This window comes from Streptomyces sp. NPDC051684 (assembly GCF_044453445.1).
Classification (GTDB): domain Bacteria; phylum Actinomycetota; class Actinomycetes; order Streptomycetales; family Streptomycetaceae; genus Streptomyces.
The window spans coordinates 57,672-114,564 of record NZ_JBITCS010000027.1 but is presented as its reverse complement, the minus strand read 5'-3'; the positions used below and the strand labels follow the sequence as shown (position 1 = coordinate 114,564).

At 71.5% G+C, this 56,893-nt stretch carries 49 protein-coding genes, 1 tRNA gene and 2 pseudogenes (2 of these 52 only partly in view); 17 read left to right on the top strand and 35 right to left on the bottom strand.

Annotated elements, in window-relative coordinates; genetic code table 11:
* From ACIA8D_RS29225 to bla, 4 genes are all read right to left on the bottom strand, one after another.
* A protein-coding gene (locus ACIA8D_RS29225) for an FUSC family protein (protein ID WP_399236901.1) crosses the window boundary here: on the bottom strand, positions 1 to 1,171 show its 5' portion. 1,019 nt of this gene lie to the left of the window's left edge; only the first 1,171 of its 2,190 coding nucleotides appear in the window; its start codon is at positions 1,169 to 1,171; its stop codon lies off the left edge, out of view.
* A 41-nt stretch (positions 1,172 to 1,212) separates the two neighbouring features.
* The gene (locus tag ACIA8D_RS29220; RefSeq protein WP_399236899.1) at positions 1,213 to 1,566 is read right to left on the bottom strand and encodes an ArsR/SmtB family transcription factor; all 354 of its coding nucleotides are present in this window, start codon (positions 1,564 to 1,566) and stop codon (positions 1,213 to 1,215) included.
* Positions 1,567 to 1,660: 94 nt separating this feature from the next.
* On the bottom strand, positions 1,661 to 2,779 hold the full coding sequence (locus ACIA8D_RS29215) for a DUF2786 domain-containing protein (RefSeq protein ID WP_399236897.1): 1,119 nt from the start codon (positions 2,777 to 2,779) through the stop codon (positions 1,661 to 1,663).
* A gap of 18 nt (positions 2,780 to 2,797) precedes the next feature.
* Positions 2,798 to 3,703: a class A beta-lactamase gene (gene bla, locus ACIA8D_RS29210; RefSeq protein ID WP_399236895.1), complete on the bottom strand. Its 906-nt coding sequence runs from the start codon at positions 3,701 to 3,703 to the stop codon at positions 2,798 to 2,800.
* A 131-nt stretch (positions 3,704 to 3,834) separates the two neighbouring features.
* On the opposite strand from bla, the gene ACIA8D_RS29205 reads away from it, so the two are divergent.
* Positions 3,835 to 4,677 carry a nitrilase-related carbon-nitrogen hydrolase gene (locus tag ACIA8D_RS29205; protein WP_399236893.1) on the top strand — a complete coding sequence of 281 codons (843 nt, stop codon included), beginning with the start codon at positions 3,835 to 3,837 and terminating at the stop codon, positions 4,675 to 4,677.
* Between the two features lie 195 nt (positions 4,678 to 4,872).
* Positions 4,873 to 6,561 carry a bifunctional 3'-5' exonuclease/DNA polymerase gene (locus ACIA8D_RS29200; protein ID WP_399236891.1) on the top strand — a complete coding sequence of 563 codons (1,689 nt, stop codon included), beginning with the start codon at positions 4,873 to 4,875 and terminating at the stop codon, positions 6,559 to 6,561.
* Between the two features lie 25 nt (positions 6,562 to 6,586).
* On the opposite strand, the pseudogene ACIA8D_RS29195 reads toward ACIA8D_RS29200, so the two are convergent.
* A pseudogene (locus ACIA8D_RS29195) lies at positions 6,587 to 6,922 on the bottom strand (beta-ketoacyl-ACP synthase); the annotation flags it as partial.
* Between ACIA8D_RS29195 and ACIA8D_RS29190 the strand changes: the two are divergent.
* A pseudogene (locus ACIA8D_RS29190) lies at positions 6,913 to 7,866 on the top strand (tyrosine-type recombinase/integrase); the annotation flags it as partial. The pseudogenes ACIA8D_RS29195 and ACIA8D_RS29190 overlap by 10 nt on opposite strands.
* 76 nt (positions 7,867 to 7,942) lie before the next feature.
* Here the strand turns inward: ACIA8D_RS29190 and ACIA8D_RS29185 are convergent.
* The 8 genes from ACIA8D_RS29185 to topA form a co-directional block, all read right to left on the bottom strand.
* Positions 7,943 to 8,446, bottom strand: a complete 504-nt coding sequence (locus ACIA8D_RS29185; RefSeq protein ID WP_399236889.1) for a hypothetical protein — start codon at positions 8,444 to 8,446, stop codon at positions 7,943 to 7,945.
* On the bottom strand, positions 8,443 to 9,693 hold the full coding sequence (locus ACIA8D_RS29180) for a putative T7SS-secreted protein (RefSeq protein WP_399236887.1): 1,251 nt from the start codon (positions 9,691 to 9,693) through the stop codon (positions 8,443 to 8,445). Before ACIA8D_RS29180 ends, ACIA8D_RS29185 begins: the two co-directional genes overlap by 4 nt.
* Positions 9,693 to 9,944 (bottom strand): hypothetical protein, encoded by a 252-nt coding sequence (locus ACIA8D_RS29175; RefSeq protein WP_399236885.1) that lies wholly within the window; start codon positions 9,942 to 9,944, stop codon positions 9,693 to 9,695. The genes ACIA8D_RS29180 and ACIA8D_RS29175 overlap by 1 nt, the downstream gene beginning before the upstream one ends.
* A gap of 462 nt (positions 9,945 to 10,406) precedes the next feature.
* Positions 10,407 to 10,480: transfer RNA gene (locus ACIA8D_RS29170), tRNA-Thr, on the bottom strand.
* Between the two features lie 94 nt (positions 10,481 to 10,574).
* Positions 10,575 to 12,152 carry an alpha/beta hydrolase gene (locus ACIA8D_RS29165; protein ID WP_399236883.1) on the bottom strand — a complete coding sequence of 526 codons (1,578 nt, stop codon included), beginning with the start codon at positions 12,150 to 12,152 and terminating at the stop codon, positions 10,575 to 10,577.
* 147 nt (positions 12,153 to 12,299) lie between these two features.
* Positions 12,300 to 13,505, bottom strand: a complete 1,206-nt coding sequence (locus ACIA8D_RS29160; protein WP_399236881.1) for a DNA polymerase III subunit delta' — start codon at positions 13,503 to 13,505, stop codon at positions 12,300 to 12,302.
* Positions 13,506 to 13,671: 166 nt separating this feature from the next.
* Entirely contained in the window at positions 13,672 to 16,749 is a 3,078-nt protein-coding gene (gene tmk, locus ACIA8D_RS29155) for a dTMP kinase (protein ID WP_399236880.1), read from the bottom strand.
* 104 nt (positions 16,750 to 16,853) lie between these two features.
* Entirely contained in the window at positions 16,854 to 19,685 is a 2,832-nt protein-coding gene (gene topA, locus ACIA8D_RS29150) for a type I DNA topoisomerase (RefSeq protein ID WP_399236878.1), read from the bottom strand.
* A gap of 329 nt (positions 19,686 to 20,014) precedes the next feature.
* Here topA and ACIA8D_RS29145 point away from each other — a divergent pair, with 329 nt between their 5' ends.
* Both ACIA8D_RS29145 and ACIA8D_RS29140 read left to right on the top strand, forming a co-directional pair.
* Positions 20,015 to 20,584: a TM2 domain-containing protein gene (locus ACIA8D_RS29145; RefSeq protein ID WP_399236876.1), complete on the top strand. Its 570-nt coding sequence runs from the start codon at positions 20,015 to 20,017 to the stop codon at positions 20,582 to 20,584.
* 24 nt (positions 20,585 to 20,608) lie between these two features.
* Positions 20,609 to 21,004 (top strand): DUF2752 domain-containing protein, encoded by a 396-nt coding sequence (locus ACIA8D_RS29140; RefSeq protein WP_399236927.1) that lies wholly within the window; start codon positions 20,609 to 20,611, stop codon positions 21,002 to 21,004.
* A gap of 66 nt (positions 21,005 to 21,070) precedes the next feature.
* On the opposite strand, the gene ACIA8D_RS29135 is transcribed toward ACIA8D_RS29140, so the two are convergent.
* From ACIA8D_RS29135 to bldG, 6 genes are all read right to left on the bottom strand, one after another.
* On the bottom strand, positions 21,071 to 21,268 hold the full coding sequence (locus tag ACIA8D_RS29135) for a hypothetical protein (RefSeq protein WP_399236874.1): 198 nt from the start codon (positions 21,266 to 21,268) through the stop codon (positions 21,071 to 21,073).
* A gap of 134 nt (positions 21,269 to 21,402) precedes the next feature.
* Entirely contained in the window at positions 21,403 to 22,929 is a 1,527-nt protein-coding gene (locus ACIA8D_RS29130; protein ID WP_399236872.1) for a methyltransferase, read from the bottom strand.
* 363 nt (positions 22,930 to 23,292) lie between these two features.
* The gene (locus ACIA8D_RS29125; protein ID WP_399236870.1) at positions 23,293 to 23,874 is read right to left on the bottom strand and encodes a small secreted protein; all 582 of its coding nucleotides are present in this window, start codon (positions 23,872 to 23,874) and stop codon (positions 23,293 to 23,295) included.
* A 252-nt stretch (positions 23,875 to 24,126) separates the two neighbouring features.
* A complete protein-coding gene (locus ACIA8D_RS29120) occupies positions 24,127 to 26,538 on the bottom strand; it encodes a sodium-translocating pyrophosphatase (protein WP_399236869.1) in 2,412 nt (803 codons plus the stop codon).
* A 288-nt stretch (positions 26,539 to 26,826) separates the two neighbouring features.
* On the bottom strand, positions 26,827 to 27,261 hold the full coding sequence (locus tag ACIA8D_RS29115; RefSeq protein ID WP_399236867.1) for an ATP-binding protein: 435 nt from the start codon (positions 27,259 to 27,261) through the stop codon (positions 26,827 to 26,829).
* A gap of 114 nt (positions 27,262 to 27,375) precedes the next feature.
* On the bottom strand, positions 27,376 to 27,717 hold the full coding sequence (gene bldG, locus ACIA8D_RS29110) for an anti-sigma factor antagonist BldG (RefSeq protein ID WP_125514212.1): 342 nt from the start codon (positions 27,715 to 27,717) through the stop codon (positions 27,376 to 27,378).
* 82 nt (positions 27,718 to 27,799) lie between these two features.
* On the opposite strand from bldG, the gene ACIA8D_RS29105 reads away from it, so the two are divergent.
* Positions 27,800 to 30,256 (top strand): DEAD/DEAH box helicase, encoded by a 2,457-nt coding sequence (locus tag ACIA8D_RS29105; RefSeq protein WP_399236866.1) that lies wholly within the window; start codon positions 27,800 to 27,802, stop codon positions 30,254 to 30,256.
* A gap of 126 nt (positions 30,257 to 30,382) precedes the next feature.
* On the opposite strand, the gene ACIA8D_RS29100 is transcribed toward ACIA8D_RS29105, so the two are convergent.
* From ACIA8D_RS29100 to ssd, 7 genes are all read right to left on the bottom strand, one after another.
* A complete protein-coding gene (locus tag ACIA8D_RS29100) occupies positions 30,383 to 30,670 on the bottom strand; it encodes an Rv3654c family TadE-like protein (protein ID WP_399236925.1) in 288 nt (95 codons plus the stop codon).
* Between the two features lie 41 nt (positions 30,671 to 30,711).
* A complete protein-coding gene (locus ACIA8D_RS29095) occupies positions 30,712 to 31,068 on the bottom strand; it encodes a TadE family type IV pilus minor pilin (RefSeq protein WP_399236865.1) in 357 nt (118 codons plus the stop codon).
* Positions 31,055 to 31,192, bottom strand: coding sequence for a DUF4244 domain-containing protein (locus ACIA8D_RS29090; RefSeq protein ID WP_372350022.1), 138 nt, complete (start codon positions 31,190 to 31,192; stop codon positions 31,055 to 31,057). The genes ACIA8D_RS29095 and ACIA8D_RS29090 overlap by 14 nt, the downstream gene beginning before the upstream one ends.
* Before the next feature lie 174 nt (positions 31,193 to 31,366).
* Complete coding sequence (locus ACIA8D_RS29085; RefSeq protein ID WP_399236863.1) at positions 31,367 to 32,143, bottom strand: type II secretion system F family protein; 777 nt, start codon at positions 32,141 to 32,143, stop codon at positions 31,367 to 31,369.
* 6 nt (positions 32,144 to 32,149) lie between these two features.
* Positions 32,150 to 33,022 carry a type II secretion system F family protein gene (locus ACIA8D_RS29080; RefSeq protein WP_399236861.1) on the bottom strand — a complete coding sequence of 291 codons (873 nt, stop codon included), beginning with the start codon at positions 33,020 to 33,022 and terminating at the stop codon, positions 32,150 to 32,152.
* A 317-nt stretch (positions 33,023 to 33,339) separates the two neighbouring features.
* Positions 33,340 to 34,503, bottom strand: a complete 1,164-nt coding sequence (locus ACIA8D_RS29075; protein ID WP_399236859.1) for a TadA family conjugal transfer-associated ATPase — start codon at positions 34,501 to 34,503, stop codon at positions 33,340 to 33,342.
* A 100-nt stretch (positions 34,504 to 34,603) separates the two neighbouring features.
* Positions 34,604 to 35,674, bottom strand: coding sequence for a septum site-determining protein Ssd (gene ssd / locus ACIA8D_RS29070; protein ID WP_399236858.1), 1,071 nt, complete (start codon positions 35,672 to 35,674; stop codon positions 34,604 to 34,606).
* Between the two features lie 570 nt (positions 35,675 to 36,244).
* Between ssd and ACIA8D_RS29065 the strand changes: the two genes are divergently transcribed.
* Complete coding sequence (locus ACIA8D_RS29065) at positions 36,245 to 37,096, top strand: HAD family hydrolase (protein ID WP_399236856.1); 852 nt, start codon at positions 36,245 to 36,247, stop codon at positions 37,094 to 37,096.
* Positions 37,097 to 37,432: 336 nt separating this feature from the next.
* On the opposite strand, the gene ACIA8D_RS29060 is transcribed toward ACIA8D_RS29065, so the two are convergent.
* Entirely contained in the window at positions 37,433 to 38,257 is an 825-nt protein-coding gene (locus ACIA8D_RS29060; protein ID WP_399236854.1) for an oxidoreductase, read from the bottom strand.
* A gap of 101 nt (positions 38,258 to 38,358) precedes the next feature.
* Between ACIA8D_RS29060 and ACIA8D_RS29055 the strand changes: the two genes are divergently transcribed.
* A complete protein-coding gene (locus ACIA8D_RS29055; protein ID WP_399236852.1) occupies positions 38,359 to 39,339 on the top strand; it encodes an ATP-binding protein in 981 nt (326 codons plus the stop codon).
* 41 nt (positions 39,340 to 39,380) lie between these two features.
* Here the strand turns inward: ACIA8D_RS29055 and ACIA8D_RS29050 are convergent, their stop codons facing one another.
* The gene (locus tag ACIA8D_RS29050) at positions 39,381 to 40,688 is read right to left on the bottom strand and encodes a hypothetical protein (protein ID WP_399236850.1); all 1,308 of its coding nucleotides are present in this window, start codon (positions 40,686 to 40,688) and stop codon (positions 39,381 to 39,383) included.
* A 336-nt stretch (positions 40,689 to 41,024) separates the two neighbouring features.
* On the opposite strand from ACIA8D_RS29050, the gene ACIA8D_RS29045 reads away from it, so the two are divergent.
* From ACIA8D_RS29045 to ACIA8D_RS29020, 6 genes are all read left to right on the top strand, one after another.
* Positions 41,025 to 43,415, top strand: coding sequence for a bifunctional SulP family inorganic anion transporter/carbonic anhydrase (locus ACIA8D_RS29045; protein WP_399236848.1), 2,391 nt, complete (start codon positions 41,025 to 41,027; stop codon positions 43,413 to 43,415).
* 173 nt (positions 43,416 to 43,588) lie between these two features.
* On the top strand, positions 43,589 to 45,556 hold the full coding sequence (gene acs, locus ACIA8D_RS29040; RefSeq protein ID WP_399236847.1) for an acetate--CoA ligase: 1,968 nt from the start codon (positions 43,589 to 43,591) through the stop codon (positions 45,554 to 45,556).
* Between the two features lie 205 nt (positions 45,557 to 45,761).
* Positions 45,762 to 47,165, top strand: coding sequence for a Na+/H+ antiporter NhaA (nhaA, locus tag ACIA8D_RS29035; RefSeq protein ID WP_399236845.1), 1,404 nt, complete (start codon positions 45,762 to 45,764; stop codon positions 47,163 to 47,165).
* 75 nt (positions 47,166 to 47,240) lie between these two features.
* Positions 47,241 to 47,750, top strand: coding sequence for a phage holin family protein (locus ACIA8D_RS29030; RefSeq protein ID WP_399236843.1), 510 nt, complete (start codon positions 47,241 to 47,243; stop codon positions 47,748 to 47,750).
* A complete protein-coding gene (locus ACIA8D_RS29025; RefSeq protein WP_399236842.1) occupies positions 47,747 to 48,700 on the top strand; it encodes an alpha/beta fold hydrolase in 954 nt (317 codons plus the stop codon). Before ACIA8D_RS29030 ends, ACIA8D_RS29025 begins: the two co-directional genes overlap by 4 nt.
* A gap of 127 nt (positions 48,701 to 48,827) precedes the next feature.
* The gene (locus tag ACIA8D_RS29020; RefSeq protein WP_399236841.1) at positions 48,828 to 49,013 is read left to right on the top strand and encodes a hypothetical protein; all 186 of its coding nucleotides are present in this window, start codon (positions 48,828 to 48,830) and stop codon (positions 49,011 to 49,013) included.
* Between the two features lie 48 nt (positions 49,014 to 49,061).
* Here ACIA8D_RS29020 and ACIA8D_RS29015 read toward each other — a convergent pair whose 3' ends face one another.
* The 3 genes from ACIA8D_RS29015 to nth all read right to left on the bottom strand — a co-directional run bounded on the left by ACIA8D_RS29015 (position 49,062) and on the right by nth (position 52,182).
* Positions 49,062 to 50,261 (bottom strand): MarP family serine protease, encoded by a 1,200-nt coding sequence (locus ACIA8D_RS29015; protein ID WP_399236840.1) that lies wholly within the window; start codon positions 50,259 to 50,261, stop codon positions 49,062 to 49,064.
* A gap of 72 nt (positions 50,262 to 50,333) precedes the next feature.
* Positions 50,334 to 50,996: an NUDIX hydrolase gene (locus ACIA8D_RS29010; protein WP_399236924.1), complete on the bottom strand. Its 663-nt coding sequence runs from the start codon at positions 50,994 to 50,996 to the stop codon at positions 50,334 to 50,336.
* Between the two features lie 250 nt (positions 50,997 to 51,246).
* Complete coding sequence (gene nth / locus ACIA8D_RS29005; RefSeq protein ID WP_399236838.1) at positions 51,247 to 52,182, bottom strand: endonuclease III; 936 nt, start codon at positions 52,180 to 52,182, stop codon at positions 51,247 to 51,249.
* A gap of 431 nt (positions 52,183 to 52,613) precedes the next feature.
* Here nth and ACIA8D_RS29000 point away from each other — a divergent pair, with 431 nt between their 5' ends.
* Positions 52,614 to 53,288, top strand: coding sequence for a Crp/Fnr family transcriptional regulator (locus tag ACIA8D_RS29000; RefSeq protein WP_356387200.1), 675 nt, complete (start codon positions 52,614 to 52,616; stop codon positions 53,286 to 53,288).
* Between the two features lie 102 nt (positions 53,289 to 53,390).
* Entirely contained in the window at positions 53,391 to 54,293 is a 903-nt protein-coding gene (locus ACIA8D_RS28995) for a sigma-70 family RNA polymerase sigma factor (protein ID WP_399236835.1), read from the top strand.
* A gap of 15 nt (positions 54,294 to 54,308) precedes the next feature.
* Here the strand turns inward: ACIA8D_RS28995 and ACIA8D_RS28990 are convergent, their stop codons facing one another.
* The 4 genes from ACIA8D_RS28990 to ACIA8D_RS28975 all read right to left on the bottom strand — a co-directional run bounded on the left by ACIA8D_RS28990 (position 54,309) and on the right by ACIA8D_RS28975 (position 56,768).
* The gene (locus ACIA8D_RS28990; RefSeq protein WP_399236834.1) at positions 54,309 to 55,139 is read right to left on the bottom strand and encodes an MBL fold metallo-hydrolase; all 831 of its coding nucleotides are present in this window, start codon (positions 55,137 to 55,139) and stop codon (positions 54,309 to 54,311) included.
* Positions 55,136 to 56,020, bottom strand: a complete 885-nt coding sequence (locus tag ACIA8D_RS28985; RefSeq protein ID WP_399236832.1) for an NUDIX hydrolase — start codon at positions 56,018 to 56,020, stop codon at positions 55,136 to 55,138. The genes ACIA8D_RS28990 and ACIA8D_RS28985 overlap by 4 nt, the downstream gene beginning before the upstream one ends.
* 116 nt (positions 56,021 to 56,136) lie before the next feature.
* Positions 56,137 to 56,607: a RidA family protein gene (locus ACIA8D_RS28980; protein ID WP_399236831.1), complete on the bottom strand. Its 471-nt coding sequence runs from the start codon at positions 56,605 to 56,607 to the stop codon at positions 56,137 to 56,139.
* Positions 56,604 to 56,768, bottom strand: coding sequence for a DUF4177 domain-containing protein (locus tag ACIA8D_RS28975; protein ID WP_107498797.1), 165 nt, complete (start codon positions 56,766 to 56,768; stop codon positions 56,604 to 56,606). The genes ACIA8D_RS28980 and ACIA8D_RS28975 overlap by 4 nt, the downstream gene beginning before the upstream one ends.
* Positions 56,769 to 56,853: 85 nt before the next feature.
* On the opposite strand from ACIA8D_RS28975, the gene ACIA8D_RS28970 reads away from it, so the two are divergent.
* Positions 56,854 to 56,893, top strand: the 5' portion of a protein-coding gene (locus ACIA8D_RS28970) for an ArsA-related P-loop ATPase (RefSeq protein ID WP_399236829.1). 920 nt of this gene lie beyond the right edge of the window; 40 of the gene's 960 nt are visible here — the first part of the coding sequence; it begins with the start codon at positions 56,854 to 56,856; its stop codon lies beyond the right edge, outside the window.

Below are 56,893 nucleotides of genomic sequence, written 5' to 3'. Positions count from 1 at the left end.
GCCGGATCGCCCGGACGGCGACGGGCAACAGGGCGAAGATGCTGGGCCGCCGAAGCGGTTTCGCGATGGGAGCCGGGGCGGGTTCGTCGGTACGGGTGTGCAGATCAAGCCCCGCCGGCGATTGAGGCGCGGGGTCCGGGGCGGAGCCCCGTGGCGTGAGGTCGGCGACCGTGTCGTCGGAGGGCCGCACCCCGCCCGCCGTCTCCAGGACGTCACGGAGGAGCGAGCCAAGACGGGTGGCCGCACGCTGCGGCGGCCCGGACAGGATCGCCCCGGTGTCCGGGGACCGGAACGCCGCGACCGCATCCGGCGGAACCCGCACCGGCGACCCGTGCCGGATGGCCCTCGCCGCGGCGTCGAGAAGGGCCCCCGTCGCGGCCAGCAATTCCCGCACCCGGTCCCGCTCGGGCCCCTCCTCCGGCACGCCGACCGCCGGATCGGCGAGCGAGGCGAGCACCGGTCGGATCCGCTCCGCGACGCCCCGCGCACCGTGCAGCTGCGCGGGCCGGGTCCGGGCCTGCCGCGGCGTGAGCGCGGCGGCGTTGCGCGCCAGCATCAGCGGCTCCGGATCGAACGCGGCGACGGAATCGTGCCGCAGCCGCCGCGCGTAGTCGGCCTCCGCCGCGAGCGCGTCGGCGAGGGCGTCGCGGTGCGCTCCCCATCGGCGTACGGGGAAGAGGATCACCAGCGCCGCCTGGACCAGGCCGCCGAAGACCATCATCGCCGCGTGGCCGGCGGCCTCGGCGATCGTCGTCGGCAGGGTGATGGTCACGAGCATCATCGCGACGTTCGACGACGCCATGATGCCGATGGTCGGCCCCGCCGCCCAGGCGAGCCCCGCGAGATACGTCCACAGCGCGAGCAGCGGCAGGAAGAAGACGAGGTGGGAGCCGGTGAGATAGCCGAGGAACGTCGAGATGCCGAGGCTGGCGCCGGAGGCGAGCGCGAGTTCGGGACGCGGCCGCCAGCTCCGCTGGAACGTGGCGATCGCCGCCTGGTACGCGCCGAAGGCGGAACCGGCCGCGACCGCGGGGCCGAACAGCGACAGGCTCACCGCGATCACGATCGCGAGCCCCGCGGCGCCGCGCAGGGCGATCAGCGGTTCGAGGCGCTTGCGCTCGACGGTCAGGCCCGAGCGCGTGGTCACCTTCAACGCCCGGAACCAGCTCATTTCGCCAGAATACGGGCATCCACCTTTCCTGACGGCAGGCCTTACTCCCCTTCGCGGAGCACCAGGTCCAGGAGACCGGGGAAACGGGTGTCGAACTCGGCGCGGCGCAGCCGGTTGAGCCGCCTGGGCCCGGCGTCCCGCTGCTCCAGCAGCCCCGCCTCCCGCAGCACGGAGAAGTGCCGGCTCAACGTCGCCTTGGTGACGGGCACGTCGAAGGTCCCGCAGGTCCGCTCCCAATCAACGGCCCCGGACAACTCCCGCACAAGCGCACGCCGCACCGGATCGGCCAGCGCGACGAGCGCCGCCCCCAGCGGCACATCCACCGGATCGACATGCACCGGCGCCGCCCGGTGCCCGCTCGTCGTACCCGCCGCCGCCACCTGCGCCAACGTCATGCCGTCCTCCCTGCTCCCGGATGAATGAGCGCGGCCGCCGCCCGCCGGTGGCCGCCAGGACCCACCTGCCCGCTCTACGCCGTCCGACGCCGGCTCACCCGTCCAGGCGGGCCTGTTGTGCCGCCGCCGTGCCCTCCTCCCAGCCCGCTCCGTCGGTGACGCCTCGCATGCGGGTCGTCGTGGTTTCGGGGAACATTTCCTCGGCGCGGCCGGTGACCGCGACGTCGCGGGCGGCGAGGACCGGGAGGGCGTCGCCCGCCGACTGCGTGACCTGGTCGGCGACGGCGGCGAGCCGGTCCCCGATCCGGTGCGCGTACGCGGCCAGGAACGACTGCCGGAAGGTCTTCGTGCGCTTCCTGCCGCCCGCCCGCTGCTCGGCCTCGGCGCGCGTCATCGCGGCGGTGGCCTGCACGAGCAACGACGTGTGAAGCACCTCGACGACCTCCAGATCCGGCTCGAAGCCGACGACCGTCGAGAAGCCGAACGCCGAGTTCCACACCGCCCGGCAGCGGTTCGCCGAGGCCACTGCGTCGAGGAGGACCGCCTTCGCCGTCTCGTAGGGGGCGTCGACGCCGATCCGGCAGGCGGCGGGCGCGTCCTTGGCGTGCGTACGGGAGGCGAGCAGCGCCTCGTCGACCGAGTGCCGGGCCATCAGCTCCTGCGCCTTCGCCGACAGCGCCTCCGCCTCCGGCGGGTACCCGGTCCGCTCCGCCTTGGCGAGCAGCGCGCGGATCTTCGCCAGGGCCCGCGGCTCGCCCGCCACCGGGACCGTGACCGACTCCCCCGGCACCGGGCCGACCGGTTCGATCGCGGGCAGCCGCGCAAGGAGTCGGTACAGCTCCAGGGCGGCGGTGGCGCCCGAGAACCGGTCCGTGCGGGCGGGTTCCTCCGCCGGCAGCTCGGCGAGCTGGGCGGACCAGCGCGGCGGCAGGTGCTCGTACCGCTCGGTCTCGCCGCGGATCAGGCGGGCCGCGAGCCGTTCGTGGCCCGCGTCCAGGCCCTCCTGCCGTACGACCATCCGCAGCACGTCGGCCGGCTGCCAGCCGCGCTCCCACGCCCGCCGCACGAACTCCCGTCCCCGCAGGGCGAGTTCCGCGTCGGACGCCGGGTCGGCGGCGAGCAGCGAGGCCCCCGTGTCGAGGTCGCCGCCGTCGTGGAGGGCGGCGGCGAAGGCCCGCTCGACCGTGCTGTCCCCGCTGCTCGTACCGCTCATACGGCCATGATCCCAGCCCTAAGCGGTCAGGGACTCCACGATCAATTCCGTCGCCCGCTTCACCAGCGGGCTGTCGCCCTCTGCGGCCGGGTCCGGCTTGGTCGACAGGACGGAGAGGATCACCGGCGCCCCGTCCGGCGTCCAGGCGATGCCGACGTCGTTGGCGGTGCCGTACCGGCCCGTGCCGGTCTTGTCGCCGACGACCCAGTCGGCGGGCAGCGCCGCCCGGAAGCGTTCGCCGCTGGTGGTGTTGTCGAGCAGCCACCGGGTCAGCCGGTCGCGGTCGGCGGGGGCGAGTGCGTCGCCGAGGACCAGGCGCGCGTACGTCGCCCCGAGCGCGCGGGGCGTGCTGGTGTCGGTGACGCGGCCCGGTTCGGCCGAGTTCAACTCGGGCTCCCAGCGGTCGAGCCGGGTCGTGCGGTCGCCGGTCGAGCGGACGAAGCGGGTGACGGCGGCGGGGCCGCCGAGGCGCTCCATGAGGAGGTTCGCGGCGGTGTTGTCGCTGTACGAGACCGCGGCGCCGCACAGCTCGGCGACGGTCATGCCGTGCGCGAGGTTCTCGGGCTTCCCGGTGACCGGGGCGCCGCCCGCACGGTCGATGTCGGCCTGCGTGTAGCGGATGCGGCGGGCCAGGAACTCGCCGTCCTTGTCGAGGTCGCGCAGCACGGCGGCGACGGCGATCGTCTTGAACGTGGAGCACATCGGGAAGCGCTCGTCGGCGCGGTGGCGGACGGTGCGCCCGGTGCCGAGGTCGTGCGCGTACACGCCGAGGCGGGCGCCGTGCTTGCGTTCGAGGGCGGCGAAGCGGCCGTCGGCGTGCGTGGTGCCGGATGCCGGCCGAGGAGCGGCGGAGGCGGTGCCGGCGAGCGCGGTGGCGCCCAGCGCGGTCGCGGTGGTGAGGATGGCGCGGCGGGTGGTGGACACGGTGGGGGTGGTCCTTTCTGCGCGGCGGTGATCTTTTTGTTCGACTCGGGTACGAGGACGGTCCTGACCACCCGAACGGTTGCGGCCCACCGAGATGCCAGGGGCCGCCGCGACGTGCGAGGCTCGGGGGCATGAGAGTGGCACTGGCGCAGACCGACTGCGAACTCGGCGATGTGGACGCCAACCTGGACACGGCCCGCGAACAGATCGCGCAGGCCAAGGCCCAGGGGGCGGATCTCGTCGTCTTTCCCGAACTGAGCCTGCACGGCTATCACCTCGGCGGCCTGAAGTCGGACACGTCGATCGCCACGAACGACCCGCGGCTGCTCGGCCTCACGTCCCCGGACGGCCCGGACGTCATGGTGGGCCTGCACGAACACACCAGCCTGCGCGCGTACAACACCTCCGCCTACTACGCGGGCGGCGCCCTGCTGCACGCCCATCGCAAGCTGTACCTCCCGAACTACCTGGCCTGGGAGGAGCGCAAGCACGTCAGCCCCGGTCAGCACTCGCGCGCGTACGACCTGCCCGGCGAGCACGGCAGGGCCGCGACGCTGGTCTGCAACGACGCGTGGCAGCCGGTGCTGCCGTGGCTGGCGGTGCAGGACGGCGCGGAGGTCCTGTTCGTGCCCGCGAACAGCGCGGCGACGCTGGACCCGGAGGCCATGGACACGACCCTGTACTGGGACACGCTCCTGTCGTACACGGCCAAGATGCTCCAGTGCTGGGTCGTCTTCGTGAACCGCGTCGGCAACGAGAACGGGGCGTCCTTCTGGGGCGGCTCCCGTGTGGTCGACCCGCGCGGCACGGTGGTGGCGCAGGCGCCGCAGTGGGAGCCGGGGCTCGTCACGGTCGACCTCGATCTGCACGAGGCGCGCCGCCAGCGGAGGGCGGTTCCCCTGGTGGCGGAGGCGCGGCTGGGTTTGGTCGACCGGGAGGTCCGCCGGTTGATCGACGAGGGCGGCGACAGCTAGGGCTTGTCGTTTGGATCAGGCCGGGCTCGCGGGGCTCCGCCCCGGACCCCGCGCCTCAATCGCCGGCGGGGCTTGAGATGGTCGACCAGATCAAGCCCCTGCGGCGATTGAGCAGCGGGGTCCGGGGCGGAGCCCCGCGGCCGCAACGCCGTCGCGGCGGAAAGATTGTCAGTGCCGGGTGTGACACTCGGCCATGTGACAGACCGATGGGCCCTGGCCCCCACCGAGCACGGCGGCGCCGACCTGGTGCCGCTGGGCCCGGACGGCCACCCCGCAGGACCGGTCACCCGGGAGCCCGACCTGGTGACCGCCGTCCGCTCCCGACCGGAGGTCACCCGTTGGGTGTGGCGGGACACGCACGCCGTCTACCCCCAGCTGCTCGCCGCAGGCGCCCGCGTGGAGCGCTGCTACGACATCGAGGCCGCCGAGAACCTCCTGGTCGCGCACGAGGGGCGGCACGGCGACCCCCGTTCCGCCGCCGCGGCCCTCGCCCGCCTGAAGGGCGCACCCGTCCCGCCCGATCCGCCGCCCCGCGTCGCCGCCCCCGGCTCCCAGTCGTCCCTCTTCGAACCACGCCCACCCGTGGACGTACCGCTGACCGATCTCGTCGAGGTCTACGCGGAGCAGCAGCGCCGCCACGAGGCCACCGGGCAGCCGGGCCGGATGCGGCTGCTCACCGCGTCCGAGTCGGCGGGCATGTTGGTGGCCGCCGAGATGCACGCGGCGGGCCTGCCGTGGCGGGCGGACGTGCACCGCGCGGTCCTCGGCGAGCTGCTCGGCGAGCGGTACGGCGGCGGGGGCGAGCCGCGCCGCCTCGCGGAGCTGGCGGACGAGGTGTCGGAGGCGTTCGGCAGACCGGTGCGGCCCGACCTGCCCGCCGACGTCATCAAGGCGTTCGCGCACGCCGGCATCAAGCTCACGTCGACGCGCCGCTGGGAGATCGAGGGCATCGACCACCCCGCCGTAGGGCCCCTGATCGAGTACAAGAAGCTGTACCGCATCTACACGGCGCACGGCTGGTCCTGGTTGCAGGACTGGGTCAGGGAGGGCCGGTTCAGACCCGAGTACCTGCCGGGCGGCACGGTCTCGGGGCGATGGACGACGAACGGCGGGGGCGCGCTGCAGATCCCCAAGGTCATCCGGCGCGCGGTCGTGGCCGACCCGGGCTGGCGACTCGTCGTGGCGGACGCCGATCAGATGGAGCCCAGAGTCCTCGCCGCGATCTCCCGCGACCCCGCGTTCATGGAGGTCTCGGGCCAGGCAGCCGACCTCTACCAGGCGGTCTCCGACCGGGCGTTCGCCGGTGACCGGGGCCAGGCCAAGCTGGCCGTGCTCGGCGCCATATACGGGCAGACCTCGGGCGACGGCCTGAAGAACCTGGCGCTGCTACGGCGCCGCTTCCCGCTGGCGGTCGCATACGTGGACGAGGCGGCGCGCGCGGGCGAGGAGGGGCGGCTCGTGCGCACGTGGCTGGGCCGCACCTGCCCGCCCGCCGTGGGCGCCGCCGAACCCGAGGAGGCCGGCATCCCGCAGGACGAGCCCGAACAGGCCGCGGAGGCGGGCGGGTTGACGTACGGCTACGCCTCGTCGAACTCGCGCGCCCGCGGCCGCTTCACCCGGAACTTCGTCGTGCAGGGCAGCGCCGCCGACTGGACGCTGCTGGTCCTGGCCGCACTGCGCCGGGAACTGGCGGACATGGCGGCCGAGTTGGTGTTCTTCCAGCACGACGAGGTGATCGTGCACTGCCCCGAGGAGGAGGCGGCGCGGGTGAGCGCGGCCATCACGGAGGCGGCCGAGCTCGCGGGCCGGATCGCCTTCGGTGAGACCCCGGTGCGCTTCCCGTTCACGGTGGCGGTCGTGGAGTGCTACGCGGACGCCAAGTGACCGGGAGCGCACCGGTGCCGACGGCTCACGCCGCCCGGAACGCGAGGACCACGTTGTGCCCGCCGAAGCCGAAGGAGTTGTTCAGGGCGACACCCCCCGCGGGCAGCGCCCTGGGTCCGTCCCGGACGATGTCGGCCTCGGCCGCGGCTGCCGGGTCGACGCGGTCGAGGTTGATGGTCGCGGGCGCGAGGCGGTCCCGCAGCGCGAGGACGGTGGCGACGGTCTCGACGCCGCCCGCCGCGCCCATCAGGTGCCCCGTCATGGACTTGGTCGCCGACACCGCGATGCGGTCGGCGTCGTCCCCGAACACCTGGCGCAGCGCGCGCAGTTCGGCTACGTCACCGAGCGGGGTCGATGCCGCCCTTCCGGCGGATCACCGGCCCCGCCACCCGTCAGCACGTCAAGGCGACCCTCCGTGCGGCCCTGAACGACGCGATCGGGCAGCAGATCATCACCTTCAACCCGGCCGCCCACGTCGAGATCGATCCCGTACGCAAGCCGAAGGCACTCGTGTGGACGGACGAGCGGGTCGCCAAATGGGAGCAGTCGGGCGAGAAGCCGTCGCCCGTAATGGTCTGGACGCCCCAGCAGACCGGCGCCTTCCTCGACTTCGTCGCCCAAGACCGGCTGTACGCGATGTGGCACCTGATCGCCTTCCGGGGACTGCGCCGTGGCGAGGCGTGCGGGCAGCCGTGGTCGGAGACGAACCTCGACACCTACTCACTCACCGTCTCCTCCCAACTCGTCCAGGACGGTTGGGAAGTCGAGACATCCGAGCCCAAGACCGACAGCGGATCCCGCGTGGTCGCCCTCGACGACGACACCGGCGATGTCCTGAAGCGGCATCGCGAACGCCAGGACGAGGCGCGCGAGGAGTGGGGCACGGCCTGGGTCGAGACCGGCCACGTCTTCACACAGAAAGACGGCTCCTGGCTTCACCCGGGCAAGGTCACCGACCTCTTCGAGCGCCTGGTCGCCGCGTCCAGCCTCCCGCCGATCCGGCTGCACGATCTGCGCCACGGCGCGGCAACGCTCATGCTCGCCGCCGACATCGACATCAAGATCGTGTCGGACACCCTCGGGCACAGCGACACCCGGATCACGCGAGACATCTACCAGAGCGTCCTGCCCCACGTCGGCAAGAGCGCAGCCGAGGCCACGGCCAAGCTGGTTCCGCTCCAGCGCAAGACGGACGCGGAAGCGGCCGAATACAAAGCGGAGAAGGCCCGGAAGAAGGCGAAGCGCGCCAAGAAGTCGCAGGCCGAGGGCAAGAAGAAGGACGGGCGGAAGAAGCCCAAGAAGTAGGGCCGACTCCGCTTCGCCCACGCGACTTACGGGGCGCTCGCCAACGTGAAGATAGGCAGTAGTTTCCTCTGTACCGTTACCCGCGAGCTGCTGCGGCCGGAGCAGACCAGAAGGTCACCGTCGGCCCGTAGGATCCGTCCTCCTCGTCGGTCACCTGGACAGTGATCTTCAGGTCGGGATACCGGGTGGACAGGACGCCCTGCCAGCACTCCCCCAGAGCCAGGGCGAGCTGAGGCAGTTCCTCGCCAATTTGATCCTCCTCCGTCAGAGGGGTGTTGACGAAGGTGTCCCACAACTTGACCTGATTGGTGACTGCTTCGATGCGTTCCCGGTCGTCGCCCAGGTTCGCGAACCAGTTGTCGACGTTCTCCTCCCGGAATTGCTCCTTGAGGAACACGCCGCCGCGGTACTCGACCGTCTCGGGGCAGAACAGCCAGGCTGCGGCCAGGACGAAGGGCACCCCGCCCTCGTAGTCGATGTAGCTGATCGGGGAGAGCTCATCGTTCTTCCAGTCGGTGCGCCACTGCTTGAAGAAGGCCGGCAGCACGCGCTCGGACCACGACGGTTTGATGCTACTCACGGAATCTCCCAGGGGAACGCGGCGCGCACGTCCTTCGGCTTGTCCACGAAGACCTGCCCAGTCTTCGGATTGGTGTTGCGTCCGAACTCTACGACGTGCGGAGTCTCCACTCCGTTGTGGGCGGCGCCCTCCAGATCCACACGCTTCAGCGCACGCCCCTCGGCGTCGTACGTGCTGTAGCCGGTGACTTTCCCAGTCTGCGGATCCGTCTTGTACAGGGTTCCGTTCTGCGGGCCGTTTTCCATCGGGATTTTGATCCCTCCGCGACCGGCGCCGGTGCTCTTGTAGTGCTCACCATTCTTGATCAGCTCGGACGCCGGCTGCTGTGAGGAGCCGCTGGCGCCGGATCCTTCATTGTTCATCCGCAGGGGTTCGACCTTGGAGTCGCTTCCGGCATGCTGGGCGAGGTCCATGGCTCCGGCGCCCGCCACACCCACGCCCGTGGCTATTCCAGCAGCGGAGACGGCGTTGAGTGGGACACCGGCGACCGCGCCGACGCCGGTGGCGTCCAAGGCGACGCCAAGCCCTTCACCGCCCGCGCTGAGCCCGGTCAGGAGCGCACCGCCGAGCATCGCGGCGCTGTCGCCCGGATGCTGGATCATCGCGTTGCCGAAAGAGGCGAGATCGTTGACGACGACCTTGCCCACGTCCACGGCCCCTTCACCCACATCGCTGAAGAAGTCACCGACCTGGGACCAGAACCCCGGTTTCTCAGGGGCTGACTCGGTGGCCTTCTTCACCAGCGCTGTCGCGGTGTGCCCTGCGCTGTCCACGTTGCCGCGAGCGGTCTCGAGAGTCCCGCGGGCGGCTGTACGGTCGGCTTCCCCGGGATCATGAAAGGGGATCTCGGTCTCATCCCCTCTGCTGCGTGCCTGATTGACTTGCTGTGCGTGGGCATTCTCTGCAGCTGCCGTCGTGGCTTCGCCGCGCGCGAACTGGGATATGGCTTCCTCTGCGCGCTGCTGGGCTGCGCGCAGGGTGTAGCTGTAGTCGTACATGGCGTTCGCGGCGGCGTGGAAGTTGTCGCCTGCCTTGACCCACCTCGACGGCTCGCCATGGAAACGATCGCGGAAGGCGTCACCTGCCGGACCTCTCCACCCGTCTTCGGTCTCAATCTTCGCCAGTCCCTCGCCGGCCTCGATGAGAACGTCGCCGTAGGCGAGGAGAGACTGAGCGGTCGTATTCAGAGCATCGGGCGTTCCGGGAACAAGATCACGGGGGTTCGACGTCTCCCCGAGCTCGGCCATCAGGACGCCCCCGGATCGGACCCGGTCGAGGACTGAAGAATGCCCTGAACAGAGAGTTGGATGTGTTCCTCAGCCTTTTCGTAGCTGTTGACGCAGTGCGTCAGCCAGTCGGAGACCTCCGCGCCATCGGTGGCCAGGTGCGAGACGCCGATGTTCCACCGATCGCAGAAATCGGCGACGGCTGACGCCAGTTCGTCGTGGCCGAAGGCGTCCTTGGGAGCATCGATGTCACTCACCTTCTTGGTGGCCATCGCGTCCAGAGTGGTGGTAATCCCGGTTGCGGCCTTGCGAAGTGCATCAAGGTCCACAGAGAACCCTTCTGACATGTTCCATCCCCTCCCCCGTGCTCAGCACCTAGCAGTCACCTGACACGAACCCATCAATGATCGCGAACAACTGGGCAGGCTAGCAGCGGAGTCTTCGAGGAACCGCACAAAGATCCGGATGGGCCTGATGCGGCTTGGGAGACGAGTGCGGTCGCGCGGACTGGGTGGCCGGTGTGGCCATGGCGCCACCGGGAACGACCGCGCTGGCGGGCCTACGTCATCGCGCCATGCCGACCGGCAGCGCTCCGTCGGCCAGGCACTTCGCACCCCTTCCGCTCACGCATCGCTCACGCAAGCAAAGATGCGGCACCCCAGCCGCCTAGCGCAGGAGACCTCGGGCAACAGAAAACCCCAGGTCACAGACAATGTGACCTGGGGTTTCAACTGAGCCGCCTTCGGGATTCGAACCCGAGACCTACGCATTACGAGTGCGTTGCTCTGGCCATCTGAGCTAAGGCGGCGCCGCCACGCGCACCGGAGTGCGTCAGCAACGTCGCCAATCCTACACGCTCCCCGGGGGTGCTCCGTACAGCCTTTATGACCAGGGGACACGCACTACGAGCAGCGCTTTCCGTCGGCCGGAGGGGTGCCGGTCAAGAGGTAGTCGTCGATCGCTCCGTCCACGCAGTCGCTGCCGCGGCCGTACGCCGTGTGGCCGTCGCCGTCGTACGTGAGGAGGCGGCCGGAGGAGAGCTGGGAGGCGAGGGACTTCGCCCAGCGGTAGGGGGTCGCCGGGTCGCGGGTGGTGCCCGCCACCACGATCGGGGCGGCGCCCTCGGCGGTGATGCGATGGGCCTCGCCCGTCGCCTTCACCGGCCAGTAGCCGCAGTTCAGGGAGGACCAGGCGAGGCCCTCACCGAACAGCGGGGAGGCCTTCTCGAAGTCGGGGACCGCCTTCTCGACCTCCGCGGGCGAGGTGAAGGACGGGGGCTGGTCGAGGCAGTTCACGGCGGCGTTGGCGAACATCATGTTCGAGTACGTGCCGTCGGGGTCGCGCTCGTAGTAGCTGTCGGAGAGGGCGAGCAGGCCCGCGCCGTCCTTGTGCTTCATCGCCGCGGTGAGCGCCTCGCGCAGCTGCGGCCACGACCCCTCGTCGTACATCGCGGCGATCACGCCGGTCGTGGCGAGGGCCTCGCCGAGCTTGCGGCCGTGCTCGTCGCCGGTGGCGATCGGCTTGCGGTCGAGGGTGGTGAAGAAGTCCTTGAGGCGCTTGCTCGACGCGGCGGGGGCGCCCGTACCGAGGGGGCAGCCGGAGCGCTTCGCGCAGTCCTTCGCGAAGGACTTGAACGCGGTCTCGAAGCCGGCGGTCTGCTGTTCGTTCATCTCGCGCGCGGGCAGCGAGGGGTCCATCGCGCCGTCCAGGACGACCCTGCCGACCCGCTCCGGGTACAGGCCCGCGTACGTCGCGCCCAGGAACGTCCCGTACGAGGCGCCCACGTAGTTGAGCTTCTCGTCGTCGAGCGCCGCGCGCACGAGGTCCATGTCGCGGGCCGCCTCCACCGTGGAGACATGCGGCAGGACCCGGCCGGACGTACGGTCCGACGTCTCGCAGCCGGCGCCGAAACCCTTGTAGGCGGCGGCCAGGCGGGCCCGCTCGGCCGCGTCGTCCGGGGTGACATCGGTCTGCGTGTACGTGTCCATCCGCTTGCCGTCGAGGCAGGTGACGGGCTCGCTGCGGGCGACGCCGCGCGGGTCGACGGCGACCATGTCGTAGCGGGCCCGGACCTTCTCCGGGTAGCCGATGCCCGCGTACGACTGGAGGTATCCGATCGCCGAGCCGCCGGGGCCGCCCGGGTTGACCAGGAGCGAGCCGAGACGCTTGCCGGGGCCCGTGGCCTTCTTCCGGGAGACGGCGAGGTCGATGTCGCCGGCGGACGGCTTGTCGTAGTCGAGCGGCGCCTTGAGGGTGCCGCACTCGAATCCGGGCACGCCGCACTTGTGCCACTTCGGGGTCTGGTCGTAGTACGGGGCCAGATCGGCCGGCGTGGAGCGGGGCAGCGCGGCGAGCGAGGAGCCCGGAGTCCCCGAACTGCCCGACGCGCAGGCGGAGATGGCGGCAAGCAGCAGCCCACCGGCGACGGCGAGCGCGGCGGGACGGCGGCGGGGGGTGAGGGGGTGGCGCCAGGAGTACATCGAGCGAGCGTAACGCTCCGCGCCGAACTGGCCACCTTGCGTGGCCGCCGCCAGCGGCTGGTGGGTAAAATCAAGCCCCTGCGGCGATTGAGCAGCGGGGTCCGGGGCGGAGCCCCGAGGCCGGGGACGGCTCCCGGCACCCGACCGCTAACCCGCGCGGAGCGCGACCGTCATCGCCTCCACCGCCAGAAGCGGCGCCACATTCCCGTCCAACGCCACCCGGCACGCCCCGATCGCCTCGATCCGCCGCAGCGTCGACTCCGGCGACGTACCGCGGGCGACCCGCTCCAACGTGTCCTGGATCTCGACGTTCGCCAGGTCCACGCGCGAGCCGAGCTGCATCGCGAGCACGTCCCGGTAGACCCCGGTCAGCTCCGTGAGCGCCAGGTCGAGGCTGTCGCGCTGCGAACGCGTGCGGCGCCGCTTCTGCATGTCCTCGAGGTCCTTCATGACCCCGGCGGTACCGCGCGGCATCCGCCCGCCGCTCTGCGCACCGAGCGCCGCCTTCAGCTCTTCCGTTTCCTTGGTGTCGACCTCTTCGGCGAGCTGCTTGGAGTCCTCGGCGGCCGCGTCCACCAGTTCCTGCGCCGCCTTGAGGCAGCCGCCGATCTCCTCGACCCGCAGCGGCACCTTCAGCACGGCGGCCCGGCGCTCCCGCGCGCGCGGGTCCGTGGCCAGGCGGCGGGCCCGGTCGATGTGGCCCTGCGTGGCACGGGAGACGGCGGCGGCGACATCCGGCTCGATGCCGTCACGTCGTACGAGCATGTCGGCGACGGCGGAGACGGCGGGCGTGCTCAGGGTGAGCAGGCGGCAGCGGGAGCGGATCGTCGGCAGCACGTCCTCCACGGAGGGCGCGCACAGCAGCCACACGGTGCGCGGAGCCGGCTCCTCGACGGCCTTCAGGACCGCGTTCGCCGACTTCTCGTTGAGCCGCTCGGCGTCCTCCACGAGGATCACCTGCCAGCGGCCGCCCGCCGGTGCCGTGTACGACTTGCGGACCGTGTCACGCATGTCCTTGACGAGGATCTCCGCACCGACCGCGGCCACCGTCGACACGTCCGCGTGCGTGCCGAGCAGCGCGGTGTGGCAGCCGTCGCAGAATCCGCAGCCGGGGGCGCCGCCGAGGGCGCGGTCCGGGCTGACGCACTGGAGGGCCGCGGCGAACGCGCGGGCCGCGGTCTCCCGGCCGGCTCCCGGCGGGCCGGTGAACAGCCAGGCGTGCGTCATCTTCGACGCGGTCGGGGGCGGGGTGTCGGCCGCGGCGGCCGTCACCAGGGCGTCCGCGTCCCGCGCCGCGGCGGTCAGCTCCGCGATCACCCGGTCCTGGCCGACCAGGTCGTCCCACACGGCCATGCGGCCACCGTTCCTTTCGCCACCCGAACCCGACTTCAGCAATTGTGCCGGGCCCCACTGACATCCCGTTACGGCAGACCGTCCAACGCCACGGGGCTCCGCCCCGGGCCCCGCTGCTCAATCGCCGCAGGGGCTTGATTTTGCCCACCCGGCCTTGGGCAGACGCCTACCGCCGACGCCGCCGGTCGTCCTCGTCCTGCCCACCGAGCAACTCGTCCGCCAGCGACGGCAGGTCGTCCAGCGGGGTCACCTCCGCCCAGTCGGGGCGGGGGCGCCGCGGCCTGCCGTTCTCGTCGACCTGCGGCAGCTCCGCCGTACGGTCGTTGGGGCTGGCCCCGTCCGGGTCGGCGGCGGGCCGCTCGTCGCGGAAGTACCCGCTCGGCACCCGGTCCGCCGGCTCGGAGACCTGCGGAAGGACCGCCGTCTCGTCCGCCGCGCCGGGCGCGGGCGGCTGCGGCAGCTGCGTCGTCTCCTCGGCGTCCTCGGCGGCCGCCGTGTCCCGCACCTGCGGCAGCACCGTGGTCTCGTCGGCGTCGGGCCGCACGATCGGCGTCGGCACGGTCGTCTCGTTGTCCGGCACCGCGTCGTCCGCTGGGGCCTCGCTCGGGAGCTCGACCTTGCGGAGGTTCGCGGTCGGCGCGCCCGCACTGCGCTGCGCCTGCTCCGCGGCCTGCGCGGCGAGCCGCCGCGCCTCCTCCGCACGCAGCAGCGCCTCTTCGGCCTTGCGCTGCTTCTCCAGGCGCCGCTCCTCGGCCTCGGCCCGCAGCCGCGCCTCGTCCTCGGCCTGCTTGCGCAGTCGCTCCTGCTCGGCGGCGCGCGCCTCTTCCTCCGCCTTGAGGCGGGCCCGCTCCTCCTCGGCCCTGCGGCGCTCCTCCTCGGCGCGCTGCCGGGCCTCCTCGGCCTGCCGCTCGGCCTCCAGACGCTGTGCCTCTTCCAGCTCGCGGCGCTTGCGCTCCTCCTCCTCGGCGCGCAGCTTGGCGAGCTGCTCCTGGCGCTCGCGCTCCAGGCGCTCCTCCTCCGCCTTGCGGGCGGCCTCTTCCTCGGCCTTGCGGCGCGCCTCTTCCTCGGCGGCCTTCCGGGCCTCCTCCTGCGCCTTGATCTCGGCCTCGGAGAGCGGAAGCAGTACGTCGAGCCGGTGCCGGACGACGGTCGTGACGGCCTCCGGCTCCTGCCCCGCGTCGACCACCAGGTAGCGGCCGGGGTCGCCCGCGGCAAGCGTCAGGAAACCGGAGCGCACGCGCGTGTGGAACTCCATCGGCTCCGACTCCAGGCGGTCCGGCGCCTCCGTGAAGCGCTCACGGGCCGCCTCCGGGTCGACGTCGAGCAGCACGGTCAGGTTCGGTACGAGTCCGCTCGTGGCCCACCGGTTGATGCGGGCGACCTCGGTCGGCGACAGGTCGCGGCCCGCGCCCTGGTAGGCGACGGACGAGTCGATGTAGCGGTCGGAGATGACGACGGCGCCGCGTTCGAGCGCCGGGCGGACGACCGTGTCGACGTGCTCCGCGCGGTCGGCGGCGTAGAGCAGCGCCTCCGCGCGGTGCGAGAGACCGGCGGACGAGACGTCCAGCAGGATCGACCGGAGCCGCTTGCCGACCGGCGTCGCGCCCGGCTCGCGCGTGACGACGACCTCGTGGCCCTTGCCGCGGATCCATTCCGCGAGCGCCTCCGCCTGCGTCGACTTCCCGGCGCCGTCCCCGCCCTCCAGGGCGATGAAGAAGCCGGTCGCGGCGGGGGCCTGCACCGGGTCGTTCCCACCGAGCAGCGCGTCGCGCAGGTCGTGCCGCAGCGGCACCCCGCTGCGGTCGTCGGCCTTGGCGAGCACGAGCGCGGCGACGGGCAGCAGCAGCGCGCCCACGAGCATCAGCGTGAACGCGGCGCCCCCGTGCGCGAAGACGAACTTTCCGCTCTCCAGGTGGTGCGGCCCGATGAGCGCGGCCAGAACCGGCGCGAGCAGCGCGCCCAGCGCGACGCACACCCGTACGACGGCCTGAAGGTGCTCGGTCGTGCGGGCCCGCCGGTGGTCCTCGGTCTCCTGGTCGAGCAGCGCGTGGCCGGTGTTCGCCGCGATGCCCGCGGTGACTCCGGCGATCGTCACGAGCAGGATCACGCTCGTCACGTCGGGCACCAGGCCGGCCGCGAGCAGCGCGATGCCGGTGAGCGCGATGGCGAGCGCGAAGAGGCGGCGCCGCGACAGCGGCGGCAGCACCTTGGGCGCCGTGCGGATGCCGACGACGGTGCCGCCGGTCAGGCCGAGCACGAGCAGGCCGAACGTGACCGGGCCCCCGCCCAGGTCCTTGGCGTGCAGGACGGACACGGCGACGGCCGCGGCGATCGCCCCGGCGACACAGGAGCAGGCGAGCACGAGCAGCCGGATCGCGCCCGTGCGGCCCTTGTCCACGCCCGTGCCGGTGCTGGGCCTGCGCAGCCCCTCCAGCGGCGACCGCGCGCGCGGGGTCTGCGTGTCGGGCAGTTCGAGGAAGAACACGACCGACAGGGAGGCGGCGAACAGGCCCGCCCCCACGTAGGAGGACAGCGCCACCTGGTGCGAGGCGAACCAGTCGACGCCTGCGGCGATCAGGTTCTGCACCAGGGTCACGAGGACGAGGCCGGCCGCGCCCAGCGGCACTGCGACGAATCCGGTGCGCAGCGAGAGCCGCCGCAGCGCGTCCGTGTGGTCGGGCAACGGCCGCACGGACGCGCCCTCGATCGGCGGCGGGGGCAGCAGCGCAGGCGCCGCGCTCGCCTTGGCGACGGTCCAGAACCGCTCGGCGACACCGCCGACGAACGCGGTCACGAGGAGCATCGCCAGCGCGTTGTCCGGCACCCAGTCGACCCACAGGGGGGCGACGATGAGCAGCGCGGCCCGCACGCCGTCGGCGCCGACCATGGTCCAGCGCCGGTCGAGCGGCCCGCCCGGCGTCGTCAGCTGGGTCAGCGGTCCGAGCAGGACGGCGCCGAACAGCAGCGTCGACAGGATCCGCGCCCCGAACACGGCGGCGACGGCGAAGGCCACACCCCGGTATCCACCGCCGAAGGACTCCTCGGGGATGGCCGTCTGCACCGCCAGCACCACAAGGACGAGCAGCCCGATCACGTCGCCGACTCCGCCGACGAGTTGCGCCGACCACAGTCGCTTCAACTGAGGTACGCGCAACAAGGCGCGCACCGCACGCTCTCGGGAGTCCGCGACCAGGGCGTCGTCCGGGGCCGTGTTGGGGTCCGTTGGCTGCTCGGCACGGGTCATTCGTCCAGCCTATAGGGACCCGCTGACACACCGAAGGAGTGTTCCCGGTGTGAACGCCTCCCCGACCGGATCACGGGGAGGCACTCGTTCCGCCGGGCGGCCGACTACTCCGCCGGAGCCGTCTTCTTGGCCGCCGTCTTCGCGGTCGTCGTCTTCTTGGCCGCGGTCTTCTTCGCCGTGGTCGTCTTCTTGGCGGCCGTCTTCTTGGCCGCCGTCTTCTTCGCGGCGGTCTTCTTGGCGGGCGCCTTCTTGGCCGCGGTCTTCTTCTTGGCCGGGCCCTTCGCCCGCTTCTCGGCGAGCAGCTCGAACCCGCGCTCCGCCGTGATCTCCTCCACGGAGTCCGCCGAGCGCAGCGTCGCGTTGGTCTCGCCATCGGTGACGTACGGGCCGAATCGGCCGTCCTTCACCACGACGGGCTTCTCGCTGACCGGGTCGGTGCCGAGCTCCTTGAGCGGCGGCTTGGCGGCCGCGCGCCCGCGCTGCTTCGGCTTGGAGTAGATCTCCAGGGCCTCTTCCAGCGTGATGCCGAAGATCTGGTCCTCGGTCTCCAGGGAGCGCGAGTCCGTGCCCTTCTTCAGGTACGGGCCGTACCGGCCGTTCTGCGCGGTGATGTCGACGCCCTCGGCGTCCTGGCCGACGACGCGCGGCAGCGACATCAGCTTCAGGGCGTCGGCGAGCGTCACCGTGTCGAGCGCCATGGACTTGAAGAGCGAGGCCGTGCGCGGCTTCACCGCGTTCTTGCCGGTCTTCGGGGTGCCCTCGGGGAGCACCTCGGTGACGTACGGGCCGTAGCGGCCGTCCTTGGCGATGATCTGGCGGCCGGTCTCCGGGTCCGCGCCCAGCTCGAAGTCGCCGCTCGGCTTGGCGAGCAGCTCCTCGGCGTACTCCACGGACAACTCGTCCGGGGCGAGGTCCTCGGGGACGTCGGCGCGCTGGTGGTTCTCGGAGTCGCGCTCGCCGCGCTCGATGTACGGGCCGTAGCGGCCGACGCGCAGCACGATGTCGTTGCCCACGGGGAACGACGAGACCTCGCGGGCGTCGATCGCGCCCAGGTCGGTCACGAGCTCCTTGAGGCCGCCGAGGTGGTCCCCGTCGCCGTTCCCGGCGTCCGCGGCGCCGCCCTGGCCGTCCGAGCCCTCACCGAAGTAGAAGCGCCGCAGCCACGGCACGGCCTGCGCCTCACCGCGCGCGATGCGGTCGAGGTCGTCCTCCATGGAGGCGGTGAAGCTGTAGTCGACCAGCCGGCCGAAGTGCTTCTCCAGCAGGTTGACGACGGCGAAGGACAAGAAGGAGGGCACGAGCGCCGTCCCCTTCTTGAAGACGTAACCACGGTCGAGAATGGTCCCGATGATGGACGCGTACGTAGACGGGCGTCCGATCTCGCGCTCTTCGAGCTCCTTGACGAGCGAAGCCTCGGTGTAGCGCGCGGGCGGCTTGGTGGCGTGGCCGTCGACCGAGATCTCCTCGGCGGACAGGCCGTCGCCCTCGGCGACCTGCGGAAGACGGCGCTCGCGGTCGTCCAGTTCCGCGTTCGGGTCGTCGGCGCCCTCCACGTAGGCCTTCAGGAAGCCGTGGAAGGTGATCGTCTTGCCGGAGGCGCTGAACTCGGCGTCGCGGCCGTCGGCGGACGTGCCACCGATCTTCACGGTGACGCTGTTGCCGACCGCGTCCTTCATCTGGGAGGCGACGGTGCGCTTCCAGATCAGCTCGTACAGCTTGAACTGGTCGCCGGTCAGGCCGGTCTCGGCGGGCGTGCGGAAGCGGTCGCCGGAGGGGCGGATCGCCTCGTGCGCCTCCTGCGCGTTCTTGACCTTGCCGGCGTACGTACGCGGCTTGTCCGGCAGGTAGTCGCTGCCGTAGAGCTGCGTGACCTGCGAACGGGCGGCCGCGACGGCCGTGTCCGACAGCGTCGTGGAGTCCGTACGCATGTAGGTGATGAAGCCGTTCTCGTACAGCTTCTGGGCGACCTGCATGGTCGCCTTGGCGCCGAAGCCCAGCTTGCGCGAGGCCTCCTGCTGCATCGTCGTCGTACGGAACGGGGCGTACGGCGAGCGGCGGTACGGCTTGGACTCGACCGATCGTACGGAGAACTGCGTCTGCTCCAGGGCGGCGGCGAGCGCACGGGCGTTCGTCTCGTCCAGGTGCAGCGTGTTCGCCGAACCGGCCTTCAGCCGGCCCAGCGAGTCGAAGTCGCGGCCCTGCGCGATGCGCTTGCCGTCGACCGCGCTCAGGCGGGCGGTCAGCGAGGACGGGTCGGAGGAGTCACCGGCGCGGCCCGTCGCGAACGTGCCGGTCAGGTCCCAGTACTCGGCCGAGCGGAAGGCGATGCGGTCGCGCTCGCGCTCGACGACGAGGCGGGTGGCGACGGACTGGACACGGCCCGCCGACAGGCGCGGCATGACCTTCTTCCACAGGACCGGCGAGACCTCGTAGCCGTACAGGCGGTCGAGGATGCGGCGGGTCTCCTGGGCGTCGACCAGCTTCTTGTTCAGCTCACGGGGGTTCGCGACGGCGGACCGGATCGCGTCCTTGGTGATCTCGTGGAAGACCATCCGGTGGACCGGGATCTTCGGCTTGAGGACTTCCTGGAGGTGCCACGCGATGGCCTCGCCCTCGCGGTCCTCATCGGTGGCGAGGAAGAGCTCGTCGGACTCCTTCATGAGGTCCTTGAGCTTCTTGACCTGCGCCTTCTTGTCGCTGTTCACGACGTAGATGGGCTGGAAGTCGTGCTCGACGTCCACTCCGAGGCGGCGCACCTCGCCGGTGTACTTGTCCGGCACTTCGGCCGCGCCGTTCGGGAGGTCGCGGATGTGCCCGACGCTCGCTTCGACGACGTATCCGGGGCCGAGATAGCCCTTGATCGTCTTCGCCTTGGCGGGCGACTCGACGATGACGAGTCGGCGGCCGCCCTGTGCGGTCTCGCTGGTCGGGGACAACTTCGCTCTTCTCTCCGGTCGGCGGTTCGGGGCCGTGTCGATGGCTCTCTCCCGCGGGATCGTGCCGTTTCCGCGGTACTGCTGCGGAGTGTGACGGTACCTCCCGCCGGTGTGTCAAACGGGAAAAGCACGCAGCAGCCACTCGGAACGGTAACCCGACTCCTCGTGATCCTGCCCCCGGACCGGCAAGGGCCCACCCCGATACGTAGCGGTCCCGTGCCCTCGGACCCGCCGTTTATCCCTTCCTGACAAGATGGCGGACGGCTGGGGGAGCCCGCGGGGAGCCTCCGGCTCGTCCCCACGGCATCACTATCCAGGAGCTTCCGGACATGTCCGACAGTAATCCGTACGGCCAGCCCCCCAAGGACCCGTCGGGCGGGAACCCGTACAACCAGCCCCCGGCCGGCCAGCCGTACGGCTACCCGCAGCAGGGCTCGCAGCCCGGCTACGGCACGCCACCTCTCGGCCAGCCCGGCCAGCCGCCCCAGGGCCAGCCCGGTCAGCCCGGTCAGCCCAGCTACGGCTACCCCTACCCCGGCTCCGCCCCGGCCGGCGGCGGCGCGTACCCGCCCCCGCCGGGCCCAGGCATGGGCGGCCCGCACATGGGCCCCGGCATGGGCGGCATGCCCTACGACCCGGCGGCGCCCTACGGCTACGACCCCTACGGCCGCCCGTACTCCGACAAGACGAAGCTCGCCGCGGGCCTCCTCGGCATCTTCCTCGGCTTCTTCGGCGCGGGCCGCTTCTACACCGGACACACCGGCATCGCCGTCGCCCAGCTCATCGTGTCGATCGTGACCTGTGGAGTCGGCAGCGTCTGGGGTCTGATCGACGGCATCATGATGCTCGCCGGTGGCAACGCCACCGACTCCCAGGGCCGCCTGCTGCGGGACTCCTGACCCGTGCCCCGCGCCGCGTCCCCCATGGCCCGCCTCAGGAGCGCGCTCGGCGCCCCCGCGGCGGCCCCGCTCGGGGTGCTCGCGGCAGGGGCCGCGGCGGCGTTGTACCTGTACGGCACGGACCCGCACGAACCCGGCCACGTGCTGCCGGGCTGCCCCTTCCGCATCGCCACGGGACTGCTCTGCCCTGCGTGCGGCGGGACGCGGATGGCCTACGACCTGATGCACGGCCAGTACGTCATGGCCTGGCACGACAACGGCGCGCTGCTGCTCGCCGCCCCCTTCCTCCTTGCCCTGCTGGGGTGTTGGACGTACGAGGGGCTGCGCGGTCGCCGCTGGGCGCCACCGATCGGGGGTCGCGGTGCGGCCGCGATCCTGATCGGGGCGGTGGCCTGGGCGGCCCTGCGCAACACGCTCTGAGCGACGCCCCGGTGGAACCGGATGGCCGGGCGGCCCAGGGCTCTGGAGCCCTGGAGTCCTAGAGCCCTAGACCTGGCCGAAACACCACACCGCGAGCGCCAGGGCACCCGCCCCGGCCGCCCCCGCGAGCACCGCCGACGTCACGGGGCTCGCCCCGTACGCCACCGGCTCACGGTGCGCCGCGCGCACCCCGGTCCACGTCAGCAGGCCCGCCCCGAACAATCCGAACACCGCACCTGCGAACACCGCGGGAACACTCTCCATCGCCTTGCCTCCCCCAGCTACGGACCGATTTCCGGTACCCAGGCGGGCGACGCTGACACGGGCAGCCGAACCCCGGATGAACTCCCGGGCGCCACAAGGCGAAGAGCGGCCGACCGGTGTCGACGGCGGTGGTTTCAGCCGACGGGCGTGAACGGCTCCAGGAACCCCTGCTCGACCAGCGTGCGGATCTGCGCGGGCGTGCGGTCGCGCAGCATCACCGGGTCCTCGCCCATGAGTTGGGCGATGGCGTCCAGGATCGTCCCGGCGCTCAGCGAGCCGTCGCACACGCCGGCGAACCCGGCCCCGACCGTGTCCACCTTCGTCGCCCGGCGCATCCCGCGGCCCTGCCGCAGCACGACGTGCTCCGGGTCCTCGGCACCCGGCAGCCCGACCTGCTCCTGCACGACCTCGGCGGCCAGCTTGAAGTGCGCGCCGAGCAGCGCCGCGTCGTCGTGCGCCCGCAGCCAGTCGACCCGCTCGAAGTGCCCGCGCACGGTGTCGCCGAGCGGCTGCTCGACGGGGTGCGGCCACTCCTCGACGACGATCGACGGCTCCTCGGACCCGGTCTTCCTGAGCGTGATCCAGCCGAAGCCGACGGCCCGCACCTTGCGCGCCTCGAACTCGTCGAGCCACGCGTCGTACCGCGCCGCGTACTCGGCCGGGTCGCCGCGGTGGTCACCCGCGTCCCGCAGCCACAACTCGGCGTACTGCGCGACGTCCTGCACCTCGCGCTGCACGATCCAGGCGTCACAGCCGCGCGGCACCCAGGAGCGCAGCCGCTCGGTCCACTCCTCCCCCTCCACGTGCTGCCAGTTGGCGAGGAACTGGGCGTACCCCCCGTCGTTCAGGTGCTCCCCTGCCCCCTGAACGACCGAACGGCACAGATCGTCCCCGCTCATGCCGCCGTCGCGGTACGTGAGCCGGGCGCCCGGCGAGATCACGAACGGCGGGTTGGAGACGACCAGGTCGTACGTGGCGTCGCCCACCGGCTCGTACAGCGAGCCCTCCCGCAGCTCGGCCGCCTGCGCACCCGACAGCGCGAGGGTCAGCGCCGTCATGTGCAGCGCGCGGGGGTTGAGATCGGTCGCGGTGACCCGCGTGGCGTGGCGCGCTGCGTGCAGCGCCTGGATACCGGATCCGGTGCCGAGGTCGAGGGCCGAGCCGACGGGCATGCGAACGGTGACGCCGGCGAGCGTGGTGGACGCCCCGCCGACCCCGAGCACGACGCCCTCCTCGCTGCTGCCGATGCCCCCGGCGCCGCCGACCGCGCACCCGAGGTCGGACACGATGAACCAGTCCTCGCCCTCGGGACCGCCATACGGGCGTACGTCGACGCTCGCCGCGACCTCGTCGCCCCCGACGGCCCGCAGCCACCCGCTCTCCAGGCACGCGTCGAGCGGCAGCACGCCGGCGACCCGCTCCCGCGGCGCGGGCTGCTGCAACAGGAACAGCCTTACGAGCGTCTCCAGGGGCCGCTCGCCCCTGGTGGCCCGCAGTGCAGGCACGGTCTCACTGCGCGCGAGCGCCGCATAGGCGGACGCCCCAAGCAGCTCGAGCAGCCCATCGGCAGTGAACTCGGCGGACACCAAGGCGTCCCGCAGAGACCGGGCGACGTCGTTTCGATCAACAGAGGGCAGCGGCACAACAACAGAAGAACTCACACCCCCATTGTGACGCTCCCCCCGACCACGGGCAGCCGCTCCGCCCCGCTGTGGGCACCAGTCCGCCCTGCTGTGGGCAGGCGTTCCGCACGGCAAAACGGGTGGGCACAGCCCCCGGTGCAGGGCTCCGAAAACACGACAGCGCCCCCGGTGCAGCGCAGAAAGAGCGCAACTCCGGGGGCGCGGAAGAAAACGCGAGGCCTAGGGCTTGTCGTTTGGATCAGGCCGGATCAGGGAGCGGGGCCTGGTGCGTGCGATCGCAAGGCGGAGGAGGGAGGCGACGCGGAGCGTCGTCGACCGACGACAACGCCGCGAGCGTGCGTGCCAGGCCCCGCGAGCCCGGCCTGATCCAAACGACAAGCCCTAGGACCCCGACGGCGTAGCGGAAGCGCTCTTGCAGCTCTCCTGCTTCGCCATCGCCTTGCCCACGTCCCCCTCCTCAAGGTTCTTGAGCGCGTCACTGCCGTCCTGGCTCAGCGTGTCCAGCTGCCCGGCGATGTCCTTGAGCCCGTCGGCGAACTTCGCCTGGTCGCCCGTGTCGAGCTTGTCGACCTTCTTCTTCAGGTCGGCGTACGACGTCGAGATCTTGTCCAGTTCCTTGACGGCGTTCTGCTGCTTCTTGTCACCGCCGTCGACCGGCGGAGCCCCGGCCTTGTCGACCGCGTCACCGATCGCCTTGTACGCGTCGGACATGTCCTGGAACGCCTGCGAGTCCGTCTTCTGGACCTGCTTGGGTTCGCTGTTGTCCGAGGTCTCCTTCTGGATCGCGGCGTTCGCGGCCTCGATCTTCTTGGCCTGCGGCTGGACCTTGTCGCAGACCTGCTTGGCCCAGGAGTCCAGCTTCTCGTTGCTGTCGTCGCTGCAGCCCGACAACGCCAGTACCAGTACCGCACCGCCGGACAGTGCGGCAGCAAGCTTCTTGTTCACCGGATTGGTCCCTTCCATGGCTCTCGGCCCCGGAACTTACACGCCACGCACACGACAATCGCACGCCGGGTGTCCTATACGACCACTTTATTGACCTTTAGCAGCCATTTGCACCAAGAGAGATAAGGCTCACTGAAACCGGAAGGCCCCGCCCCGCAGACGTAAGAAAACTACGCCAGAACAGACCGATGGGCGGACAGGCCGTCAAAAGACGCTGTCCGCCCACCTGTTGTCGTACTGACGTGCACTCAACTCACGTACGCGGGTTCCTCACGTACGTGTCGTGGAGACCACGGCGGGGTCCGACTGCTCCGGCACCCGTCCGGCCCCTTCGCTGTCCCCGTCCTCGTCCCCGCCGACCGCGATGCCGCGCCGCTTGGACATGTACACGGCTCCGATGATCACGGCGAGCGCCACGACGGCGGCGGCGACCCGTACGCCCACGCTCGCGTCGTCCCCGTAGCTGAACTTCACGATCGCCGGCGCGATGAGCAGCGCCACGAGGTTCATCACCTTCAGGAGCGGGTTGATGGCAGGGCCCGCGGTGTCCTTGAAGGGGTCGCCGACGGTGTCGCCGATGATCGTCGCCTCGTGCGCCTCGCTGCCCTTGCCGCCGTGGTGCCCGTCCTCGACGAGCTTCTTGGCGTTGTCCCAGGCGCCGCCGGAGTTCGCGAGGAAGACGGCCATCAGCGTGCCCGTCCCGATCGCGCCCGCGAGATACGCGCCGAGCGCCCCGACGCCGAGCGTGAAGCCGACCGCGATCGGCGCCACGACGGCGAGCAGCCCGGGCGTGGCGAGCTCCCGCAGCGCGTCCTTGGTGCAGATGTCGACGACGCGCCCGTACTCCGGCTTCTCCGTGTAGTCCATGATCCCGGGGTGCTCGCGAAACTGCCTGCGCACCTCGTAGACCACCGAACCCGCCGACCGCGAGACGGCGTTGATGGCGAGCCCGGAGAAGAGGAACACGACCGCGGCGCCCGCGATGAGCCCGACCAGGTTGTTGGGCTGCGAGATGTCCATGACCAGATTCATGGGCCCGCCGGAGCCGACCTTCTCGCCGACGTCCTGCGCCGCCGTGACGATCGCGTCCCGGTACGAGCCGAACAGCGCGGCGGCCGCGAGCACGGCCGTCGCGATGGCGATGCCCTTGGTGATGGCCTTCGTCGTGTTGCCGACGGCGTCCAGGTCGGTGAGCACCTGCGCGCCCGCGCCCTCGACGTCGCCGGACATCTCGGCGATGCCCTGCGCGTTGTCGGAGACCGGGCCGAAGGTGTCCATGGCGACGATGACGCCGACCGTGGTGAGCAGCCCCGTTCCGGCCAGGGCGACCGCGAACAGGGCGAGCATGATCGACGTACCGCCGAGCAGGAACGCCCCGTAGACGCCGAGCCCGATCAGCACCGCCGTGTAGACGGCCGACTCCAGGCCGATGGAGATGCCGGCCAGCACCACCGTCGCGGGGCCCGTCAGCGAGGTCTTGCCGATGTCCCTGACCGGGCGCCGGGTCGTCTCGGTGAAGTAGCCGGTGAGCTGCTGGATGAGGGCCGCGAGCACGATGCCGATCGCCACGGCGACGACCGCGAGGATCCGGGGGTCGCCGGCCTTTCCACTGATCGCGGAGTCCGTTACGCCGTCCAGGTCGCCGTACGAGCCCGGCAGGTACGTGAAGACGGCGATGGCCACGAGCACGATCGAGATCACCGCGGAGATGAAGAACCCGCGGTTGATGGCGCTCATCCCGGAGCGGTCGGAGCGGCGCGGCGCGACGGCGAAGATGCCGATCATCGCCGTGATCACCCCGATCGCGGGCACGATCAGCGGGAACGCCAGGCCCGCGTCGCCGAAGGCGGCCTTGCCGAGGATCAGCGCGGCGACCAGCGTGACGGCGTACGACTCGAAGAGGTCGGCGGCCATACCGGCGCAGTCTCCGACGTTGTCGCCCACGTTGTCGGCGATGGTCGCGGCATTGCGCGGATCGTCCTCCGGAATGCCCTGTTCGACCTTGCCGACCAGGTCGGCGCCGACGTCGGCGGCCTTGGTGAAGATGCCGCCCCCGACACGCATGAACATCGCGATCAGCGCGGCGCCGAGCCCGAAGCCCTCCAGGACCTTGGGCGCGTCGGCCGCGTAGACGAGCACGACGCAGGAAGCGCCGAGCAGGCCGAGTCCCACCGTGAACATGCCGACGACGCCGCCCGTACGGAAAGCGATCTTCATTGCGTGGTGCGAGACGGTGGTGAGATCCTTTTCCGGCTCGCCTTCCGCCGGAGTCGCTTCTCGTGCGGCGGCGGCGACGCGCACATTGCTGCGCACCGCGAGCCACATTCCGATATAGCCGGTGACGGCCGAGAACACCGCGCCGATCAAGAAGAAGATCGACCGGCCCGCTCGCTGATTCCAGTCGTCCGCCGGAAGCAGCATGAGCAGGAAGAACACCACGACGGCGAATACGCCGAGGGTTCGCAGTTGCCGACCCAGATAGGCTTTCGCGCCTTCCTGGACCGCGCCCGCGATCTCCTTCATCGAGTCCGTGCCCTCGCCGGCCGCGAGCACCTGGCGCACCAGGACTCCGGCGACGGCGAGCGCCGCGAGCGCGACGACGGCGATGACGACGACGATCAATCTGTTGTCGTCGGTCAGAACTGCGGCTGCGAACGTAGCAGGGGTAGAGGGCTCCGCCATTCGTCCTCCTTGACGCTTGGACTGAGCTCAAGATGTGGACGGATTGTAGGGAGCGGACCCTGATCAAAACAGGGCGCGGCAAACGGAATTGTTTCCTACCCAGCAAATGTTCGGTGAACCTCGATCTGCCGCGCGAAGAGGAATGCCTAATGCTTTTGAGTCATTAGCGGGCGCGGCCTCTCTTAATGATCTCAATAAACACCGTGTGACCTCGGGGAACACAACAGCGGCCCCGTTCACCAGGAAGTGAACGGGGCCGCTGAAAAAGATCTCCGACCGAGCGGAACGCTACGGAAGCGTCGCCGGCAGGGTCGGCCAACTCATCCGAATGAGTCCGCCGTCCGTGTCCGCGCTGACCTCGACATCGTCCACGAGGCCACTGATGACGGCGAGACCCATCTCGTCCTCACCCTCGGCCTCCAGATCGTCCGCGGAGCCCGCGCCGTCGGCCGCGGCCGACGGGGGCACCGAACGCGGCGCCTCGTCCCCGACCTCGATGGAGAACTGCTTCTCCTCCTCGATCAGGGCCACCCGCACCGGCGCCGAGATGCCGCTGCTCTGGTGCAGCCCGACCGCGCGACTGCAGGCCTCACCGACGGCGAGCCTGACCTCGTCGAGCACGGCCTCGTCCACGCCCGACCTGCGCGCCACGGCGGCCGCCACCAGGCGGGCCGTCCTGACGTGCTCGGGCAGAGGGCTGAAGCGGAGTTCGACAGTGGCCATGCATCCCCCTCGGACAGACGGGCCCACGGTTGTACGGGCGTGCTCCCGGGATCGGCCGGCCTCGGCCGCCCGATCCCCTTGTCTCCGCCGGTGTCGCCACCGGCATCAACCGGATCAGTCGGTCGCCGAGACGGCTTCCTCGACCGAGGTGTGGATCGGGAACACCTTGGTCAGTCCGGTGATACGGAAGATCTTGAGAATGCGCTCCTGGTTGCACACCAGGCGCAGCGAGCCCTCATGGGCGCGCACGCGCTTCAGACCGCCGACCAGCACGCCGAGCCCGGTGGAGTCGAGGAAGTCCACGCCCTCCATGTCGACGACAAGGTGGAAACTGCCGTCATTCACCAGCTCGACCAACTGCTCGCGCAGCTTGGGCGCGGTATACACATCAATTTCGCCACCGACCTCGACGACCGTACGATCGCCGACGGTACGGGTCGACAGGGACAGGTCCACGGATCCTCCAGCACCTTGCTATCGAGCGGTCGCCCCTCGGGGACACCTCGGCTTGATCCCCCGGGACGGTTCGCCAGCCGCGATGGCATTCAATCACTTACCGGCAGGCGTGCACGACGCCTTGAGAGCATTGTCCGTCACGCCAGTGACACACTCGGTGCCGATGGCCAAGAATCTCCGATCCGAACGACCCTCGGCATCCGCCCCAGACCGCCCCTCTCCCGGTGCGGTCCTGGACCGGCTCGCCTCGGGTCCGAGCAGGGCTGCGCGCATCACCCATACGGAGCACTTGCCCCCTCGCCCGGGCCGTCATGCCGTCTGGCCCGATCGGATCCGTGCCGAGGTCATCGCGGCCGTGCAGACCGCCGGAATCGCACATCCCTGGGCCCATCAGGCACTCGCGGCGGAGCACGCCCTGGACGGCGATTCGGTGGTCGTCGCCACGGGCACGGCCTCCGGCAAGTCGCTCGCCTATCTGGTCCCGGTCCTGTCGACCCTGCTCGACGGATCCGAGGCTCCGAACGGACGCGGCGCGACCACGCTCTACCTCGCCCCGACGAAGGCGCTCGCGGCGGACCAGTGCCGATCGGTGAAGGAACTTTCACAACCGCTCGGTACGGCGATTCGGCCGGCGGTCTACGACGGCGACACCCCGTTCGAGGAACGCGAATGGGTACGTCAGTACGGAAACTACGTCCTCACCAACCCGGACATGCTGCACCGGGGCATCCTGCCCTCGCACCCGCGCTGGTCCTCCTTCCTCAAGGCGCTCAAGTACGTCGTGATCGACGAGTGCCACACGTATCGCGGCGTCTTCGGCTCGCACGTCGCGCAGGTGCTGCGAAGACTGCGCCGCATATGTGCCCGCTACGGATCCGACCCCGTCTTCCTGCTGGCCTCCGCCACCTCGGCCGAACCGGCCCTGTCCGCCCAGCGGTTGACGGGTCTGCCGGTCGTCGAGGTCGCCGACGACGCCTCGCCGCGCGGCGAACTGGTCTTCGCGCTCTGGGAACCCCCGCTGACGGAGATGCAGGGCGAGAAGGGCGCGCCCGTGCGGCGCACGGCGACCGCGGAGACGGCGGAACTCCTGACCGACCTCGCGGTCCAGGGCGTACGCTCGGTCGCCTTCGTCCGCTCCCGGCGCGGCGCCGAGCTGATCTCGGTGATCGCGCAGGAACGACTCGCCGAGGTCGACCGCTCGCTCGCCCGGCGGGTCGCGGCCTACCGCGGCGGCTATCTCTCCGAGGAACGCCGCGCCCTCGAAGCGGCCCTGCACTCTGGCGAACTCCTCGGCCTCGCCGCGACCACCGCCCTCGAACTCGGCATCGACGTCTCGGGGTTGGACGCCGTACTGATCTCCGGCTATCCGGGTACGCGGGCATCGTTGTGGCAGCAGGCGGGGCGGGCCGGGCGCTCGGGACAGGGCGCGCTCGCCGTCCTCGTCGCCCGCGACGACCCCCTGGACACCTATCTGGTGCACCACCCCGAAGCCCTCTTCGACCAGCCGGTCGAGTCGACGGTCCTCGACCCCGACAACCCGTACGTCCTGGCCCCGCACCTGTGCGCCGCGGCACAGGAAATCCCGCTGACCGAACCGGATCTGGACCTGTTCGGCCCGGCCGCCCTGGACCTGCTGCCGCAGCTGGAGGCCGCGAAGCTGCTGCGGCGCCGCGCCGCCACGAAAGCCTGGCACTGGACGCGCCGCGAGTCCGCCGCCGACCTGGCCGACATCCGCGGCGAGGGCGGCTCTCCCGTCCAGGTCGTCGAGGCCGGCACGGGCCGGCTGCTCGGCACGGTCGACGCGGGCTCGGCCCACACCTCGGTCCACGACGGCGCTGTCCACCTCCACCAGGGCCGCACATACGTCGTGAAGAAGCTGGACCTCGACGACAACGTCGCCCTGGTCGAGACGGCGAATCCCACCTACTCGACCACCGCCCGCGACACCACGGCCATCTCCATCCTGGAGACCGACGTCGAAGTCCCTTGGGGCGACGGCCGGTTGTGCTACGGCTCGGTCGAAGTCACCAACCAGGTCGTCGGCTATCTCCGCCGCCGCCTCATCACCGGCGAGGTCCTCGGCGAGACCAAGCTCGACCTCCCCCCTCGTACGCTGCGCACCCGCGCGGTGTGGTGGACGGTCACGGAGGACCAGCTCGACGCGGCCCGCGTGAACCCCGAGATCCTCGGCGGCGCCCTGCACGCCGCCGAACACGCCTCCATCGGCCTCCTTCCACTCTTCGCCACGTGCGACCGCTGGGACATCGGCGGTGTCTCGATCCCGCTCCATCCGGACACGCTCCTTCCCACGGTCTTCGTCTACGACGGTCATCCCGGCGGCGCGGGATTCGCCGAACGGGCCTTCCACACCGCCCGCGAGTGGCTGACCGCCACCCGTGAGGCCATCGCCTCCTGCGAGTGCGAGGCCGGTTGCCCCTCCTGCATCCAGTCCCCCAAGTGCGGCAACGGCAACGAGCCGTTGCACAAGCGGGGCGCGGTGCGGCTCCTCTCCGTTCTGTTGCGGGATGCGGCGGGGTAGGTGGGCGGGCGGGCCGGCGGGCTCACCCGTTTCGTCTCGGTCAACCGGTCCTACGTCTCGGGGCTCCGCCCCGGGCCCCGCTGCTCAATCGCCGCCGGGGCTTGAACTACCGGGCCGGCGCACCCGTCACGACGGCCCTGCCCGGGCTTTCACCTCCGCGTGGAACGTGCCGGCGCCCGCCGTTGCCGTCACCGATGACACCTCGCCGTGGACCGCGCAGCGCACCACCGTCGCCTCCTGTGCTCGCGCCACCCGTGCCGCCAGCGCGCACGCCTCCGCTCTCCCGTCCATCCAGTGGTCCGCCGCCGCCAGTGCCGCCAGATCGGCCGCCGAGCCTGCCCGGTGGCGTGCCTCGACCGCCTGCGCCATCGCCAGCACCGACCCGAACACCACCCCGATCGCGGCCATCGCCATCGCGACCCACACGGTCGCCGAACCGCGGTCGCCCCGCCCCCTCACGTCGCCTCCTCCGCCGCCGCCACCGCCTGCGCGCCCAGCTCCACCCCGAGCACGCCCGGCCCCACCGACCTCGCCCGCACCGTCACCCGCACCAGATCGCCCTCCCGGCCCACCACGACCCGCGCACCCGGCGGCGCGGCCTCCCGCGCCGCCGCCAGCGCCGCGCCCCGCGGCTCCTGCCGGGCCACCGCCCTGGCCCCGGCCCGCGCCGCGTCCACGCATCTGATCTGCGCCGACGCCGCGAGCACCACCCAGACCAGCGCCATCGTGAACATCACGAGCACCGGCAGCACCACGGCCGCCTCCGCCGTCACGAACCCCCGGTCACCGCGCCGGGGCTCAGAACGACCCATGGAGCGCCTTCGCCACCAAGGACTGCAGCGCCGACTGCACGACATCGCTCGTCACCACCTGGTACAGCACCCCGGCGAAGCCCACCGCCGCGATCAGCCCCACCGCGTACTCGGCACTGACCATCCCGGCATCCCGCCGCCCGGACCGCACCGCCCGCGCCCATCGCAGAACGCCTCCGCGCAACCACCCGTACGCCCGCTCCGCCCGCCCCGGCCTCTCCGACCGCATTCCGTTCATGCCAACTCCCCTGCTGCGTAGTCCCGCTCGTGTCCCACTCCGTCGTCCGAGGGCCGTCGTTCATCTCCCTCCAAAGACCCCGTCTCCGAGGCCGATCACCACCGGAACCACCCCGACCACCAGGAACGCCGGCAGGAAGCACAGGCCCACCGGCGCGGTGATCGCCACCGCGGCGCGGCGTGCCGCCGTCGTCGCGCGGCGCGCCCGCTCGGCCCGGCACTCCGACGCGAACCGCGCGACCGGCGCCGCCGCCGGGGCACCGGACTCGCCCGCCCGCTCCAGCAGCCGCACAAGCCCCGCCGCCCCGGGAATCTCCGACAACTCCCGCCACGCCCTGCCCAGTTCGCCACCGAGACGGACCTGGGCAGCGCCCCGCTCCAGGCCTCGCCCAACGGGCCCGCCCAAGGCCTCCCCGACCGCCCGCGCCGCCTCCACAGGACCGGCCCCCGCCGCCAGACACGAAGCCAACAGGTCCGACGCCAAGGGCAGTTGACGTACCGCTTCGTCCCGCGACACCACCCCGGATCCCACGCGCCCCTCCTGGCGGCGCGACCACGTCCACACCCCCACGCCGCACACTCCACCGGCCACCACCCCCGGCACCCCACCGACCAGCACGAACCCGGCACACACCGCCCCTGCGACAGGGACCCACCGCCGCACTCCGGCCGGCAGCCCCACGGTCCGCCGCGCCGACCGCTCCACGGCCACGTCGAGCACCAGCCGCACCCGCCTCCGCAGTGCCCGCTCGTCCCGGCGCCTCGCGATCTCCCGGGCCAGCCACATCACCAGCACCGCGACGCACAGCACCGCCCCCAGCCTGTGGACAACATTCATCGCCCCTCACCCCTCCGCCCCTCGTACGATCCGCATCGCCCAGCACAGTCCGGCGGCCTCCAGCACCCCGCCCACCACCAGGCACCCGATCCCCGGCCACGTGTGCAGCAGCACCCGCAGGGGTCGCGCGCCCATCCCCGCCCCGAGCAACAGCGCGCACACGGGCAGCGCGGCGAGCATCACCGCCGTCGACGAGGGGCCCGCCAACTGGGCTCTGAAGTCGGCCCGTTGATCCCGCTCCGCCCGCAGGGCGTCCGCGAGCCGCTCCAACCCGGACGCGAGCCCCGCTCCCCGGTCCACCGCCACCCGCCAGCACGCCGCGAGCCCGCCCAGCCCCTCGGCCCCCGGCTCCCGCGCCGCCGCTCCGAGGGCCCCGGGCACATCCCCGCCGAACCGGGCCGCCGCCACCACGGCCGCACTCCCCGCGCCGGTCAACGCCCCCGACCCCCGCACCGCCACCACCAGCGCCTCCCCCGGCTGCCGCCCGGCCCGCACCTCACCCGCCAGCAGCCCGCACAGCCGGATCACCGCCTCCTCACGCCGCCCCTTTCCCCGCCGCGCCGCCCGCGCCCGGCGCCACCGGCCCGCTCCGGGCACCGCGCACACCCCGAGCACGACCGGCAGCACCGAGGCCCCGACGATCCCGACCACCAACCCGCCGACCGCACACCACCATTCGGGCCGCGCCCGCACCCACGCCCACCACCGCTCGCCCAGGCCCGACCACCCGGCGAGCACCCCGAGCTCCGCCCCGGCCCCCAACACCCTCCGGACCCGCCGCACCTCCAACTCCCGTACCCGCACCGCCCGCAACGCGACGCCGGCCCCCAACGCGGCCACCACAACACCGGGGCCGCCCACCAAAACCCCACCACTCACACCCACGCACCCCTCTCCACCAGCTCTACCGACCCCTGCGCCTCCGACCGGCACCCCGCCGCCAAAACCCGACCGCTCACACCCACGCACCCCTCTCCACCAGCTCCACCGACTCCGCCGAATCCACCGACCCCTGCACCTCCGACCAGCACCCCGCCGCCACACGCCCTCCCCGACCCCCGCAACCCGACCGGCACCCCGCCGCCACGCCTCCTCCCCGGGACCCACCGGCGGCCACCGATCCACACCCCACGCCCGACTCCCCGCCCACACGACCCCTCACCGCGCGTACCGCCCGCGCCCCACCACCACCGCCATCACCCCAACCGCACCCCCAGCAACCCACCGAGCCGCGCCCACCCCACCCCCTCCACAAATCCCCGCTCGCCCCACGCCAGCGCCGGCACCGACCGCACCCAGCCCTCCGCGTCCCGCTCCAGCACCTGGACCTGGGCGATCCGCCGCCGCCCGTCCCGGTCCCGTACGAGATGCAGCACGACCGACAACGCCGCCGCCAACTGGCTGTGCAGCGCCGCCCGGTCGAGCCCGGCCGCCGTCCCCAGCGCCTCCAGACGCACCGGGACATCGCTCGCCGCGTTGGCGTGAACGGTCCCGGAACCGCCCTCGTGGCCCGTGTTGAGCGCGGCCAGGAGCGCGACCACCTCGGCGCCGCGCACCTCGCCCACCACGAGCCGGTCGGGCCGCATCCGCAGCGCCTGCCTGACCAGGTCGTCCAGGCCCACGGCGCCCGCGCCCTCCTGGTTGGCCGGGCGGGATTCGAGCCGGACGACATGGGGGTGGTCCGGCCGCAGCTCGGCGGAGTCCTCGGCCAGGACGATCCGCTCCCGCGGCCCCACCAGGCCGAGCAGCGCGCTCAGCAGCGTCGTCTTGCCCGTGCCCGTACCGCCGCTGATCAGGAACGACAGGCGTGCGTCGAGCAGGGCCCGCAGCACCCGGTCGCCGCCCGGCGGCACCGTCCCCGCCGCCACGAGCTCCTCCAGGGTGAACGCCCGCGGCCGCACGACCCGCAGGGACAGACAGGTGCAGCCCGCCGCGATCGGTGGCAGCACCGCGTGCAGCCGAGTCCCGTCGGGCAGTCGGGCGTCCACCCACGGCCGCGCGTCGTCCAGGCGGCGCCCCACGACGGCCGCGAGCCGCTGGGCCAACCGCCGCACATCGGCGGCGCCTTCGAAGGCCACGTCGGCCCGCTCGAGACCGCCGCCCCGGTCGACCCACACCTCGTCCGGCGCCGACACCAGGACATCCGTCACCGAGGGGTCGGCGAGCAGCGGCTCCAGCGGGCCCGCGCCCACCAGCTCCGACCTCAACCTGCCCGCCGCGCCGAGCACTTCGGCGTCGCCCAGGATCCGGCCCTGCGCCCGCAGCGCCTCGGCCACGCGCGCGGGCGTCGCCTCCGACCCGTTCTCGGCGAGCCACTGCCGTACGCCGTCCAGCATCCGCGCCCCGACCACCGCGCTCATGACACCCCTCCCCGCACCCACCGCTCAACCGTCCGCACACCGACCACCGCCGCACCCTCCACAAGCCGCCAAGCCGCGCCCGGCTCCCCATCCCGCCGATTCACGCCGCGTCCCCCTCCGCCGTCACCGGCATCCGCTCCCAGAACGTCCCGCAGAACCGCCCCAGCGGACCGCCCTTCACCACCTCGGCGTCCGCCGGGAGTTCGCCGGCGAACGGCAGCCCGACGAGCCGCGCCACCTCGTGTGCCGCGAGGCCTCCCGCGCCCGCGCGCGCCGTCACCACCCGCAGGTCCCGCAGCACCATCCCCGCCGCCCCCGCCATCCGGCGCGCCGCCGCCACGGCCCGCAGCTCCGGTGGCACGACGAGCAGCCCCAGGTCGAGCTGGGCCAGGGCCTCGACGGATCCGGCGTCGACCCGGCGCGGCAGATCCACCACGACGACCCCGCCCCTGCGCCGCCCGGCCGCGAGCACCGCCCGCACCGCCTCCGACGGCACCGCCGTGAGATCGCCGCGGTCCCAGCTGAGCACCCGCAGATCGTGCAGCCGGGGCAGCGACTCCTCCAGGGCCGTACTGCCGACCCGGCCCCGGGACTCGGCGAAGGCCGGCCAGCGCAGCCCGTCCACCGCCTCGCCGCCCAGCAGCACATCGAGTCCGCCGCCGAGCGGATCCGCGTCGACCAGGAGCGTGCGCCGGCCCGACCGCGCGGCCGCCACCGCCAGCGCGCAGGCCAGCGTGGACGCCCCGGCCCCGCCGCACCCGCCGAGCACCCCGACGGTCAGGGCGGGCCGCCCCACTCCCTCCGCGACGTCGGCGATCCGGTCCATCAGCCACTGTTCGCCGTCCGGCAGGACCAGGACATGGTCGGCGCCGATCTCCACGGCCCGCCGCCACACCCCGGAATCGTCCTGATCACGCCCAACCAAGATCACGCCGTGCCGTCGGGACACCCCGCGCAGCCGCCGCGCGGCATCGTCACCGACCAGTACGAGGGGCGCCGATTCCCAGCCGCCCCAGCCCGCTCTGCCCGCCGGCGCCCCGTGTCCGACCTCGGGCCGCACACCCGCCGCCGCGCACAGCCGCAGCAGGTCGTCCAGCAGTTCCACGTCCTCCGTCACGATCAACGGGGCGCGTCGCACGTCCCGTGCGTCGCACTCGATGACTCCCGTCATGGTCCGGTCCCCCTCTCGCCGCGCTCGCCCGCCCCTGCGGACGACCCGTTCCGCACGTGAAGACGACGGGGTCCAAGGCGCCGAATACCGCTCATCCGCCACGGCACGGCCATAACAAACCGGCCATGAACACGGACCCGAACTTCGCGTGCGGAATCACCGTGCAGCGATCCCGGAAATCGTGGGGATCTTGGTAAATAACTGTGGACGCGAGAAGGCTTGTGAATATCCCCGTCACCCATACCAGTGACACTGTGAACTCGGCATGAATCTGTCCGCAGAGCAGCCCGACGGTTACACAGCGTGAGGAACCTCCGGCGTGCGGACCGGGGCACACGAGGCCCGGAAACCCGCCGTGCGGGCATGAAAAAAGGACCCGAAAACGGGTCCGGACATGCGACGACCCCCGCCGGGGGGGAGAGCGGGGGTCGTCCCCACGGTCCGACTCGGGGGGGGGAGGAGCCAGACCGGGTTAGCACGGTCGCGAACGATCCGTGACTTCCATGGTGTACCCGAGAGCCTTCTCAAGCAAACCCACGCGCCACAGCTTACGCCGAATGGTTGGCGCCTATGCTCGACCTCGTGGAAAACCACTCCTTGCCGCACTCCGCGCCCCGTACAGCCGCGTTCTTTGACCTGGACAAGACGGTCATCGCTAAGTCGAGCACACTCACGTTCAGCAAGTCGTTCTACCAAGGCGGGCTGATCAACCGGAGGGCCGTACTGCGCACCGCGTACGCGCAGTTCGTCTTCCTCGCAGGCGGCGCGGACCACGATCAGATGGAGCGGATGCGCGAGTACCTCTCGGCGCTCTGCCGCGGCTGGAACGTGCGGCAGGTGAAGGAGATCGTCGCCGAGACCCTGCACGACCTGATCGACCCGATCATCTACGACGAAGCGGCGTCCCTCATCGAGGAGCATCACACCGCCGGGCGCGACGTGGTCATCGTCTCCACATCAGGCGCCGAGGTCGTCGAGCCGATCGGCGAGCTCCTCGGCGCGGACCGGGTGGTCGCCACCCGCATGGTCGTGGGCGACGACGGCTGCTTCACGGGCGAGGTGGAGTACTACGCGTACGGGCCCACGAAGGCGGAGGCCATCAAGGAGCTGGCGCGCTCCGAGGGGTACGACCTCGCGCGCTGCTACGCGTACAGCGACTCGGCGACGGATCTGCCGATGCTCAGCTCGGTCGGGCATCCGCACGCCGTCAATCCGGACCGGGCGCTGCGCCGCGAGGCACTCGCGCGCGGGTGGCCGATCCTCGACTTCCACAAGCCGGTCCGGCTCAAGCAGCGCCTGCCCCATCTGTCCGCGCCCTCGCGCCCCGCGATGCTCGCGGCGGCCGGGGTCGGCGCGGCAGCGGTCACGGCCGGCCTGGTCTGGTACGCGAGCCGGCGTCGCGCGACGTCAGGCGCCCATTGAGGCCGCCGGTTCGCCCTATTTGAACCTAAAAGTAAAGAAGTGCGGCCAGGGCTTCCGCTTCCCCCGGGGGAGGAGTACAAAGGATTCAACGGCCCGCGAGACCAAGGACATCCGAGAGGAACACCTTCAACCGCAATCAGGCCCCACGGACCGATGCATGAACACCGGGCACCCACGCGACGTCGACCCGTCGATTACGGGCCAGCCGCACCAGGCGACGGGCAAAGAACCCGACCTGATGGGCAAATATTCGAGGACGCTTGGTAACCCAGTGAACATGCCAGCGGCGGTACGAGCATTCGTACCGCCGCAACCCGTTTCCCAGTCCCTTTCCCGCTACGCGGCGCCTCGCTGCAGCGCCTCACAGACGGCCGTCGACTCCCTGACGCCCAGCTCGATCGCCCTGCCGCAGTGGGTGATCCAGGCCGCCATCCCCTCCGGCGTACCGGAGACATAGCCGTCGAGCGCGGCCGCGTAGACCGCCCGGCCGAGTTCGGCGTGACCCAGCTCCGCCGGGCAGACGGACTTCGGGTCGAGGCCGCTGCCCACCAGGACGATGCGTTCGGCGGCCCGCGCGACCAGGCCGTTGTGCGAGCCGAAGGGGCGCAGCGCGAGCAGCTCGCCGTGCACGATGGCGGCGTTCACCAGGGCCGGCGCCGCGCTCTCGGCGATGATCAGCTGCGAGAGCCCCTCCAGGCGGCCCGCCACCTCATCGGCGTCCGGCACCGGGAGTTCGACGAGCGGCTCGTCGACCGGCTCGCCCGCGAGCCGGGGGCGCCCCACCGCGTCGCTCTTGTCGGCCGCCGCGACCAGGTGGAGGCGCGCGAGCACCCGCAGGGGCGACTGCCGCCAGATGGAGAGAAGCTGACCCGCCTCGGCGGTCAGCCGCAGGGCCGCGCCGACCGTGGGCGCCTCCTTGTCGCCGTCGGCGCCGCTGAAGTCGGTGCGCCTGCGCACCTCTTCGAGCGGCCAGTCGGCACCGGAGAGCGCCGCGCTGCCGCGCGCGCCGCGCAGCGCCGCCTCGGACGTGATCTCGTTGCTGCGACGCCGCATGACCCGGTGCCCGTAGACCCGGTCCACAGCCTTGCGCACGGAGTCCACGGAATCGGCCACGCCCGGCAGGTCGGCCAGGGCGGCGAGGGGGTCGGCTGTCGTACTCATGAGTGCGACCCTACGGGCCGTGCGGCGCCGCCCCACGAAGGAGTGGTCTTCTTCACGCCACATCGACACGGACAGCGACCATACCGATACCCTTCGTGAACATGAAGATCGCTTTCGTGGGGAAGGGCGGCAGTGGCAAGACCACGCTGTCCTCACTGTTCATCCGCCACCTCGCCGGTACCGGCTCGCCGGTCATCGCCGTCGACGCCGACATCAACCAGCACCTCGGGGCCGCGCTCGGGCTCGACGAGGGCGTCGCGGGCGAGCTGCCCGCGCTGGGGGCCCGGCTGCCCCTGATCAAGGACTATCTGCGCGGCTCGAACCCGCGGATCGCCTCGGCCGACACGATGATCAAGACGACGCCGCCCGGCGAGGGCTCCCGGCTGCTCAGGGTGCGCGAGAACAATCCGGTGTACGACGCCTGCGCCCGCGATGTGGAACTCGACGGCGGGGCCGTGCGTTTGATGGTCACCGGGCCCTTCACCGAGGCCGACCTCGGTGTGGCGTGCTACCACTCCAAGACCGGGGCGGTGGAGCTGTGTCTGAACCATCTCGTGGACGGCCGGGGCGAGTACGTGGTGGTCGACATGACCGCGGGCTCCGACTCCTTCGCCTCGGGCATGTTCACCCGCTTCGACATGACGTTCCTGGTCGCCGAACCGACCCGTAAGGGGATCTCGGTCTACCGCCAGTACAAGGAGTACGCGCGGGACTTCGGGATCGACCTGAGGGTGGTGGGCAACAAGGTGCGCGACGCCGACGACCTGGAGTTCCTGCACTCCGAGGTCGGCGAGGACCTGCTCGTCACCGTCGGGCACTCGGACTGGGTGCGCGCCATGGAGAAGGGGCGCCCGCCGCGCTTCGAGCTCCTGGAGGAGACCAACAAGGCCTCCCTGCAGGCGCTTCAGTCCGCGGCCGACGCCACGTACGAGGCCCGCGACTGGGAGCGCTACACGCGCCAGATGGTCCACTTCCACCTGAAGAACGCCCAGAGCTGGGGCAACGAGAAGACCGGGGCCGACCTGGCTTCGCAGGTCGACCCCGGCTTCGTACTGCGGGAGAGCGTCGCGGCGACCGCCTGACGCCCAGAGCGGCGAGCAGCCGATCAAGCGCCGCGCGGCACCTACGACTTGGCGGCCGGGGCTCCCGGTACCCCCTTCGGGGCCGGGGCCCGCTCGGCGCCGAGGTAGGACGCCCAGCCCCGCTTCGGCCCCTCGCCCACGCCGAGGCCCCCGAGCTTCTTCAGGGTCTTCGGGTCCTGGGCGTCGAGCCAGTCGGCGAGCTGCCGGAAGGAGACGCAGCGGACCTCCGGCTTCGTACAGACCCGCTCGACGGTCTCCTCGACGGCGCGCATGTAGGTGCCGCCGTTCCAGGACTCGAAGTGGTTGCCGATGACGAGCGGCGCGCGGTTGCCCTTGTAGGCGCGGTCGAAGCCGGCGAGCAGGCTGTCGCGCATCTGGTCGCCCCAGTACTCGCGCTTCGCGGGGTCGCCCTGGGTCGCCGTGCCGGACTGGTTGACCATGAAGTTGTAGTCCATGGTCAGCTGCTCGTAGGAGTGGCCCCTGAACGGGACGAGCTGCATCGACAGGTCCCACAGGCCGTTCTTCTTCTTGGGCCAGACCTGGTCGTTGACGCCGCTGGTGTCGTAGCGGAAGCCCAGCTCGCTCGCGGCGCGCGTGAAGTTCTCCCTGCCCTCGAGGCAGGGGGTGCGGGCGCCGATGAGCTCCTTGTCGTAGTCGAAGGGCAGCGACGCGGACCGGTTCAGGCCCGAGTTGGTCTTCCAGCCCTTCACGAACGACTTGGCCTGCCGGATCTCGCTCTTCCACTCGGCCACCGACCACTGGCCGACCCCGCCGCCCTTGCCGCAGAAGTGGCCGTTGAAGTGGGTGCCGATCTCGTTGCCCTCGAGCCAGGCGGCGCGCAGCTGCTCGACGGTGTCCTTGATTCCCTTGGCATCATTGAAGCCGATGTCCGAGCGGCCGGCCGAGTGCTGCGGCGCGTGGTACTTGTCGGCCTTGTCCTGTGGCAGCAGGTACACGCCGCTGAGGAAGTACGTCATGGTCGCGTCGTTCTCCTTCGCGACCTTGCGGAAGTGCGAGAAGAGCTTCTGGCTGTCCTCGCCCGCGCCGTCCCAGGAGAAGACCACGAACTGCGGCGGCTTCTGCCCCGGTCTGAGGCGCTCGGCCCGTGGCAGATTCGGCTGCCGCCCGGTGTACGCGGTGGAGCCGTCGCCGATGAGCTTGATCGCGCTGCCCGGCTTGGCCTTCTTCGGGCCGGGGGCACCCGGGCGGGGCTTGGTCTTCTCGGAGCGGTGCTCGCCGGACCCGCCGGTTTCCCCGGTGGCGCATCCGGCGAGTGCCGCGGCGCACGCCGCGGCGGCGGTGATGCCCGCGGCGAGCCGCTTGGCGGCAGTCCTGTGGGTGGCGGCCATCTTCCGCCCACCTTCTTCCTGGAGTCGGCTTGTGTGGCGGTGAAATGAGAGAGACGCCCGTTATGTACGGACATCGCCGTCACCGTGACACGAGGGCCGGACCCGATTAATCCGACAAGCCGACCAGGATTCTTATTCACTACTGAGCGTGAAAAACTGACCCATTTGCCCCTTTAATCCGTCCACACCCTTTACTCTGCATTACGATTCATTTACCGAGCGTTGATTCATCCCGCCGCTGCACGCCGTGAACCACGGCCGCGATCGACCCCACCCACCGCTCAGGGGTCACCCCACATTCCGCGACCGCGCTGCACCCCTCAGGAGACGGGAACCATGTCAGCCTGCGTACCCACCCGCACCAATGACTCCGACCGGCCGGGCGAGCCCTCGGGCGCCGCTCGTACCGCACACAGTCCACCGCCCACGCCCCGCCGCTTCCGCATCGCGGGAGCCGACCTCTCCGCGTCCGTCGCGGTCTTCCTCATCGCCCTGCCGCTGTCCCTTGGCATCGCCCTCGCGACCGGCGCGCCCCTGGAATCGGGGCTCGTCGCCGCCGCCGTCGGCGGGATCGTCGCCGGTGTCGTAGGCGGCGCGCCGCTCCAGGTCAGCGGGCCCGCCGCGGGCCTCACCGTCGTCACCGCCGAGCTGATCCAGCGTTACGGATGGCGGACCACCTGCGCCATCACGGTCCTCGCCGGAATCGCCCAACTCGGCCTCGGCTGCCTGCGGGTGGCCCGCACCGCCCTCGCCGTCAGCCCCGCCGTCGTCCACGGCATGCTCGCCGGTATCGGTGTCACCATCGCCGTCGCCCAGCTGCACATCGTGCTCGGCGGCAGCCCCGACAGCTCCGTGCTCGCCAACGTGGCCTCCCTGCCGGGCCAGTTGGCCGACGCCCAGCCCGCCGCCCTCGGCGTCAGCGCGCTCACGCTCACCGTGCTCCTGAGCTGGCCGCGCATCCCGGGGCGGATCGGCCGCATCGCGCGCAAGGTGCCGGCCGCACTCATCGCCGTGACCGCCGCGAGCGTGACCGCCGCCCTGCTGGGGCTCAGCCTGCCCGAGGTCGATCTGCCCTCCTGGAGCAGCCACGCGCTCGCCGGGCTTCCGGACGGGCCCGTGCTCGGCCTCGTCGCCGCCGTCCTGACCACCACGCTCGTGTGCAGCGTGCAGTCGCTGCTCGGGGCGGTCGCCGTGGACAAGATGACCGCGAAGCGGTCCGATCTGCCGCCCTCGATGCGCCGCTCGAACCTGGACCGGGAGCTGCTCGCGCAGGGCGCGTCGAACATCGTCTCGGGCTCGCTCGGCGGGCTGCCCGTCGCCGGGGTCGCGGTGCGCAGCACGGCGAACATCAACGCGGGGGCCGTGAGCGGGAACTCCTCAATCCTGCACGGCGTTTGGGTAGTAGCCGCCACGCTGCTCCTGGTCCCCGTCCTGGAGCTGATCCCGCTCGCCGCGCTCGCCGCGCTGGTGATGGCGGTCGGCGTCCAGATGGTGTCCCTGAACAACATCCGCACGGTCACCCGCCACCGCGAGGTCCTGGTCTACGCGGTCACCACCCTCGGCGTCGTCGTCCTCGGCGTGCTCGAAGGCGTCGGGCTCGGCGTCGCGGTCGCCGTCGGCGTCGCGCTGCACCGCCTCGCGCGCACCCGCATCACGCACGAGGTCGATTCCCGCGGCGTCCACCACGTGCGCGTACGCGGGCAGTTGACGTTCCTCGCGGTGCCCCGGCTCAGCCGGACCCTGCACCAGGTGCCGCACGGCACCGACTGTGTCGTGGAGCTGGACGGGTCCTTCATGGACCACGCCGCGTACGAGGCACTTCAGGACTGGCAGAAGTCGCACGCGGCGCAGGGCGGCGAGGTCGAGGTCGCCGGACGCGGCGGCGCCAGGATCGCCGAACCCGCGCGCGCGAGCCACACCTGCTGCCGACCCTGGACACCCTGGCGCAACCACCACTGCGACCGGCCCTCGCACGCGCCGCGGGAGGCCGAGGCCGAGACCGCCGAGCCGCGGCGCGCCGGAAGCCATCAACTGGCCAGCGGGATCAGCGCGTTCCAGCGCAATACGGCGCCGCTGGTGCGCGCGGAGCTGGCGCGGCTCGCGCGCGAGGGGCAGCAGCCCACACAGCTCTTCCTGACGTGCGCCGACTCGCGGCTCATCACATCGATGATCACGTCGAGCGGCCCCGGCGACCTGTTCGTCGTCCGCAATGTCGGCAACCTCGTGCCCCTGCCCGGCGCCGAGAGCGGGGACGATTCGGTGGCGGCCGCCATCGAGTACGCCGTGGACGTGCTGAAGGTGCAGTCGATCACCGTGTGCGGGCACTCCGGATGTGGGGCGATGCAGGCGCTGCTGAGCACGCCGCCCCACGCGGGCGCGCAGACCCCGCTCAAGCGCTGGCTGCGGCACGGGGTGCCGAGCCTGGAGCGGATGTCCGACGCGGTACTGCCGTGGGCGCGGCTCGCCGGGCGGGCGCCCGCCGACGCGGCCGAGCAGCTCTGCCTGACCAATGTCGTCCAGCAGTTGGAGCACCTGCGGGAGCACGAGTGCGTGGCGCGCGCCCTGGAGCGGGGCGCGCTCGAACTGCACGGCATGTACTTCCACGTCGGGGAGGCACAGGCGTATCTGCTGGAGGAGGCCGATCCCGTCTTCGGACAGGTCGCGGCCACCGCCCTCGACGGCGACCTCGGGGAAGGTCTTGAGGAAGGCAGCGCCACGCGGGCCTGAACCAAGCCTTCCCCGCCTCCGTGCAACAGAGTGAGACCGTAGGGCTCCCGACCAGGTCGGGAGCCCTACGCGTACAGGTCTAAACCAATTCACGGACCCCCCTTGTCACCAAGGGTCGCGGTCTGATGAGCTGTGGTCTGGGACACAACGGTCGCCTCCGGCGCAAACACTGCATGGGAGTTGTCGTGAGCAACGAAAGCCTGGCCAACCTTCTTAAGGAGGAGCGACGCTTCGCGCCGCCCGCTGACCTGGCCGCGAACGCCAACGTCACGGCCGAGGCGTACGAGCAGGCCAAGGCTGACCGGCTCGGTTTCTGGGCCGAGCAGGCCCGCCGCCTCACCTGGGCCACCGAGCCGACCGAGACCCTCGACTGGACGAACCCGCCGTTCGCCAAGTGGTTCAAGGACGGCAAGCTCAACGTCGCGTACAACTGCGTCGACCGGCACGTGGAGGCCGGCAACGGCGACCGCGTCGCGATTCACTTCGAGGGCGAGCCCGGCGACAGCCGCGCGATCACCTACGCCGAACTCAAGGACGAGGTCAGCCGGGCCGCGAACGCCCTGACCGAGCTGGGCGTTCAGGCCGGTGACCGGGTCGCCGTCTACCTGCCGATGATCCCGGAAGCCGTCATCTCGATGCTCGCCTGCGCGCGCATCGGCGCCGCGCACTCCGTCGTCTTCGGCGGCTTCTCCGCCGATGCCATCGCCAAGCGCATCGAGGACGCCGACGCCAAGGTCGTCATCACCTCCGACGGCGGCTACCGGCGCGGCAAGCCGTCCGCGCTCAAGCCCGCGGTCGACGACGCGCTGACCCGCGTATCCGTCGAGAAGGTCCTCGTCGTGCAGCGCACCAAGCAGGACGTGGCGTGGACCGAGGGCCGCGACCTGTGGTGGCACGAGACCGTCGGCCGCCAGTCCACCGAGCACGCGCCGCAGGCCTTCGACGCCGAGCAGCCGCTGTTCATCCTCTACACATCGGGCACGACGGGTAAGCCGAAGGGCATCCTGCACACCTCGGGCGGCTACCTGACGCAGGCCAGCTACACCCACCACGCCGTCTTCGACCTCAAGCCGGAGACCGACGTCTACTGGTGCACGGCCGACATCGGCTGGGTGACGGGCCACTCGTACATCACGTACGGCCCGCTCTCGAACGGCGCGACGCAGGTCATCTACGAGGGCACCCCGGACACCCCGCACCAGGGCCGCTTCTGGGAGATCGTGCAGAAGTACGGCGTCTCGATCCTCTACACGGCGCCGACCGCGATCCGCACGTTCATGAAGTGGGGCGACGAGATCCCCGCCAAGTACGACCTGAGCAGCCTGCGCGTGCTCGGTTCCGTGGGCGAGCCGATCAACCCCGAGGCCTGGGTCTGGTACCGGAAGAACATCGGCGCCGACAAGTGCCCCGTCGTGGACACCTGGTGGCAGACCGAGACCGGCGCGATCATGATCTCGCCGCTGCCGGGCGTCACGGAGGCCAAGCCGGGCTCCGCCCAGCGGGCGCTGCCGGGCATCTCCGCGACCGTCCTCGACGACGAGGGCCACGAGGTGCCCAACGGCGGGGGTGGCTACCTGGCCCTCACCGAGCCGTGGCCGTCGATGCTGCGCACCATCTGGGGCGACGACCAGCGGTTCATCGACACGTACTGGTCCCGCTTCGAGGGCACGTACTTCGCCGGTGACGGCGCCAAGAAGGACGAGGACGGCGACGTCTGGCTGCTCGGCCGGGTCGACGACGTCATGCTCGTCTCCGGGCACAACATCTCGACCACCGAGGTCGAGTCGGCGCTCGTCTCGCACCCGGCCGTCGCCGAGGCCGCCGTGGTCGGCGCCGCCGACGAGACGACCGGCCAGGCGATCGTCGCCTTCGTGATCCTGCGCGGCAGCGCGGACGCCGAGGACGAGTCGCTGGTGGCGGACCTGCGCAACCACGTGGGCACCACGCTCGGCCCGATCGCCAAGCCCAAGCGGGTGCTGCCGGTCGCCGAGCTGCCCAAGACCCGCTCCGGCAAGATCATGCGCCGCCTGCTGCGCGACGTCGCGGAGAACCGGGCGGTGGGCGACGTCACGACGCTCGCCGACTCCTCCGTGATGGACCTGATCCAGGCGGAGCTGCCCTCGGCATCCAGCGAGGACTGATCCGCGTACGGCCTCAGCGGCCAAAGGGACGGGCATCCGGCGAGCGCGCCGGGTGCCCGTTTCGCGCATAAGGTGATGATCACCAAGCAGGCCGGAGCACCCTGTAGGGTAAAAGTCGCGTCAACGATGCGACAAAGATCCAACAGGTGCGCCGGGAAGTCTGGTCGGCAACGCAGTCAGCCGTACCCGACTGGAGGTCTTCCCCGTGAGCGCGCCCAACAACAAGCCCGGCCGCAAGGCATTCGGCCGGCTCTCCCTGCCCGAGCGCACCTTCGTCGCCGACGCCCTGCGCACGGAGACCGTCGGCGGTGTGCTGCTCCTCGTGGCCGCGGTGGCCGCGCTCGTCTGGTCCAACATCCCGGCCCTGCACCACAGCTACGAGGCCGTTGGCGACTTCCACATGGGCCCGGGCGCCCTCGGCCTGAACCTCTCCATCGAGCACTGGGCCGCCGACGGGCTGCTCGCGGTCTTCTTCTTCGTCGCCGGCATAGAACTCAAGCGCGAGCTCGTCGCGGGCGACCTGCGCGACCCCAAGGCCGCCGCGCTGCCCGTCGTCGCCGCCCTGTGCGGCATGGCGACACCGGCGCTCGTGTACGTGGTGGTCAACGGGTTCGGCGGCGGCTCGATGGTCGGCTGGGCGGTGCCGACGGCCACCGACATCGCCTTCGCGCTCGCCGTCCTCGCCGTCATCGGCACCTCGCTGCCGAGCGCCCTGCGCGCCTTCCTGCTGACCCTCGCGGTCGTCGACGACCTCTTCGCGATCCTGATCATCGCGATCTTCTTCACGGACGACCTGAACTTCGCCGCGCTCGGCGGCGCCTTCCTCGGCCTCGCCGTCTTCTGGCTGCTGCTCAAGAAGCGGGTGCGCGGCTGGTACATCTACGTACCCCTGGCCCTGGTCATCTGGGGGGTGATGTACAACAGCGGCGTGCACGCCACCATCGCCGGTGTCGCCATGGGCCTGATGCTGCGCTGCCACCGCGAGGACGGCGAGGAGCACTCCCCCGGCGAGCACATCGAACACCTGGTGCGGCCGCTCTCCGCGGGGCTCGCGGTTCCGCTGTTCGCGCTGTTCAGCGCCGGTGTCGCGGTGTCGGGCGGGGCGCTGGGCGATGTGTTCACCAAGCCGGAGACGCTCGGCGTGGTGCTCGGTCTCGTCGTCGGCAAGGCGCTCGGGATCTTCGGCGGCACCTGGCTGACGGCCCGGTTCACCAAGGCCTCGCTCTCCGACGAACTGGCCTGGCCCGATGTGTTCGCAGTGGCCTCGCTCGCGGGCATCGGCTTCACGGTCTCGTTGCTCATCGGGGAACTCGCCTTCACCGACGACCCCTTGCTGACGGACGAGATCAAGGCGTCCGTGCTGATGGGCTCGCTGATCGCGGCGGTGATCTCCAGCGTGCTGCTGAAGATCCGCAACGCCAAGTACCAGGCCCTGTACGAGGCCGAGAACCGGGACGAGGACCTCTCCGGCGTCCCCGACATCTACGAAGAGGGCCTGCCGGAGTACCACCTCCGGATGGCCGAGATCTACGAGAAGAAAGCCGCGGAGCACCGCAGGCTTGCGCAAGTGGCGGCCGGGGCAGGCGGCGAGGACGAGCGTCCGGCATGATCTGACGGAGAGTCCGCGCGGTACGCGCGTCCGCACCGCACACGAAGCAGCCACAGAAGAACAGGGGAGTACGCGATGAGCGCACCCGACGACAACCCGGTCGGCGCCGAACGCAGCATCGGCCAGCTGTTCGCATCGGCGACGGCCGAGATGTCCGCGCTGGTGCACGACGAGATCGCGCTGGCCAAGTCGCAGCTGAAGCGGGATGTGAAGCGAGGTGCCGTCAGCGGCGGCGCACTCACGGCGGCGGGGGTGGTCCTCACCTTCTCGCTGCCGATGCTGAGCTTCGCTCTCGCGTACGGGATCAACGCGTGGACGGGCGGGTTCAACGGTGACGGCGGCTGGAACATGGCCTGGTGCTTCCTGCTGTCCTTCGCCGCCAGCGTGTTCCTGGCGCTTTTGCTCGGGCTGATCGGCTACGTGTTCGCGCAGAAGGCCAAGAAGGGCAAGGGGCCGCAGAAGACCGCCGCCTCGTTCAAGGAGTCGGCAGGCGTACTGCAGAACGCCAAGCCGCACCCCCGTGAGGTGACCGCGGACGGCCATGACACGAAGGCCATCGAGGCTGTGGCACGCTCGTCTTCATGACGGACCCTGCCACTCCTTCGGCCCAGCCGCCCGCATCCTTCGTACTCCTCGACGTCCCCGGCGGTCACAAGCTGACCCACCGGGACGTCGCGGCGAACGGCGCGCGCTTCCACATCGCGGAGATGGGCGACGGGCCGCTGGTCCTGCTTCTGCACGGCTTCCCGCAGTTCTGGTGGACGTGGCGGCACCAGCTCGTCGCGCTCGCCGACGCGGGCTTCCGGGCCGTGGCGATGGACCTTCGGGGGGTCGGCGGCAGCGACCGTACACCGCGGGGCTACGACCCGGCGAACCTCGCGCTCGACATCACGGGCGTGGTGCGCTCGCTCGGCGAGCCCGACGCGGCGCTCGTCGGCCACGACCTCGGCGGCTATCTCGCCTGGACCGCGGCCGTGATGCGCCCCAAGCTGGTGCGCCGGCTCGTGGTCTCCTCGATGCCGCATCCGCGCCGGTGGCGCTCGGCGATGCTGGCGGACTACCGGCAGTCGCGCTCGGGCTCGTACGTCTGGGGCTTCCAGCGCCCCTGGCTGCCCGAGCGGCAGCTCCTCGCCAACGACGGCGAGTTGGTGGGCAAGCTGGTCCGGGACTGGTCGGGGCCGCACCAGCCCGACGACGCCACCGTGCGGACGTACCGGCAGGCCATGTGCATCCCGTCGACCGCGCACTGCTCGATCGAGCCGTACCGGTGGATGGTGCGCTCCCTCGCGCGCCCCGACGGGATCCAGTTCAACCGGCGGATGAAGCGCCCCGTGCGCGTGCCGACGCTCCATGTGCACGGCTCCCTCGACCCGGTGATGCGGACCCGCAGCGCGGCGGGCTCGGGCGAGTACGTGGAGGCCCCCTACCGCTGGCGGCTCTTCGACGGCCTCGGACACTTCCCGCACGAGGAGGATCCGGCCGCGTTCTCGAAGGAACTGGTCAACTGGCTGAAGGATCCCGAACCGGACCGGTGAGCCCTGTTTGTTGCGGTTACGATAGGGGGAACGCCTGTGCTTCGAACGGCCAATTGCCCGGCGCATACGCCATTTTGGGGAGCGTGAGGGCGGTTACCGACCATGGGGCAGGGGCACACGTCGGGGTATGGGCTGGACGCACGACTACAGTGACGCAGCACGCAATCGCCGCCCAGCGATGACGCTGGGCTCTCCCCAGAGGGGGGCGCCGGACGGCTGGTCGGCGCACGATCCCCGGCTGGGCATTCCTCGTATCCTGCGGCGCCGGGCCCGGTGGGTGTCCGCGCGGATCCGGCACGGCGCGCGGGGCTGAACAGCCCTTCCGCGCCCGGCTGTTCCGCCGGGTGCCGCGGCCGGTCGGCTACAGCGCGCAGGCGTCCGTGTCGACCTGCTGGTTCGCCGCACGGCCGCGCGTGATGTCGGTGCTGATCTCGTCGCCGGACAGCGCGTAACCCGTCTGCGAGTCGTCCAGGGACTTGGCGAACACAACACCGTAGACCTGGCCGCTCGGAGTGAGCAGCGGGCCGCCGGAGTTGCCCTGACGGACCGTCGAGAACAGCGAGTACACATCGCGGCGCACGGTGCCGCGGTGGTAGATGTCCGGGCCGTTCGCCGTGATGCGGCCGCGCACGCGCGCGGGGCGCACGTCGTACGCGCCGTTTTCCGGGAAGCCCGCGACGATCGCGCCGCCGCCGCGCTGCGCGTCGGTCGCCGAGAACTGGAGCGGGGGCGCCTTCAGGGCCGGCACGTCCAGGACCGCGATGTCGCGCTTCCAGTCGTAGAGCACGACCTTCGCGTCGTACTTCACGCCCTCGCCGCCTATCTGCACGGTGGGTTCGTCGACACCGCCGACCACGTGCGCGTTCGTCATCACGCGGCGGTCGGAGAACACGAAGCCGGTGCCCTCCAGGACCTTGCCGCAACTGGGCGCCTGGCCCACGACCTTGACGATGGAACGCTTCGCGTTGAGCGCCACCCGGCTGTTCGCGAGCGCCGGGTCCGGCGGCTTCACCTCGGCGATCGGCTCGTTCGCGAACGGGCTGAAGACCTGCGGGAACCCGTTCTGCGCGAGGGTCGAGGAGAAGTCCGCGAACCAGGTGTCCGCCTGCGTGGGCAGCGCCTGCGAGACGCCGAGCAGCACCTTCGAACTGCGCACTTCCTTGCCGAGCGTGGGCAGCGTGGTGCCGGCGAGCGCGGAGCCTATGAGCCAGGCGACCAGGAGCATCGCCGCCACGTTGACCACCGCGCCGCCCGTCGCGTCGAGCGCGCGGGCCGGGGACCAAGTGATGTATCTGCGCAGCTTGTTGCCCAAGTGCGTGGTGAAGGCCTGGCCGACGGAGGCGCACACGATCACGACGACGACGGCGACGACCGCCGCGGTCGTGGTGACCTCCGCGTCACTGGTGATCGCGTCCCACAGGAGAGGCAGCGCGTAGACGGCGACGAGGCCGCCGCCGAGGAAGCCGATCACCGACAGGATGCCGACGACGAAACCCTGGCGGTACCCGACGATCGCGAACCACACGGCCGCGGCGAGCAGCAGGAAGTCCAGCACGTTCACCGATTCACGCCCCGCCTTGCATCTCGCCCCGCCCCTGTCCGCCTGTGCTCGTGATTCACGGCGCCCACCCTGTCACGACCGCCAATCGAGTGGCACCGTCTTTGATCGGTCCCAGGGGCGCTCCCACCCCGCGTAGTGCAGCAGCCGGTCGATGACGCCCGCGGTGAACCCCCAGACGAGGGCGGACTCCACCAGGAAGGCCGGGCCCCGGTGGCCGCTCGGGTGGACCGTCGTCGCCCGGTTCTCCGGGTCCGTGAGGTCCGCCACGGGGACCGTGAAGACGCGCGCCGTCTCCGCCGGGTCGACCGCGGCGACGGGTGAGGGCACCCGCCACCAACCCAGTACGGGCGTGACGACGAAGCTGCTCACCGGGATGTAGAGCTTCGGCAGCACGCCGAAGAGCTGGACGCCGCCCGGGTCGAGGCCGGTCTCCTCCCACGCCTCGCGCAGGGCGGCGCGCAGCGGGCCGTCGCCGAGCGGGTCGCCGTCCTCCGCGTCCAGGGCGCCGCCGGGGAACGAGGGCTGGCCCGCATGGGATCTGAGCGAGCCCGAGCGCTCCATGAGCAGTAGCTCCGGACCGCGCTCCCCCTCGCCGAACAGGATCAGCACGGCGGACTGCCGGCCGGCGCCGCTCTCCGGCGGCAGGAAGCGGCTGAGCTGCTCGCCGCGGACGGTGGCGGCGGCGTGCGCCACGGGGTCCAGCCAGCCGGGCAGCCCCTCGGTGCGGAGCGTCACATCGGAGGGGGGCGGGCCGTCCAGACCGCCCGGTCCGTGCGACCCGGCCGGTCCGTGCGATCCGCGCGCACTCGTCGTGCCGTGCGCCCCGGCCGTCCCTTCCGCCCCGCCGCTCATCCCGCCGATCTCGCTCACGTGCTTCATAGCCGCCCCCTCGCGGTGTGCTGGGCCCATGGCCCTTCTGACGGATCTCGCTGGAGTCGCGGGCCCGTCAAAAGGGCCAACCCCGACTGCCCTCCGATACGGTCCGTCACGCCTCCCGGCCGGCCAGGGGCGGCGCCGGGAGGCCGCCCGCGTCCAGGTAGGACTGCGGGGGCTTGAGGCGCTGGCCGGGGAAGCCGCCCTTCTCGTACTTGAGCAGCTTCTCGGCCTTCTGCGGGTCCGTCTCACCCTCCCCGTACGCCGGGCAGAGCGGGGCGATCGGGCAGGCGCCGCAGGCCGGCTTGCGAGCGTGGCAGATGCGGCGGCCGTGGAAGATCACGTTGTGACTGAGCTGCGTCCAGTCGCTCTTCGGGAAGAGCGCGCCGACGGCCTTCTCGACCTTGTCCGGGTCGGTCTCGTCGGTCCACTTCCAGCGGCGGACAAGCCGGCCGAAGTGGGTGTCGACGGTGATGCCGGGGCGTCCGAACGCGTTCCCCAACACCACGAAGGCCGTCTTGCGGCCCACTCCGGGCAGCTTGACCAGGTCTTCGAGGCGGCCGGGCACCTCGCCGCCGAAGTCCTCGCTCAGCGCCTTGGCCAGGCCCATGATCGAGCGCGTCTTGGCGCGGAAGAAGCCGGTCGGCCGGATCAGCTCCTCGACCTCCTCCGGGTTGGCCGCGGCCAGGTCCTCGGGGGTCGGGTACGCCGCGAACAGGGCCGGCGTCGTCTGGTTGACCCGCAGGTCCGTCGTCTGGGCCGACATCACCGTGGCCACCAGGAGCTGGAAGGGGTTCTCGAAGTCCAGCTCCGGGTGGGCGTACGGGTACACCTCCGCGAGCTCCCGGTTGATCTTCCGGGCGCGCCGGACGAGCGCCGTGTGCGACTCGGGCCGCGCGGACGCCTTCGGGGCGGCGGACTTCTTCGGCGCAGCGGGCACCTTCTTGGCGGCAGCCGCCTTCTTCGCACCGGTCGCGGGCTGCCCCGTACCGGCGGTCGGCTTCGGGGCGGCAGCCCTCTTCGCGGTCTTCTTCGCGGGCGCGGACATCGACTAGGCGGCCTTCCCCTGTGCGGACACGGACTTGAGTACGGGCGCGGCCCCGAGCACGCTCACCGGGGCCACCGACAGCCCCCTGGTCACGGCCTCGGGGGCACCTTTCTGCGCCTGTTCGCCCACAGCGGAATCGAGATCGCTCGCCACCGTCACGACCCCCTTCGCCTGCGCTCTCACCGGCATTTTGAACACTCGGCCAGCCTAAAGCCCGGCACCGACATCCGCCCCGAAGCCGCCGGATCGCTCCACGATTGGCCCCCTCCCCCTCGGGTTGTGGCGCGGGTGCGGCAGACTTGTGTACGAGTGACTGATCACACTGTTTGGACCGTCCGGCAAAATGGGCAGTGGAAATGATCGACAACCGGGGCGATCCGGTCGATTCGATCGGGTCCGGTCCCGATGCAGGCGACATAGGAGAGAAACTCGTGGACGACGTTCTGCGGCGCGCCCCGCTCTTCGCGGCGCTCGATGACGAGCAGGCCGCGGAGCTCCGCGCCTCCATGAGTGAGGTGACCCTCGCACGCGGCGACGCCCTGTTCCACGAGGGCGACCCCGGAGACCGCCTGTACGTGGTCACCGAGGGCAAGGTGAAGCTCCACCGCACTTCCCCCGACGGACGCGAGAACATGCTCGCCGTCCTCGGCCCCGGCGAGCTGATCGGCGAGCTCTCGCTGTTCGACCCGGGACCGCGCACCGCCACCGCGAGCGCCCTCACCGAGGTCAAGCTCCTCGGCCTCGGCCACGGCGACCTCCAGCCCTGGCTGAGCGCCCGCCCCGAGGTGGCCACGGCCCTGCTGCGCGCCGTCGCCAGGCGCCTGCGCAAGACCAACGACCAGATGTCCGACCTGGTCTTCTCCGACGTGCCCGGCCGTGTGGCCCGCGCGCTCCTCGACCTGTCGCGCCGCTTCGGCGTGCAGTCCGAGGAAGGCATCCACGTCGTGCACGACCTGACGCAGGAAGAACTGGCCCAGCTGGTCGGCGCCTCCCGCGAGACGGTCAACAAGGCGCTCGCCGACTTCGCGGGCCGCGGCTGGCTCCGCCTGGAGGCCCGCGCCGTGATCCTCCTGGACGTGGAGCGCCTCGCGAAGCGTTCGCGCTGACCAAGCACATGCCTACGTAGACGGGTCCCGCCACACCTCGTGGCGGGACCCGTCCACGTAGTGACACGTCGGGACACGTCGAGACACCAAGGGGAGCCCTCGATGACACAGTCGGCCGAACTCGTCACCCGTTTCGAGGAAGAGCGCGGGCGGCTGCGCTCGGTGGCGTACCGGATGCTCGGTTCGCTGAGCGAGGCCGAGGACGCCGTGCAGGAGGGCTGGCTGCGGCTGCAGCGCGCCGAGACGGACGACGTACGGAACCTGAGCGGCTGGCTGACCACCGTCGTCGGGCGGATCTGCCTGGACATGCTGCGCACCCGCACGGCGCGCCGCGAGGACCCGCTGGAGGACGGACCCGGCGGGACCCACGTCCCCGACCCGGTGGTCCGGCCCGCCGACCCCGTGCACGAGGCCGAACTCGCGGACTCCGTGGGACTCGCGCTGCTCGTCGTGCTCGACACCCTCGCGCCCGCCGAACGCCTCGCCTTCGTGCTGCACGACATGTTCTCGGTGTCGTTCGAGGAGCTCGCCCCCATCGTGGAGCGCACTCCCGCCGCGACCCGGCAGATGGCAAGCAGGGCGCGGCGCCGCGTACAGGGCGCCACGGTGCCGCCCGACACCTCCGTGGCACGGCAGCGCGAGGTCGTCGACGCCTGGCTGGCCGCCACGCGCGTTGGCGACTTCGAAGCCCTGCTCGAACTCCTCGACCCGGACGTCCTGTTGCGCGTCGACGCGGGCCCCGGCACCGCCACCGGGCTGCTGCGCGGCAGCCTGGCGGTGGCCAAGCAGGCCGCGTTCTACGGGAAGTTGGCGCAGGCGGCGTACCCGGCGTTCGTCGGCGACACCATGGGGCTCGTGCAGGCGCCGCGCGGCCAGGTCGTCGCGGTGCTCGCCTTCACGTTCCAGGACGACAGGGTCGTCGGCGTCGACATCATCGCGGACCCGCCGCGCCTGGCCGCCCTCGACATCACGTGGCCGCAGGAGACCGAAGGCGCGCCGGCCTGATCCAAACGACAGGCCCTAGATCAGCCCGTGTTCGCGCAGGTACTCGAGCTGGGCCCGCACGCTCAGCTCGGCCGCCGGCCACAGCGAGCGGTCCACGTCCGCGTACACGTGCGCCACGACGTCGGGCGCCGACACCAGCCCGTCCTCGACGGCCGTCTCCACCTGGGCGAGCCTGCCCGCGCGGTGCGCCAGGTAGAACTCGACCACGCCCTGCGCGTCCTCCAGTACGGGACCGTGGCCGGGCAGCACCGTGTGCACCCCGTCGTCGACCGTCAGCGACCGCAACCGGCGCAGCGAGTCGAGATAGTCGCCCAGGCGGCCGTCCGGATGGGCCACCACGGTCGTGCCGCGCCCGAGGACGGTGTCGCCCGTCAACACGGCCTGGTCGGCCGGGAGATGGAAGCACAGCGAGTCCGCGGTGTGGCCGGGCGTCGGTACGACACGCATCTCCAGGCCGCCCGTGGTGATCACGTCACCGGCGGCCAGGCCCTCGTCGCCGAGCCGCAGCGCCGGGTCGAGCGCCCGCACCTTCGTCCCGGTCAACTCGGCGAACCGGCCCGCCCCTTCGGCGTGGTCCGGGTGGCCGTGCGTGAGGAGGGTGAGCGCGATCCGCTTGCCCGCCTTCTCGGCGACGTCCATGACGGCGCGCAGGTGCCCGTCGTCCAGCGGACCGGGGTCGACGACCACGGCGAGGTCGCTGTCCGGTTCGGCGACGATCCAGGTGTTGGTGCCGTCGAGGGTCATCGCGGACGGGTTGGGCGCCAGCACGTTGATCGCGCGGGCGGTGGCGGGTCCTGTGAGCACCCCGCCGCGGGGCTGGCCGGGCAGGGCCGCGGCTTCGGTCATGAGGAGGCTCCCCCGTTGCTTTCGCGCTTCCCGGTCGGGATGTGCTTGGTGAACTCGTCGTGCCCCGGCCAGGACAGCACCAGCTCGTCCTCCTCCATGCGCGCCTGCGCGAGCACGGGCGTGAGGTCGCGCCCCGTCGCCCCGCCCAGGGCGTCGCCCACGCGCGCGTACTCGGCAAGCGTGCGCAGGGTCGCGATCGTCGGCGGCATCATCGTCAGCTCGCCCCGGTCGTACTCCGCCGCGGCCCGCCCCGGCCTGATCCACACCGTGCGGTCGGCCTCGGAGGAGTCGTCGCTGGTGCGCTGGCCCGCGGGGAGCGCGGCCACGAAGAACCACGTGTCGTAGCGGCGCGGCTCGAACTCGGGGGTGATCCAGCGGGCCCAGGCGCCCAGCAGGTCGGAGCGCAGCACCAGGCCGCGGTTCGCCAGGAACTCGGCGAAGGACAGGTCACGGTCGATCAGCGCCTGCCGGTCGGCCTGCCACCGCCCGCCCGTCGTGTCGTCGACGACGGTGTCCGGGGTGGGCCCGGCGAGCAGCACGCCCGCCTCCTCGAAGGTCTCCCGCACGGCGGCGCAGACGATCGCCTGGGCCTCCCCCTCCGGCACTCCGAGCCGTTCGGCCCACTCCGCGCGCGTGGGGCCCGCCCAGCGCACCAGCCGGTCGTCGTCGCGGGGGTCGACGCCGCCGCCCGGATACGCGTAGGCACCGGCCGCGAACTTCATCGACGTGCGTCTGCGGAGCATGTGCACCTCGACGCCCCCGGCGTCCCTGAGCAGCATCACCGTGGCCGCGCGGCGCGGGGTCGCGGGCGTCAGCGTGCCGGCGGCGAGGGCCCGGATGCGTTCCGGCCACTCGGGGGGATACCACTGCCCATTTGCCATGGCCGGAGGCTAACCGGTGACGCCAGGATGTTCGAGAGGCCGCCCGAAACCAAGATCGGACGGCCTCCCGGAAAACGGCCTACGCGCGCACACGCGCGTAGGCGTACGTCAGCGGCTCACTTGTCGGTGAGCTCCACCTGGATCTCGACCTCGACCGGCGCGTCCAGCGGCAGCACGGCCACGCCGACGGCGCTGCGCGCGTGCACGCCCTTGTCGCCGAGGACCTCGCCGAGCAGCTCGCTCGCGCCGTTGATGACGCCCGGCTGACCGGTGAAGTCGGTGGCGGAGGCAACGAAACCGACGACCTTCACGACACGCGCGATGCGGTCCAGGTCACCGGCGACGGACTTGACCGCCGCGAGCGCGTTCAGCGCGCACGTGCGGGCCAGGTCCTTGGCCTGCTCGTCGGTGACCTCGTCGCCGACCTTGCCGGTCAACGGCAGTTTTCCGTCGACCATCGGCAGCTGACCTGCCGTGTACACGTACACGCCGGACTGCACGGCCGGCTGGTACGCGGCGACCGGCGGAACGACGGGCGGCAGCGTCAGGCCCAGCTCGGCGAGCCGCGCGTCGACGACGCCGCTCACGCCGCCTTCTCCCGCTTCAGGTACGCCACCAGCTGCTCGGGGTTGTTCGGCCCCGGCACGACCTGGACCAGCTCCCAGCCGTCCTCGCCCCAGGTGTCCAGGATCTGCTTCGTCGCGTGCACGAGGAGCGGCACGGTCGCGTATTCCCACTTCTTTGCCATGGGGCCGACTGTATCCGCCGCGCGTGGCCGAGACGTTCCGGAGGCTGCTGCGTGGATGTCGGACGTTCTGGTTAGGCTCGAATACGTGAGCAGGCTCCAGGTCGTCAGCGGCAAGGGCGGGACCG

Coding starts and splice junctions, on each gene's coding strand:
- ACIA8D_RS29220 (WP_399236899.1), bottom strand. CDS start 1,566: ATGACGTTGGCGCAGGTGGCGGCGGCGGGTACGACGAGCGGGCACCGG.
- ACIA8D_RS29215 (WP_399236897.1), bottom strand. CDS start 2,779: ATGAGCGGTACGAGCAGCGGGGACAGCACGGTCGAGCGGGCCTTCGCC.
- ACIA8D_RS29205 (WP_399236893.1), top strand. CDS start 3,835: ATGAGAGTGGCACTGGCGCAGACCGACTGCGAACTCGGCGATGTGGAC.
- ACIA8D_RS29180 (WP_399236887.1), bottom strand. CDS start 9,693: ATGGCCGAGCTCGGGGAGACGTCGAACCCCCGTGATCTTGTTCCCGGA.
- ACIA8D_RS29175 (WP_399236885.1), bottom strand. CDS start 9,944: ATGGCCACCAAGAAGGTGAGTGACATCGATGCTCCCAAGGACGCCTTC.
- ACIA8D_RS29165 (WP_399236883.1), bottom strand. CDS start 12,152: ATGTACTCCTGGCGCCACCCCCTCACCCCCCGCCGCCGTCCCGCCGCG.
- ACIA8D_RS29160 (WP_399236881.1), bottom strand. CDS start 13,505: ATGGCCGTGTGGGACGACCTGGTCGGCCAGGACCGGGTGATCGCGGAG.
- tmk (WP_399236880.1), bottom strand. CDS start 16,749: ATGACCCGTGCCGAGCAGCCAACGGACCCCAACACGGCCCCGGACGAC.
- ACIA8D_RS29145 (WP_399236876.1), top strand. CDS start 20,015: ATGTCCGACAGTAATCCGTACGGCCAGCCCCCCAAGGACCCGTCGGGC.
- ACIA8D_RS29140 (WP_399236927.1), top strand. CDS start 20,609: ATGGCCCGCCTCAGGAGCGCGCTCGGCGCCCCCGCGGCGGCCCCGCTC.
- ACIA8D_RS29135 (WP_399236874.1), bottom strand. CDS start 21,268: ATGGAGAGTGTTCCCGCGGTGTTCGCAGGTGCGGTGTTCGGATTGTTC.
- ACIA8D_RS29125 (WP_399236870.1), bottom strand. CDS start 23,874: ATGGAAGGGACCAATCCGGTGAACAAGAAGCTTGCTGCCGCACTGTCC.
- ACIA8D_RS29120 (WP_399236869.1), bottom strand. CDS start 26,538: ATGGCGGAGCCCTCTACCCCTGCTACGTTCGCAGCCGCAGTTCTGACC.
- ACIA8D_RS29115 (WP_399236867.1), bottom strand. CDS start 27,261: ATGGCCACTGTCGAACTCCGCTTCAGCCCTCTGCCCGAGCACGTCAGG.
- ACIA8D_RS29105 (WP_399236866.1), top strand. CDS start 27,800: ATGGCATTCAATCACTTACCGGCAGGCGTGCACGACGCCTTGAGAGCA.
- ACIA8D_RS29100 (WP_399236925.1), bottom strand. CDS start 30,670: ATGGCGATGGCCGCGATCGGGGTGGTGTTCGGGTCGGTGCTGGCGATG.
- ACIA8D_RS29095 (WP_399236865.1), bottom strand. CDS start 31,068: ATGGGTCGTTCTGAGCCCCGGCGCGGTGACCGGGGGTTCGTGACGGCG.
- ACIA8D_RS29090 (WP_372350022.1), bottom strand. CDS start 31,192: ATGGTCAGTGCCGAGTACGCGGTGGGGCTGATCGCGGCGGTGGGCTTC.
- ACIA8D_RS29085 (WP_399236863.1), bottom strand. CDS start 32,143: ATGAATGTTGTCCACAGGCTGGGGGCGGTGCTGTGCGTCGCGGTGCTG.
- ACIA8D_RS29075 (WP_399236859.1), bottom strand. CDS start 34,503: ATGAGCGCGGTGGTCGGGGCGCGGATGCTGGACGGCGTACGGCAGTGG.
- ssd (WP_399236858.1), bottom strand. CDS start 35,674: ATGACGGGAGTCATCGAGTGCGACGCACGGGACGTGCGACGCGCCCCG.
- ACIA8D_RS29065 (WP_399236856.1), top strand. CDS start 36,245: ATGCTCGACCTCGTGGAAAACCACTCCTTGCCGCACTCCGCGCCCCGT.
- ACIA8D_RS29060 (WP_399236854.1), bottom strand. CDS start 38,257: ATGAGTACGACAGCCGACCCCCTCGCCGCCCTGGCCGACCTGCCGGGC.
- ACIA8D_RS29055 (WP_399236852.1), top strand. CDS start 38,359: ATGAAGATCGCTTTCGTGGGGAAGGGCGGCAGTGGCAAGACCACGCTG.
- ACIA8D_RS29050 (WP_399236850.1), bottom strand. CDS start 40,688: ATGGCCGCCACCCACAGGACTGCCGCCAAGCGGCTCGCCGCGGGCATC.
- ACIA8D_RS29045 (WP_399236848.1), top strand. CDS start 41,025: ATGTCAGCCTGCGTACCCACCCGCACCAATGACTCCGACCGGCCGGGC.
- acs (WP_399236847.1), top strand. CDS start 43,589: ATGGGAGTTGTCGTGAGCAACGAAAGCCTGGCCAACCTTCTTAAGGAG.
- ACIA8D_RS29030 (WP_399236843.1), top strand. CDS start 47,241: ATGAGCGCACCCGACGACAACCCGGTCGGCGCCGAACGCAGCATCGGC.
- ACIA8D_RS29025 (WP_399236842.1), top strand. CDS start 47,747: ATGACGGACCCTGCCACTCCTTCGGCCCAGCCGCCCGCATCCTTCGTA.
- ACIA8D_RS29020 (WP_399236841.1), top strand. CDS start 48,828: ATGGGCTGGACGCACGACTACAGTGACGCAGCACGCAATCGCCGCCCA.
- nth (WP_399236838.1), bottom strand. CDS start 52,182: ATGTCCGCGCCCGCGAAGAAGACCGCGAAGAGGGCTGCCGCCCCGAAG.
- ACIA8D_RS28995 (WP_399236835.1), top strand. CDS start 53,391: ATGACACAGTCGGCCGAACTCGTCACCCGTTTCGAGGAAGAGCGCGGG.
- ACIA8D_RS28990 (WP_399236834.1), bottom strand. CDS start 55,139: ATGACCGAAGCCGCGGCCCTGCCCGGCCAGCCCCGCGGCGGGGTGCTC.
- ACIA8D_RS28985 (WP_399236832.1), bottom strand. CDS start 56,020: ATGGCAAATGGGCAGTGGTATCCCCCCGAGTGGCCGGAACGCATCCGG.
- ACIA8D_RS28975 (WP_107498797.1), bottom strand. CDS start 56,768: ATGGCAAAGAAGTGGGAATACGCGACCGTGCCGCTCCTCGTGCACGCG.